42 protein-coding genes and 1 pseudogene (1 of these 43 cut by a window edge) are annotated in these 55,156 nt (G+C 64.0%); 31 read left to right on the top strand and 12 right to left on the bottom strand.

Annotation, left to right across the window (positions count from 1 at the left end; genetic code table 11):
* From aspT (P0D89_RS11505) to P0D89_RS11540, 8 genes are all read left to right on the top strand, one after another.
* Positions 1–834 carry the 3' portion of an aspartate-alanine antiporter gene (aspT, locus tag P0D89_RS11505; protein WP_408376580.1) on the top strand. It extends 849 nt beyond the left edge of the window, so only the last 834 of its 1,683 coding nucleotides appear in the window; the start codon falls outside the window, past its left edge; its stop codon occupies positions 832–834.
* A gap of 174 nt (positions 835–1,008) precedes the next feature.
* Positions 1,009–2,691 (top strand): aspartate-alanine antiporter, encoded by a 1,683-nt coding sequence (aspT, locus tag P0D89_RS11510; protein WP_408376581.1) that lies wholly within the window; start codon positions 1,009–1,011, stop codon positions 2,689–2,691.
* Between the two features lie 90 nt (positions 2,692–2,781).
* Positions 2,782–4,446 (top strand): bifunctional aspartate transaminase/aspartate 4-decarboxylase, encoded by a 1,665-nt coding sequence (locus tag P0D89_RS11515; RefSeq protein WP_408376582.1) that lies wholly within the window; start codon positions 2,782–2,784, stop codon positions 4,444–4,446.
* A gap of 232 nt (positions 4,447–4,678) precedes the next feature.
* Complete coding sequence (locus tag P0D89_RS11520; protein ID WP_408376583.1) at positions 4,679–5,902, top strand: pyridoxal-phosphate-dependent aminotransferase family protein; 1,224 nt, start codon at positions 4,679–4,681, stop codon at positions 5,900–5,902.
* Between the two features lie 498 nt (positions 5,903–6,400).
* Positions 6,401–7,591, top strand: a complete 1,191-nt coding sequence (locus P0D89_RS11525) for a carboxylate--amine ligase (protein WP_408376584.1) — start codon at positions 6,401–6,403, stop codon at positions 7,589–7,591.
* 93 nt (positions 7,592–7,684) lie between these two features.
* On the top strand, positions 7,685–8,938 hold the full coding sequence (locus P0D89_RS11530) for an NAD(P)-binding domain-containing protein (RefSeq protein WP_408355437.1): 1,254 nt from the start codon (positions 7,685–7,687) through the stop codon (positions 8,936–8,938).
* A gap of 132 nt (positions 8,939–9,070) precedes the next feature.
* Positions 9,071–9,955: a polysaccharide deacetylase family protein gene (locus P0D89_RS11535; protein ID WP_408376585.1), complete on the top strand. Its 885-nt coding sequence runs from the start codon at positions 9,071–9,073 to the stop codon at positions 9,953–9,955.
* 156 nt (positions 9,956–10,111) lie between these two features.
* Complete coding sequence (locus P0D89_RS11540; RefSeq protein ID WP_408376586.1) at positions 10,112–11,353, top strand: glycosyltransferase; 1,242 nt, start codon at positions 10,112–10,114, stop codon at positions 11,351–11,353.
* A gap of 430 nt (positions 11,354–11,783) precedes the next feature.
* On the opposite strand, the gene P0D89_RS11545 is transcribed toward P0D89_RS11540, so the two are convergent.
* Positions 11,784–12,182: a hypothetical protein gene (locus tag P0D89_RS11545; RefSeq protein WP_408355446.1), complete on the bottom strand. Its 399-nt coding sequence runs from the start codon at positions 12,180–12,182 to the stop codon at positions 11,784–11,786.
* A gap of 436 nt (positions 12,183–12,618) precedes the next feature.
* On the opposite strand from P0D89_RS11545, the gene P0D89_RS11550 reads away from it, so the two are divergent.
* The 6 genes from P0D89_RS11550 (at position 12,619) to P0D89_RS11575 (ending at position 21,509) form a co-directional block, all read left to right on the top strand.
* Complete coding sequence (locus P0D89_RS11550; RefSeq protein WP_408376587.1) at positions 12,619–14,835, top strand: GNVR domain-containing protein; 2,217 nt, start codon at positions 12,619–12,621, stop codon at positions 14,833–14,835.
* A 131-nt stretch (positions 14,836–14,966) separates the two neighbouring features.
* Positions 14,967–16,067, top strand: coding sequence for a glycosyltransferase (locus tag P0D89_RS11555; RefSeq protein ID WP_408376588.1), 1,101 nt, complete (start codon positions 14,967–14,969; stop codon positions 16,065–16,067).
* A gap of 75 nt (positions 16,068–16,142) precedes the next feature.
* Positions 16,143–17,273: a hypothetical protein gene (locus tag P0D89_RS11560; RefSeq protein WP_408376589.1), complete on the top strand. Its 1,131-nt coding sequence runs from the start codon at positions 16,143–16,145 to the stop codon at positions 17,271–17,273.
* A 138-nt stretch (positions 17,274–17,411) separates the two neighbouring features.
* Positions 17,412–18,305 carry a glycosyltransferase family 2 protein gene (locus P0D89_RS11565; RefSeq protein WP_408376590.1) on the top strand — a complete coding sequence of 298 codons (894 nt, stop codon included), beginning with the start codon at positions 17,412–17,414 and terminating at the stop codon, positions 18,303–18,305.
* 34 nt (positions 18,306–18,339) lie between these two features.
* The gene (locus P0D89_RS11570) at positions 18,340–20,124 is read left to right on the top strand and encodes a hypothetical protein (protein WP_408376591.1); all 1,785 of its coding nucleotides are present in this window, start codon (positions 18,340–18,342) and stop codon (positions 20,122–20,124) included.
* 80 nt (positions 20,125–20,204) lie between these two features.
* Positions 20,205–21,509: an oligosaccharide flippase family protein gene (locus P0D89_RS11575; RefSeq protein WP_408376592.1), complete on the top strand. Its 1,305-nt coding sequence runs from the start codon at positions 20,205–20,207 to the stop codon at positions 21,507–21,509.
* A 75-nt stretch (positions 21,510–21,584) separates the two neighbouring features.
* On the opposite strand, the gene P0D89_RS11580 is transcribed toward P0D89_RS11575, so the two are convergent.
* A complete protein-coding gene (locus P0D89_RS11580; protein ID WP_408376593.1) occupies positions 21,585–22,796 on the bottom strand; it encodes an MFS transporter in 1,212 nt (403 codons plus the stop codon).
* Positions 22,797–23,186: 390 nt separating this feature from the next.
* On the opposite strand from P0D89_RS11580, the gene xdhA reads away from it, so the two are divergent.
* The 3 genes and pseudogenes from xdhA to xdhC form a co-directional block, all read left to right on the top strand.
* Positions 23,187–24,716, top strand: a complete 1,530-nt coding sequence (xdhA, locus tag P0D89_RS11585) for a xanthine dehydrogenase small subunit (RefSeq protein ID WP_408376594.1) — start codon at positions 23,187–23,189, stop codon at positions 24,714–24,716.
* Between the two features lie 38 nt (positions 24,717–24,754).
* Positions 24,755–27,121, top strand: a complete 2,367-nt coding sequence (gene xdhB / locus P0D89_RS11590) for a xanthine dehydrogenase molybdopterin binding subunit (protein WP_408376595.1) — start codon at positions 24,755–24,757, stop codon at positions 27,119–27,121.
* 43 nt (positions 27,122–27,164) lie between these two features.
* A pseudogene (gene xdhC / locus P0D89_RS11595) lies at positions 27,165–27,770 on the top strand (xanthine dehydrogenase accessory protein XdhC); the annotation flags it as partial.
* A gap of 90 nt (positions 27,771–27,860) precedes the next feature.
* Here xdhC and P0D89_RS11600 read toward each other — a convergent pair.
* The 3 genes from P0D89_RS11600 to P0D89_RS11610 form a co-directional block, all read right to left on the bottom strand.
* Entirely contained in the window at positions 27,861–28,841 is a 981-nt protein-coding gene (locus P0D89_RS11600) for a LysR substrate-binding domain-containing protein (protein ID WP_408376596.1), read from the bottom strand.
* A 253-nt stretch (positions 28,842–29,094) separates the two neighbouring features.
* The gene (locus tag P0D89_RS11605; RefSeq protein WP_408376597.1) at positions 29,095–29,751 is read right to left on the bottom strand and encodes a 2-hydroxychromene-2-carboxylate isomerase; all 657 of its coding nucleotides are present in this window, start codon (positions 29,749–29,751) and stop codon (positions 29,095–29,097) included.
* Positions 29,752–29,848: 97 nt separating this feature from the next.
* On the bottom strand, positions 29,849–31,450 hold the full coding sequence (locus P0D89_RS11610; RefSeq protein ID WP_408376598.1) for a TAXI family TRAP transporter solute-binding subunit: 1,602 nt from the start codon (positions 31,448–31,450) through the stop codon (positions 29,849–29,851).
* Positions 31,451–32,084: 634 nt separating this feature from the next.
* On the opposite strand from P0D89_RS11610, the gene P0D89_RS11615 reads away from it, so the two are divergent.
* Together P0D89_RS11615 and P0D89_RS11620 are read left to right on the top strand one after the other, a co-directional pair.
* Positions 32,085–32,435, top strand: coding sequence for a BON domain-containing protein (locus tag P0D89_RS11615; protein WP_408355489.1), 351 nt, complete (start codon positions 32,085–32,087; stop codon positions 32,433–32,435).
* 329 nt (positions 32,436–32,764) lie between these two features.
* On the top strand, positions 32,765–33,013 hold the full coding sequence (locus tag P0D89_RS11620; protein ID WP_408376599.1) for a hypothetical protein: 249 nt from the start codon (positions 32,765–32,767) through the stop codon (positions 33,011–33,013).
* A gap of 91 nt (positions 33,014–33,104) precedes the next feature.
* On the opposite strand, the gene P0D89_RS11625 is transcribed toward P0D89_RS11620, so the two are convergent.
* Both P0D89_RS11625 and P0D89_RS11630 read right to left on the bottom strand, forming a co-directional pair.
* On the bottom strand, positions 33,105–33,893 hold the full coding sequence (locus tag P0D89_RS11625) for a sulfite exporter TauE/SafE family protein (RefSeq protein ID WP_408355495.1): 789 nt from the start codon (positions 33,891–33,893) through the stop codon (positions 33,105–33,107).
* Between the two features lie 218 nt (positions 33,894–34,111).
* Entirely contained in the window at positions 34,112–34,753 is a 642-nt protein-coding gene (locus tag P0D89_RS11630) for a LysE family translocator (RefSeq protein ID WP_408376600.1), read from the bottom strand.
* A 332-nt stretch (positions 34,754–35,085) separates the two neighbouring features.
* Between P0D89_RS11630 and P0D89_RS11635 the strand changes: the two genes are divergently transcribed.
* The 5 genes from P0D89_RS11635 (at position 35,086) to P0D89_RS11655 (ending at position 40,407) form a co-directional block, all read left to right on the top strand.
* Positions 35,086–35,979, top strand: coding sequence for a LysR family transcriptional regulator (locus tag P0D89_RS11635; protein WP_408376601.1), 894 nt, complete (start codon positions 35,086–35,088; stop codon positions 35,977–35,979).
* Positions 35,980–36,111, top strand: a complete 132-nt coding sequence (locus tag P0D89_RS11640) for a hypothetical protein (protein ID WP_408376602.1) — start codon at positions 35,980–35,982, stop codon at positions 36,109–36,111.
* Positions 36,112–36,408: 297 nt separating this feature from the next.
* Complete coding sequence (locus tag P0D89_RS11645; RefSeq protein ID WP_408376603.1) at positions 36,409–37,404, top strand: hydroxymethylglutaryl-CoA lyase; 996 nt, start codon at positions 36,409–36,411, stop codon at positions 37,402–37,404.
* Positions 37,401–38,651, top strand: a complete 1,251-nt coding sequence (locus tag P0D89_RS11650) for a CaiB/BaiF CoA transferase family protein (protein ID WP_408376604.1) — start codon at positions 37,401–37,403, stop codon at positions 38,649–38,651. The genes P0D89_RS11645 and P0D89_RS11650 overlap by 4 nt, the downstream gene beginning before the upstream one ends.
* A gap of 265 nt (positions 38,652–38,916) precedes the next feature.
* A complete protein-coding gene (locus tag P0D89_RS11655; RefSeq protein WP_408376605.1) occupies positions 38,917–40,407 on the top strand; it encodes an MFS transporter in 1,491 nt (496 codons plus the stop codon).
* A gap of 84 nt (positions 40,408–40,491) precedes the next feature.
* On the opposite strand, the gene P0D89_RS11660 is transcribed toward P0D89_RS11655, so the two are convergent.
* Both P0D89_RS11660 and P0D89_RS11665 read right to left on the bottom strand, forming a co-directional pair.
* Entirely contained in the window at positions 40,492–40,632 is a 141-nt protein-coding gene (locus tag P0D89_RS11660) for a hypothetical protein (RefSeq protein WP_408376606.1), read from the bottom strand.
* 170 nt (positions 40,633–40,802) lie between these two features.
* On the bottom strand, positions 40,803–40,949 hold the full coding sequence (locus P0D89_RS11665; protein ID WP_408355519.1) for a hypothetical protein: 147 nt from the start codon (positions 40,947–40,949) through the stop codon (positions 40,803–40,805).
* A 987-nt stretch (positions 40,950–41,936) separates the two neighbouring features.
* Here P0D89_RS11665 and P0D89_RS11670 point away from each other — a divergent pair.
* The 5 genes from P0D89_RS11670 to P0D89_RS11690 all read left to right on the top strand — a co-directional run bounded on the left by P0D89_RS11670 (position 41,937) and on the right by P0D89_RS11690 (position 49,589).
* Positions 41,937–42,965 (top strand): helix-turn-helix domain-containing protein, encoded by a 1,029-nt coding sequence (locus P0D89_RS11670; RefSeq protein ID WP_408376616.1) that lies wholly within the window; start codon positions 41,937–41,939, stop codon positions 42,963–42,965.
* A 93-nt stretch (positions 42,966–43,058) separates the two neighbouring features.
* Complete coding sequence (locus tag P0D89_RS11675) at positions 43,059–44,639, top strand: sugar phosphate nucleotidyltransferase (RefSeq protein WP_408376607.1); 1,581 nt, start codon at positions 43,059–43,061, stop codon at positions 44,637–44,639.
* 54 nt (positions 44,640–44,693) lie between these two features.
* Positions 44,694–46,079: an undecaprenyl-phosphate glucose phosphotransferase gene (locus P0D89_RS11680; protein WP_408355525.1), complete on the top strand. Its 1,386-nt coding sequence runs from the start codon at positions 44,694–44,696 to the stop codon at positions 46,077–46,079.
* Between the two features lie 72 nt (positions 46,080–46,151).
* Complete coding sequence (locus P0D89_RS11685; RefSeq protein ID WP_408355528.1) at positions 46,152–47,291, top strand: polysaccharide biosynthesis/export family protein; 1,140 nt, start codon at positions 46,152–46,154, stop codon at positions 47,289–47,291.
* 51 nt (positions 47,292–47,342) lie between these two features.
* Entirely contained in the window at positions 47,343–49,589 is a 2,247-nt protein-coding gene (locus P0D89_RS11690) for a polysaccharide biosynthesis tyrosine autokinase (protein ID WP_408376608.1), read from the top strand.
* Positions 49,590–49,715: 126 nt separating this feature from the next.
* Here P0D89_RS11690 and P0D89_RS11695 read toward each other — a convergent pair whose 3' ends face one another.
* Together P0D89_RS11695 and P0D89_RS11700 are read right to left on the bottom strand one after the other, a co-directional pair.
* Positions 49,716–51,197, bottom strand: coding sequence for a hypothetical protein (locus P0D89_RS11695; RefSeq protein ID WP_408376609.1), 1,482 nt, complete (start codon positions 51,195–51,197; stop codon positions 49,716–49,718).
* 80 nt (positions 51,198–51,277) lie between these two features.
* Positions 51,278–51,865, bottom strand: a complete 588-nt coding sequence (locus tag P0D89_RS11700; RefSeq protein ID WP_408355538.1) for a hypothetical protein — start codon at positions 51,863–51,865, stop codon at positions 51,278–51,280.
* Between the two features lie 279 nt (positions 51,866–52,144).
* Here P0D89_RS11700 and P0D89_RS11705 point away from each other — a divergent pair, with 279 nt between their 5' ends.
* Positions 52,145–52,540 (top strand): hypothetical protein, encoded by a 396-nt coding sequence (locus tag P0D89_RS11705; protein WP_408376610.1) that lies wholly within the window; start codon positions 52,145–52,147, stop codon positions 52,538–52,540.
* A gap of 149 nt (positions 52,541–52,689) precedes the next feature.
* Complete coding sequence (locus P0D89_RS11710) at positions 52,690–53,691, top strand: hypothetical protein (protein ID WP_408376611.1); 1,002 nt, start codon at positions 52,690–52,692, stop codon at positions 53,689–53,691.
* A gap of 438 nt (positions 53,692–54,129) precedes the next feature.
* Here the strand turns inward: P0D89_RS11710 and P0D89_RS11715 are convergent, their stop codons facing one another.
* Entirely contained in the window at positions 54,130–54,519 is a 390-nt protein-coding gene (locus tag P0D89_RS11715; protein ID WP_201124193.1) for a hypothetical protein, read from the bottom strand.
* Between the last annotated feature and the right edge of the window lie 637 nt (positions 54,520–55,156).

Consider the following 55,156-nt stretch of genomic DNA (forward strand, 5'->3'; position numbering starts at 1 on the left):
GAGGAAGTGGCCGGCGCCGCGCTCGGCCAGGTGTTCGCGGAGCGCATCGACGTGGTGTTGACGAAGAGCGACGCGCACGGTTTGACGATCGCTCAGTTGCGCGAGCGGGCCAAGCCGGAAGACGGCCGCGGCGTCTACATCGCGGCCGTCACTCGGCTCGAAACCACGGTGCCCGCGCTGCCCGGCACCGAACTCAACCGCGGCGACGTGCTGACCCTGGTCGGCGCGAAGACCGATGTCGAGCGCGGCGCGAAGCGTCTCGGCTATGTACTTGCCACGACCCAGAAAACCGACTTCGTGTATCTCGGGCTGGGCATCCTGGTCGGCATGGCGATCGGTCATCTCGGCGCACGGATCGGCGGCGTGTCGATCGCGCTCGGCACGGGCGGCGGTTGTCTGCTGTCCGGGCTGCTGTTCGGCTGGATCCGTTCGCGCTATCCGTTGATCGGTTCGCTGCCGTCGGCCGCCGCGCAGATTCTCAAGGACTTCGGGCTGGCCACGTTCATCGCGGCGGTGGGTTTGTCGGCGGGACCGGACGCCATCAAGCTGGTGCGGGAATACGGGCTGGCGCTGCCGGTGGCCGGGATTCTGATGGTGCTGGTGCCGGGCCTGCTGTCGTTATGGATCGGCCACATGTTTCTCAAGCTGGAAGCGCCGATGCTGCTCGGCGCGATCGCCGGCCAGCAATGCAGCACCCCGGCAATCAGCGCGCTGGTCGGCGTGACCGGCAACTCGACACCCGTGATCGGCTACACCATCACCTACGCACTGTCGAACATCCTGTTGCCTTTGATGGGCCCCGTGGTGGTGGGCCTTGCCGGCAAGTTCGGCTAGGCGCCAGGCAGCCACGCCGCGCGCCGCGCCTGGCGCGCCATTGAACGCCGCGCGCGGCGCTCCGGCAGTACGCGAGTGGTGATGCATGGCACGCCGCCACGTGGCACGGCCGCCGCGCCGTTTGCACGAGCAGCAACCAGTACTCAGTATCGCCAACTAATCAGCGAGGACACGATGGACTGGCTACATCACATCTTTCAGAAATCACCCGAGATCGCGCTATTTCTGTCGCTCGCAGCCGGCTATTTCATCGGGCAGATCAGCTTCGGCAAGTTCCAGCTAGGCGGCGTCGGCGGGTCGTTGCTGGCGGCGGTGGTCATCAGCCAGGCGGGTGTGACGATCGACAACGGCGTGAAGTCGGTGATGTTCGCGGTGTTCATCTACGCGGTCGGTTACGACTCCGGGCCCGGCTTCTTCAACTCGCTGAACCGCAAGACGTTGCGCGAGATCGCGATGGCGGTGTTTCTCGCCGTCAGCGCGTTGATTACCGTCGTGGTGTGCGCGAAGCTGTTCCATCTGAACAAAGGTCTTGCGGCCGGGCTCGCGGGCGGCGCGCTGACGCAGTCGGCGATCATCGGCACGGCGGGCGATGCGATCGCGCGCCTGGGCCTGCCGGCCGATCAGGTCAAGTCGCTGCAATCGGACGTGGCGATCGCCTACGCGGTGACGTACGTGTTCGGCTCGCTCGGCGCGATCATCGTCTGCGTGAACATCCTGCCGAAATTCATGGGACAAGGCTTGCGCGAAGCATCGGTCGAAGCGGAGCGCGAACTGGCGGCAGGCGCGCCGGTACGCGGGCCGGGGCAGATCCTCGCGTTGCCCGAACTGGTGGGGCGCGCGTACAAGATCGACGTGAGCGCCGGCAAGACGGTCAAGGCCGTCGAGACGCTGCACGAGGACTTCCTGACGATCGAGCGCATCAAGCGCGACGGCAAGACGCTGGAGCCGACGCCCGATCTGGTTTTGCAGCCCGACGACGTGGTGCTGGTGGTGGGCCGGCGTGAAGCCGTGGTCGCGTTCGGCGCGAACGGCAACGAGGTCGCGGACGTCGGTGACATCGGCGTCGTCATGCAGACGCGCGAGGGCGTCTTCACCAAGAAGGGCATGAACCACACGACGCTCGCCGCCGCGCGCGAACTCGTGGACCGCAATATGCGCCACGGCGTCTACATCCAGAGCATCACGCGCGCGGGCCAGCCGCTGCCGATCCTGCCGGAAACCAAAGTCGAGCACGGCGACGTGATCACCTTCTACGGTTCGCCCAAGGACACCAAGCGCGCGGTCGATGCCGCCGGCTACGAACTGCCGTACAGCAACAAGACCGACTTCATCTACATGGGCGTCGGCCTGGTGCTGGGCTTGCTGATCGGGCTGATCGTGATCAACGTGGCGGGTATTCCGCTCACGCTCGGCTCGGGCGGCGGCTGTCTGCTGGCCGGGCTGCTGTTCGGCTGGATGCGCGGCAAGCATCCGATGTACGGCGCGATGCCGTCGGCCGCGTCGCAGTTGCTCAAGGACTTCGGCCTTGCCGCGTTCGTCGCGGTGGTGGGCCTGAATTCCGGCTTGCAGGCGGTGGTGACGGTCAAGCAGAGCGGTCTGACGATCTTCCTGCTCGGCGTGTTCGTCACGTTGTTCCCGCTGCTGCTGACCATGCTGTTCGGCCGTTACGTGCTCAAGTACAACAACGCCGCGATCCTGGCCGGTGCGCTGTCCGGCTCGCGCAGCGCGAACCCGGCCTTCGGCGGTGTGCTCGACAAGGCGGAAAGCGCGGTGCCGACCGTGCCGTTCGCGATCACGTATGCGATCGCGAACGTCGCGCTGACGTTGCTCGGCCCGCTGGTGGTCGGGCTCGTGTAGCGCGCGCGTCCATCGTCTCTGTTACGCCGGCGCAGCTGGCAGTCCATCGCCACGCCGGCGTCATTCACCTGGCTCATTGGAGAACGCATCATGGCAAAAGAGAAGGGCGACAAGAAACACGCGGACATGGAGCAAGCGGGTCTGGCCGCGCTCAGTCCGTTCGAACTCAAGGACGAACTGATCAAGGCCGCCGGCGGTAGCGCGGTGGAGCGGCCCGCCAACGCGGCAATGCTCAACGCCGGGCGCGGCAATCCGAATTTTCTCGCGACGATTCCGCGCCACGGCTTCTGGCAACTCGGCCTCTTTGCGATGCGCGAGTCGGAGCGTTCGTTCGCGTTCATGCCGGAAGGGGTGGGCGGCTTCCCGCGGCGCGAAGGTCTCGGAGAGCGCTTCGATCTGTTCCTGCGCGAAAACAAGGGCGTGTCGGGGATCGACTTCCTGCGCGGCGCGGTGTCGTACGTGCGCGACCAGCTCGGCTACTCGGCCGGCGACTTTCTGTATGAGATGTGCGAGGGCATTCTCGCGTCGAACTATCCGGTGCCGGACCGCATGCTCAAGCTGTCCGAGCTGATCGTCGGCCAGTATCTGCGCCGCGAGATGATCGGCAATCATCCGTTCGTCGGCGAGTTCGACGTGTTCGCGGTGGAAGGCGGCACGGCGGCGATGACGTACATCTTCAACACGATGCGCGAGAATCACCTGATCAAGGCGGGTGACACGATTGCGCTCGGCATGCCGATCTTCACGCCGTACATCGAGATTCCGCGCCTGAACGACTATCAGCTGAATGTGGTGAATCTGGACGCTGATGTCGCCAATGGCTGGCAGTACTCGAAGCAGGAACTCGACAAGCTGCGCGACCCGAAGGTGAAGGCGTTCTTCCTCGTGAATCCGAGCAACCCGCCGTCGGTGAAGATCAGCGACGAACGCCTTCAGTACATCGCCGACATCGTCAAGGAACGGCCCGACCTGATCCTGCTGACCGACGACGTGTACGGCACCTTCGCGGACGACTTCGTGTCGCTGTTCGCGCTCGCGCCGAAGAACACCATCCTCGTGTATTCGTACTCGAAGTATTTCGGCGCAACCGGCTGGCGTCTGGGCACGATCGCGACGCATCGCGACAACGTGCTCGACAAGCTGATCGCCGAACGGCCGAAGGAAGCGAAGAAGCAGTTGCACGAGCGCTATGAGTCGATCACGACCGAGCCGGACAAGCTCAAGTTCATCGACCGCCTCGTGGCCGACAGCCGCACGGTCGCGCTGAATCACACGGCGGGTCTGTCGACGCCGCAGCAGGTGCAGATGGTGCTGTTCTCACTGTTCTCGCTGATGGACACGCCGGACGCGTACAAGAGCGCGCTGAAGCGCCTGATCCGCAAGCGCAAGCAGGCGCTGTACGAAGAGGTGGGCATCTCGTTCGAGGACGACGATCCGAACCAGGTCGACTACTACACGATTCTCGACATCGAATTCTTCGGCGAAAAGATGTTCGGGCGCGACTTCGTCGACTGGCTGCTGAAGAACACCGAGCCGTCCGAGCTGCTGTTCCGTCTCGCGCGCGAAGCGCGGGTGGTGCTGCTGCCGGGGCGCGGGTTCGGCACGCAGCATCCGTCCGGGCGGGTGTCGCTCGCGAACCTCAACGAATCGGACTACCGGTTGATCGGACGCGCGGTGCGCAAGCTGATCGAAGATTATGTCGAGCGTTTCAATGCGGCGACCGGCAAGCAGTTGGACAAGACCAAGGTGAAATGACGACGCCGCGCCACTGTTTTCGCGGCGGCGTTCATGCTGCGCGGGCGCTGCCGTGATGTTCGCGCAATGACGTTCACAGTAGCGGTGTTCGCGCGGTAACGCGTGCGCCTTGGCATAGTCAAAAAACTTGCGCAATCGCGCGGATCAGTGAATGATCGGACGCGTGGCCTCCCCGGCGTCATGGCCGGCGAGGCCACGCGTTCCTTGCTGTTCTGACATTCACGTACCGATCATGCCGACCTCATCAATGCCTACCGTTGCATCCACAGTGCCCTGTCCGGTTGTCGAATCGCTCGACGCCATCCTTCCCGAAGAGCCGCTTCTGATGATGGGCGCCGGCCCCGTGCCGATTCCCGCCGCCGTCGCCAAGGCCAACACGATCGTGATCAATCACCTGGGCGGCACGATGGTGAAGGTGATCGCGCAGGTGAAGACGATGGCGCGCTATGTGTTCCAGACGCAATCGAAGTGGGTGCTGGGCGTGGCGGGGCCGGGATCGGCCGCGATGGAAATGGCGATCTCCAATCTCGCCTGGGAAGGCACGCGGGTGCTGTGCATCAAGAACGGCTTTTTCAGCGACCGGATGGGTGAGATGGGCCGGCGCGTCGGCGCGCGGGTCAGCACGCTCGAAGTCGCCGACCGCACGGTGGCGAGCCTCGAACAGATCGCCGAGGCGATCCGCCGCGAGCGTCCGGAGGTCGTGACGGTGGTGCAGGGCGAGACGTCGAACACTGTGTGGAATTACCACCTGAAGGACATCGCGGCGCTCGCGAAAGCGGCGGGCGCGCTGGTGATCGTCGACGCGGTGTGCACGTTGAGCACGATGCCGCTGGAAATGGACGCGTGGGGCATCGACGCCGTGATCACCGGCGGACAGAAGGGCTTGTCGTCGATTCCGGGTGTGTCGTTGATCGCGTTTTCCGACGCCGCCTGGGCGCGCGTGAAGGGGCGCAGGGCGCCGAACGCCCATTGGTGTCTGGATGCGTCGCTGGCAGAGAATTTCTGGCATAACGCCGGCTATCACTACACCGCGCCGGTGTCCGGTGTGCTCGCCTTGCACGAGGCGTTGCGCCTCGTATGCGCCGAGACACTGGAAAAGCGCTTCGCGCGGCATCTGAAATGTTCTCTGGCTTTGCAGGACGGGGTGACGGCGTTGGGCTTGCAGCTGTATGCGCCGGCGGCCTGCCGGTTGAATTCGGTGGTCGGCATCGAGGTGCCCGCCGGCCTGAGTCCCGCGGATGTCTGCTCGCATATTTCGCGGCAGCATCAGGTGGAAATCTCCGGCTCGTTCGGATTGCCGATCGTTCGGATCGGTCAGATGGGCGAGCAGTGCCGCGAGCACCATCTTTTCCGCACCGTGCACGCGCTCGGCAGGACGATGGTGGACCTCGGCGTGAAGGTCGATTTGCCGGCCGGGGTAGCGGCGCTCGAACGAGGCTTCTCCGAGGGCAGGTAGCGGTTTTTTTGCCCGGACATGTATCGCGCATCATCCATCGGATACGCAGCCGCCGATGGATGCTTTCAAACGCGGAAAGCTCGTTGCAGGCCACTTCGGCGAGCCGCGTGCCGACCCGCCGGAACGCCCGCCAGCCGGGCCTTAGCGCGCTACTCAGGTGCCCCTTTTTGGCGCGCGCGGGGCGCCATTCTTTCCCTCATATCATTTTTTATCGGACACTGTGCGCCGCCGCACGTATTGCAATTCCCCAGCCCCGTAGAGTGATTCACGACGCGAGCTGCGCAAGAGTCGCGCCGCGGTACTGCGAAATACACATCGTCCGAAACTCGGTGCGTGCCACGACGCGCCAACGTGCGCGCGCATGCGGCATTTCCGTTCCACACCAAAAACATGAACACCGGAGCCTTCCCGGTCAGGGCGAGACATTCATTTCCTGTCTTGCTAGATGCGATCGCTTCGAGGGCCCACGCAAATATAAGGACAGAAGGATTCGATACTATGGCGAACGCATACGGTATTGATCAAATAGCTGGGGTGGTCGTCGGTGCGGAACTCAACGGACTCGGCGTGGCGCGATCTCTTGCCCGCGCGCACGTACCCGTCATAGCGGTAGATACGAAAATCGTCCGCGCGGGCATGTGGTGCCGCCACGTGCACGGACACGTCGTCAAGAGCTTTGTCGGCAAGGTGTTTGCCGATGAAATGATCGAGCTCGGCAGGAAGTTCAGCAAACCTCCGGTTCTGATTCTGACCGACGAGGATGCGGTGCATGCGGTATCGGAAAACCGCGAAACGCTTTCGAACTGGTATCGCTTCCGCCTGCCGGAGGACAATACCGTGAAGATGCTTGCCAGCAAGGCGAGGTTTCACGAATACGCGCAGGAGCACCGGTTTCCGGTGCCGCGCTCGGTGGTGCTCGAAAGCCTGGCCGATGTTCAGCGACTGGCGGAACTGCGCTATCCGTGCGTGCTGAAACCGAACGACAAGCGTCAGGTGTTGCGCGGCGAGAAGGAGCGCGCGGTGCGCGTCAATACGCTGCGCGAGGCGCGTGAACGGGCGATCATGATGCTGGCTTCGCCCGGCGGGATCATCGTGCAGGAATGGATCGAAGGGCCTGACAGCAACATCCATTTCACGCTGTTTTATCGCGGCGAGGGCGGCAGCGTGGTCAGCATGTTCACCGGCCGCAAGGTGCTCAGTTCGCCGCCGGGCGTCGGCGATACGGCCATTTGCGTGGCCGCGCCCGAAGCGCGCGGCGTGCTCGAACCGCTGACCCGGGAGTTCATCGAGCGGGCCGGCTTCGACGGGATGGGCAGCATCGAATACAAGTGGGACGACAACCACAAGCAATTCTTGATGGTCGAGCCGACGGTCGGCCGCACGGACCGGCAGGAAGAAATCGCCACGCTTTGCGGGGTCAATATTCCGCTGGCCGCTTTCCGGCACGAAGCCGGACTGCCGCCGATCCCAGATCGCGTGTCGAATGTGCCGGCGGCGTGGCGCGCGACGTTCTCGGACCACGCGCCGCCCGATTTGCTGAACGGGCACACGAAGATCGTCGACGGCTATTTTCGCTGGACCGATCCGTTTCCGGCGCTGCAGTTCTATTGCGTGATGGGTCCACTGCGCCGCATGAAGCGCCGCTGGAAAGCGATGAAGGCCCCCACCTCGCGCCAGGCGAAAGCCTGAGATGGACAAGACCTGACAAAGTGCCGCGCAGCCCAGGCCTCGCGAGTGGGTGCTGCGCAGGCGTGAATGCCATCCCTGGAGGGAGATGACCCAATGTCCTTTACCGACACCGCAATCATTGGCGCAGGCCCGTATGGGTTGTCTCTGGCCGCCCATCTGAAAGCCACTGGTGTGGACCATCAGCTTCTCGGGCAGCCGATGCTGACGTGGAGAAACTATATGCCGCCCGGCATGCTGCTGCGCTCGGAGGCGTTCGCGTCGAGTCTTCATGCGCCGCGAGCCGGCTTCACCGTCGAGGATTACTGCCGGCTCAAGCGCCTGCCTTATGAGCCGATGGGCATGGAGTTGCCGCTCGAAACGTTCGTGGACTACGCGCTCTGGTTTCAGGCGAATCTGGTCGGCGAGATCCAGCCGGTCGACGTCGCCAGTCTGCGGCGCCTCGACGGACATTTTCAGCTGACGCTGAGCGACGGCCGCTCGCTGAGTGCGCGCAAGGTGGTGATCGCGCTGGGCCTGAAGGGGTTCGCGCAAACCCCGCCGGCGCTGCAAGGGCTGCCTGAACGCTATGCGACTCATTCGGAGCGTTATGGCGACCTCACGTGGGCGCGCGGCAAGGAGGTTGCGATCGTCGGGGGCGGCCAGTCGGCGCTGGGGCTCTCCGCGCTGCTGCACGAACTGGGCGCGCGGCCTCACGTACTGATGCGCGAATCGCACGTGGTCTGGCACGGCAGGCCGCAAGCGTCGCGCAGCATCGTCTCGAAGCTGAAGGGCCCCGACGCGGGCCTCGGGCGCGGATGGCGCTCGCTTTTCCTGTCCGAATGCCCGGGCATTTTTCACATGCTCGATGACGCCCGGCGCAAGCAGATCATGGAGAAGGCGTATGGCGCGTCCGGCGCGTGGTGGCTGCACGATCGCGTGGTCGACAAGGTGAAGCTCTCGTTTCGCACCGAGGTGCGCTCCGCGTCGGTCGACAACGAACGGGTCGTGCTGCGTGTATTGACCGACGGCAAGCACGCCGCCGTCGGCGCCGATCACGTGATCGCCGCGACGGGCTTCAGGACCGATATGAGACAGCACGCGTTTCTTTCGAAGGACATCGCGGACACGATTTCCGGCCGCGCCGGGCTGCCCGAGCTGACGTCGAACTACGAAACCCGGGTGCGCGGCCTCTATGTGGTCGGGCCGGCGTCGGCTCACAGTTTCGGGCCCGTGATGCGGTTCGTCTACGGGACCAAGCACGCGTCGCCCTGCGTGGCGCGGCACATCACGGGGTCGTTGAAAGCGGGCGAGAGACAGGCCGGGTGGTCCGCCGGCGAAGCTCCGCTGTCCGGCAGAACGGGTGAGTAACGCTGTGCGTTTGCCAGCGAGGCGGCGCGTTCGAGCGGTTGCTGTTCCACATGACGCCTGGCAACACCAGGCAACACCAGGCGCAAGCAACGCGACCCGAGTCGTTCAAAGCGCACTGAGGAGAGAGGCGTTATGAAACGGGGTAAGGCAATCATCAAGGAATTGCTGGCGGCGCTCGTCGTTCTGACGGGCCTCGCGCGCGCGACGCGCGCGTTCTTGTGGCGCGACCGCGTGGCGGTCCTGCTCTATCACGACCCCGACCCGGCGACCCTCGACACGCATCTGACGTATCTGCGCAAATTCTGCGATCTGGTGCCGCTGACCGATGTCGGCGCTCCCGGCAACGGTCGCGCGCGCGCGGCCATCACGCTCGACGACGGGCACGTCGGCAACGCCGCGCTGCTGCCCATCTTCATCAAGCACAACGTGCGGCCGACCATCTTCCTGTGCAGCCGCATCGTGGGCCGTCCACGCAGCCATTGGTGGTTGCATCTGGGTTCGCTGCAGGTCGGCCACGAGCGGCTGAAGCGGATGACCAATGAGGAGCGTCTCGCCCAGCTCGCGGCCAACGGCTACCAGCAGGACGGCGATGACCGGCCGACCGGCCTGAGCGTCGAGCAGATGGAAGCGATGCGCGCGCACGTGGATTTTCAGGCGCATACGCGCTTCCACCCGGTGCTGACCCGTTGCAACGATAGCGAATGCGCGACCGAAATCGGCGAAAGCAAGCACGAGATCGAAGCGCTGCTGAGCAATCCGTGCGAGCACTTCGCGTATCCGAACGGCAACTATGGCGACCGTGAGGTCGGCTTGGTGAGAGCCGCGGGATTCAAGAGCGCGCGCACCTGCGATATCGGCTGGAACGACCAGCATAGCGACCCGTACCGTCTGCGCACGATCATCGTCGACGACGCGGCCTCGACGATCCGCTTTGCCGCGCAGTTGACCGGCATCCCGCACTTCCTGCGCTATCTGAAGGAAGGCGGCGGCTGGAACGGCAGATTTCCGCAGTTCTGACTATGCAAAAAGCTGTGTCCCCTTGCGTGTGCTGGCAGACATAGGCGGTGATGGTGAATCGTTAAAGTTATTACACATTCTTACACGACATAAATCAACCGTCGCCGGGGCCACGTTTCGCCGCAGTTGCATTCGTGCATTAAAAAGGGAGGCAGCATGCAGCGCTGCAGGGTATTGGTGATTAACGATTTTGCGCAAAAGGGCGGCGCAGAAATTGTCTACCAACAGTCCGCGGAATTGTTGGCGACATTGCCCGATGTCGACGTCGCGCGCTTCGACGATACGCAGTTTTCCGCGCGCTCCACGATGCTGTCGAGATCATGGAATGTGCCCGCCGCCCGCGCGCTCGAACAGGCGATGCACAAGTTCCGGCCGCACCGGTTGATGGTGCACAACTACCACAATCTGCTTTCGCCTTCGATCCTGAGTGTGATCGCGCGTCATCAGCGCCGTTACGGCTACCGCGCCTACCATACTTGCCACGACTACCATCTCGTCTACTACAACCCGTCGCTGCAATACTTCGAGAACGGCCGTCCGGTGATTCTGCCGCTCGACGCGCTGCGTACCGCCGCGGCGTTCAAACTGCGCCCGACGCCCAAAGGCTTCGTGCACGATCTGATGACGAAGACCTACTGGCATGCGATACGTGCGGCGTATCAACCGTCGCGCGTGTTCGACCGGATTCTCTGCCCCAGTGATTTCATGCAGGAGGCACTGCGCCGTGCCGGCATCGACAACACCGTGATGGTGCACAATCCGTCCGCCGTTCCGACTGCGCAGCCACCCATCACGGTGCGCGGCAAGGAGCGCTTGAACCTCGCGTTCGTCGGTCGGATATCGCCGGAAAAGGGCCTCGCGCATTTCCTCGAACTCGCGCACGCGACCGGACTCGAGCGCATCGGATGCATCGGCGTGTATGGCGAAGGTCCGGACCGCGCGGCGATCGAGAAACGCTTCGCGTCGCTCGTCGAGAGCCGCAGGCTGATCTTTTTCGGCAGCCGTCCGCAAGCGCAGCTATTCGAGGAAATGAGCCGTTTCGCGGATGCGGTCGTGGTGCCGTCGGTGGGTGCGGAAAACGCGCCGCTCGTGATCATCGAGGCCGCGATGCTCGGCATGCCCGCGCTCGTTCACGACGGCGGCAGCATGGCGACGACCGCGGATTCCGTCGGCAACAAGATCAAATTTCGCCCCGATCCGGACAGTCTGAAGCGCGCGCTCGGCGAGCTGGCCGCGCACCTTTCGAAGCCCGACAGATGCTACAACGTAGGCGAGTATCTGCCCGAGCATTACGCCGAGCGTCTCGCGGAAATCATGCGCATCCACGAAAACCCGGCACCCGTCACGCGTCGTGAACTGGCCGCGCAGTTTGCAGATAATCCGCGCCACGCGCGCTAAAACGGCCGCGCCGAGCGCAAAAAATAAGGCTTCCGGACGACGGTTAAGTGTCGTGCGGAAGCCTTGTTTTTTGCAGGCCGGGTTCGCTTGCATCACGCGATTTCGCCAACCGCTTTTATGTGTGCTGCCGAACGGTGCCCTGGTGGTCTGCCTGAATACTATGGTGTCAAAGGAAAGCGCGAAGAACTGGACCGTGTGGGGCTGACGACGGCCGCTTATAGGCGTCGGGCCGAATATTGCGCGTTGTGGAACTTAAAACAACTATGGTGTGCGCAGGTCGTGAGCGTTTGCGTGGAGCAACAGCAGACACGACGTGGCTACTCGGGGAAGCATTGCCGCCTTGCCGGAATATCCGGTGTCGGCGTGGCCGCAAGCCGCCACCTTTCAATGAAAAGGGCTGAATCCGGAACGCTCCGCGCTTATGCAACTGCTAACGCGCGCTGTACGGATCGGACGTCCCCGGCGACGCGTAGGTCTGGCCTGCATTCCATAGATCACTGCTGTAAGCGTCGCCCGCGGCCGCCGAAGAGGCGGAGCGCGCCGACTGCGGAATGTGCGCACGCTTGGTGCGGCTTTGCGTTCCGGTGTTGACGGGGGCCTGCAGACGACGGCCGTCGGCACGGGGCTTCAAGGCGGAGTCGGCGCCATAGACGGTGGTGGCGCTGGCGGGACGCGGAGGATTCATCACCTCGAGCTGCGAGCGCTTGCTGACGTAGGGCGCTACGTAGCTGGGCGAGGTGGCGGACGGAACACTTTGGGCGAATGCGCGGTGACCCATTGGCGAGAACGGCAGAACCGCTACGACAACAGTTGCGAAGAGCTTTTTCAATTTGGGCCTCCGTGACAAAAGCGTGTAATGCGATGTTAAAAAATTGAAGCGAATAAGCATAGGTGTTTGTGCACAAAGCAGGTGAACCGGCGCAATTTTTCTATCTCGCTGTGATCAGGTTGGGGGCCTCGATGGAGATGGACACGCAGTGAGTTGCTGCGCGAACAGGCTGGGGGGGGGTACAGCCGGACGCACGAGCGACGTTGCGCCTTGGGGCTGATCGCCGCAGACGTGTTTCATATCGTTGGGGACGCGCGTAATTCCGAGGTTCGGATCCCAAACGATTTGCCGAAGACGTGACCCGACACAGTTGATCGGGCACTGGGCGTCGAGGCAAACGCGCCGGCACCGGACGGCAACGTTCCGTGGCAGCGGCGGGGCGCTGGTCCCGGCGCCTGTGTCAAGTGGCAATCCGTCGATAATTGGAGAACGCGCAATGAACCGAAGCAGTGCACCGATAAATAACAGAGATGTTGACGAATATCCACCGGCACGGTTCGGCAATTATCTGGACGCGCTTTATGACAGCCGCAAGCTGATTGGCATTACGACGGCAGTCGCATTGACGATCGGCGTCGGCTACGCGTTTCTGTCCCAGCCGGTCTACCGCGCCGACGTACTCGTGCAGGTGGAGGAGAACACGCCCACCTCGACCAAGAATGTGCTGGGCGACGTGTCCGCGATGTTCGACGTCAAGACGGCGGCGTCCGGCGAAGCGCAGGTGCTCGGCTCGCGCATGGTCGTGGGCCCGGCGGTGGACAAGCTGAACCTCTTCATCGAAGCGACGCCGCGCTATTTCCCGCTGATCGGCCGCGTGCTGAGCCGCTATGCGGAGGAGTGGTCGACGCCCGGTCCGCGCGGCTACGTGTGGGGCAGCGAGCATATCGATGTGTCGAAATTCGACGTGCCGCCCGAGCTGTATGACCGACCGTTCGTGCTGACCAAGGGCGACGGAGCGGACTATCAGATCCGGCTCGGCAAGATCAAGCTGGAAGGCACGGTCGGCGAGGTGTTGAACGCGACCACGCCTTATGGCCCGCTCACGCTGCTGGTCGCCAAGGTCGACGCCAAGCCGGGCGCCACGTTCGAACTACGCCGCTTCTCCGCGCTGGCGACCACCGAGAAACTGCGCAGCGAAATGACGATTGCCGAAAAAGGCAAGGAGTCCGACATTATCGGCGTGTCGCTCGAAGGTCCCGATCCGAAGAAAGCCAGCGCGATTCTGGGCGCCATTGCCACCGAGTATGTGGACCAGAACACCAAGCGCAAATCGGAAGAGGCGGAGCGCTCGATCCGGTTCCTGGAACTGCAGTTGCCGGAGATGCGGCAGCAGCTCACCGATTCGGAAACGCGCTTTAACCAGTTCCGCGCGAAGCACGGCACGATCGACCTCGGCGAAGAAGCGACGAGCCTGCTGCAGCTCTCGGTCACCGCTCAGACGCGGCGCGCCGAACTCGAACAGAAGCGCAATGAATTGATGTCGCGCTTCACCGAACAGCATCCGGCGGTGCAGGCGATCGACGCGCAGCTGGCGGCGTCGCAGCAGGAAACCAAGCAGATCGCGAGCCGCACGGAATTGCTGCCGCCGCTCGAGCAAAACGTATTGCGCCTGCAACGCGATGTGCAGGTCGGCTCCGAGCTGGACACGATGCTGCGCAACACGCTCGAACAGCTGAAACTGATCAAGGCCGGCAAGGTGGGCAATGTTCGCCTCGTCGACGTGGCTGCCGCGCCCGACACGCCGGTGCGCCCCAAGCGCGCGCTCGTGATTCTCGCGTCGCTGATGATGGGCTTGTTCGTCGGTGTGATCGCGGCCCTCGCGCGTCAGCGTCTGTTCGATGCGATCGACGACCCGTACGAGATCGAGCTGCGCACGGACCTGCCGGTCTACGCCAGCGTGCCGTACAGCCGCCAGGAAGAGAAGCTCGAACATAGCCGCCGCCGGCCGGAAGCGCAGGGCCTCGTGCTCGCAAGCGAAGCGATGATCGATCCGGCGATCGAGAGCCTGCGCGGTTTCCACACAGCTCTCGAGTTCACGATGTCGGCGGCGCGCAATCGCGTGGTGCTCATCACGGGGCCGACACCCGGTATCGGCAAGTCGTTTGTCGCGCTGAACCTGGCGGCGGTGGTGGGCGCGTCCGGCAAGCGCGTGCTGCTGGTCGACTCGGATTTGCGCAGAGGCTTCCTGCATCGCCACCTGGGCGGCGATCGCGGTCCCGGTCTCGCCGATCTGATTCAAGGCACGATGCGCCCCGAAGAAGTGATCCGCGCGACCCGCTTCCCCGGCGTCGACTTCATCGCCTGCGGCCGCGCGCCGGGAAATCCGAACGATCTGCTGTCGAACACGAAGATGGAAGTGCTGATGAGTCGTCTCGGTTCCGGGTACGACGTCGTGCTGCTCGACGGCCCGCCGGTTCTCTCGACTGCGGATGCGTTGCGTCTGGCGAGCGTCGCGGGCACGACGTTCCTCGTCGCCCGGCAAGGCGTCACCGGGATCGGCGAGCTGCGCGAGTCCTCACGGCAGCTGGAGAAGATCGGCCTGCCGGTACGTGGGGTGATCGTCAACGCGCTGCGCCTGCGGCCCGGACGCTTCAGCTACGGCTACGGACGCTATCGGTACGCAAGCTACGTCTACAAACCGTACGAAAGATGAAACAGCGCGTCGCTCGCATTGTGTGACCGGCACGAAATCGCGAAGCAGGCGGACCGCCTGCTTCGAACGACCACGAAGGCATCTTTTGGCGGCAGCGCCGACTGTCCACCAGGAGTGAAGGGGTTACTCGGATGAAACAGCTATTTGTCACGTCTTTTCTGCCTCAGAAAAACGCGCCGCAAGCTGGCCACCGCCTGGCTTTCGACTATCTGACCAAACTGAGTGCGGACAACGATGTCGACGTGGTGCTCATTTCACGTCTGCCGGTCGAAGAGAAGGATTTCGAATTCCGCGCGAGCGTCGGGAATGTCTACGTGAAGTATGTGAACACGCTGGACCTGATTCCGTCGTTTCTCGCGGACCCGCTGCATTTCGCACCGCGTTTCTTCACGCGGTACAAGAAGTCGATCAGCCGGTTCCTGTGCGACCTGATCGAAAAGAACCGCTATGACACCGTGCGGCTGGAGTTCTCGCAGTGCTTTTCGTATGCGGTCGATCTGAAGCGCAGATTCGGCGACAGCATCGAACTCGTGCTGGGCATGCACGACGTGCAGATTCAGGTGGTGCTGCGGATCAAGAGCCTGGAAGGGCGCTTGTTCGCGAAGCAGACGTTCGATTTCGAACAACGTGTGATGAAGCTCGCGGACAAGGTGCTCGTACTGTCGAACAAGGACGCCCAACTGGTCCAGGCGCTCTATCCCGGCGTCGGCTCGCTGCAGGTCGTGCCGATCTCGCTGCCGGCTTTCGTGAAAGACATCCGCCGTTCGAAGGACACCGTGAAGAAGGGCAACATCCTTTTCTGGGGGGCGATGAAGCGCAGGGAAAACGAAGAGGCGCTGCTCAACTTCGTCGAGTCGACGTTCCTGCCGCTGCGCCGGCGCGGCCTCGCGCTGAAACTGTTCGTGGTGGGCTCGGACCCGAGCGAGCGCGTCAAGCGCCTGAACAGCGACGATATCTGCGTGACCGGTTTCGTGGCCGACCCGAGCATGTATTTCGAATCCGCCGATATCGGCGTGGTGCCGCTGCTTTCGGGTGCGGGCGTCAAGCTGAAGACACTGGAAATGCTGGCGGCCAGGCTGCCGGTCGTGTCGACGCCATTGGGCGCGGAAGGTGTGGATCACGACGGCGGTTTGCTCAACGTCTGCGAGATCGACGAGTTCGCGGCTGTCATCGAGCGTATGTACCTGGGAGGCACGTGCAACGTCGGTGCCTCCGTGGCATGCCAGGCGTAAAAGAAAATGACCGCGACGATCGCTTTTTTACTCGCTGCAGTGCTCTGCTCGACTCGCGGAATACTGGAGTCCGAAATGGGCAAGAGCGCGGCGTACCTGGTGCAGGTCGGCGGCATTGTCGGTCTGCTCATGTGGTACGTCTCGCCCGCGGCGTTGGGCTCCTATTTCCGGCGCGAGGGGCGCTGGTCTTTGTGGCTGATCATGGGCGTGGTGTTTACCGTCGCCGTGTCGATGGTGGTCACGCTGGCCCAAACAGGCCAGATCGAATTCTCCTATGTGTTCGTGTTCGTCTTCACGATCTTCATCTATTTCTATTCGATCTCGAATTACAAAAACCGCTTCATCCAGCCTCGTTTCGCGTTCTGGGGACTGATGGTAATCGGACTGATCGAGGCCGCCGTCGCCGTGGCCCAGCAGCAAGGCAGCTTCCCGATTGTGTTGCCGGGTACGACGTACGGATTCGACAACCTGCGCGTGCCGTCGCTGACGGGGAGCTATCTGCACTATCCACTGTTCGTCGGGATCGTCGCGTCGCTGTGCGGGGCCGATTATCTGATGCGCAAGAAGGCGTTGTCGGGGATCGCCTGTGCGGTGCTGACGGTGTGCATCTTTTCGTCGCTGTCGCGAAGCGGGATGCTGATCATCCTCGGCACGTTCGCGCTTGCGTTCGTCAGGGAACCCATCCAGTTCCTGAGCAAAAACGCGAAATTGATCATCGCCGGGTTGATGGCCTGCATGGCGATCATCGTGCTGGGCGGCGCGAGAGGCGGGTCGAGCGATAGCGTGATGAACGTGGCTGCGGAACGCATCATAGGTGCGACCAACCTGCAGTCGGACGGCAACGACGGCCGGACCGAAGCCTGGGACAAGGCCGCGGCGCTGGTCCTGCCGATCAACGTGATTGCCGGGTCGTACTTCGGGCTGGTTACGAACTCCGCGTCGGACGCCGTGAAGAACCAGTTCGGCATTGTCGAATCGAGCCTGCTTCAGCAGGTTCTGAATGTCGGCTTGCTCGGGACGATCTTCTACTTCGGCTTGCTGATCTCCGTGACGAGGCTGATATGCCCCGGCAGCACGCTAAGGCTGTGTGTTTGGGCTGCGCTGTTTCAATCGCTCTTTTATCAGTCGATTGAAGTGATTCCTTTCGTATTCCTCTTGATGACGCTGCCGGTGTTCGACATGTCTGAAGAGTCAGTTCAAACCTAGGGGTAGTCAATGACAGTTCTTTTGGCTTGAGAAGCCCGGCTGTCGTCGGCGAGGCCGCTGCCTCGCTCGAACAGAGAATATATCGGTCGGGCTTTGGGAGTTATTCCGCGAATGCCTGATGCCTTGCAGGAGGTGGGGATGAGCTTGGTCGGAACGTTTAGCGTAGTCATCGTCAACTACAACACGCCGAAGCTGGTGCGAAATTGCGTGCAGTCCGTGCTCGACGAGTCGATTGCCGGTCACGAGGATATCGTCGTGGTGGACAACGCCTCGACGGACAATTCGTTCGCTTATCTGAAGGAGGCATTGCCGGCGGGCATCCGGCTCGTGAGGACGTCGATCAATCGCGGCTTTGCGGCCGGCGTGAATTTCGGCGTGGTCGGGTGCATGCGGGAACTGGTCCTCGTGCTCAATCCCGACACCTACTTCGTCGACGCGTCGCTGGAGAACGTCGTTGCCCTGATGAAGAACGAGCCCGATGTCGGACTTGTCGGTCTCGATCTGACCTATCCGGACGGCGAACGCCAGTTCTCCGCGCGGCGCTTCTATTCGCTGCTCGACATTCTCGGCCGGCGTTCGCCGCTTGGCCGGCTGGAGGCGTTCAGACGGCGCATCGACAACCATCTGATGCGCGAAGCGTGGCGCGCGGGCACGCCGTTCGAGGCCGAGTGGGTGCTGGGCACGGGTTTCATCGTGCGTCGCTCGCTGTTCGGCGACCTGGGCGGTATGGACGAGCATTTCTTCCTCTATATGGAAGACGTCGATTTCTGCGCACGGATCTGGCAAGCGGGCTACCGCGTGCTCTGCGTGCCGGGCGCGCGGCTGACCCACGAGCATCAGCGGGCGTCCGCGGCGGGTTTTCTGAGCAAGGCGGGGCGGCGTCATATGAACAGCCTCTGGCGCTTCAGCCGCAAGTACCGCTTGCCGCTTTTCACGCCGCCCGGCGTCCAGGGACTGATTCGCGGGTCCCGGCCGCAGCCGGTGCGGATCGACGCGCACCCTGGCGGAAAGCAGCCGCGAACCGCGGAGTGAAGTCACGTGTTGTGCAATCGGGAGAGCTAACTTTATGGTGGGCAAGACCCGGCGGCAGGCTATCAAGACCTTCTTGCTCGGCGGCCTGGCCGGGGCCGGCGCAACGGCAGCGGAGATTCGCCTCGCGGGCGCTGTGACCAGCGCGCCGCGCGGGGGGGACTCGCTCGCGAGCGCCGGCACGGCCGACCGCGTATTGGGCAACGACGGGCTGATGATTGCCCGCGACGGTGTCACGCACGACGTGAAGATCAGGCAGGTCGCCGCGTATGTGCAGGACCATCCGTTTCCGGATCCGGTCGCGCCCAGCTATCTGAAGACGCTCAGCGACATCGTGGCGGGGCAGGAAGTGAGCCTCGCGCGCTTCATCGATCCACGCAAGCTTGCCGCGATCCAGCAGGGCACGTCCAGTTACGATTGCGGTCCCGACCTGACAGCCGCCTTCCAGAGCGGCGCACGCGGCTTCTATATGCCGCACGGCATATGGCGCTTCCACGGCGACCTGAAGACGCCGCCCGGCTCGAAATTGCGCGGCGATGGCGGCGGTGAATATACGGTGATCACCGAAGGCCAACTGGCTGCGACGGTGCTGGAAAGACAGGATGTTGGAGGCTCGAACTCGGCGGTGCTGACGCTGGGGGAGGCATCGAATGTGGAGTATCTGCAGGTCCGGCCGGCGCATTACGAAAAGGTGATTTATTACCTGGCCAATTATCCTGCGCACACGGGCAACACGCCGGTCGGCATCCGTTTCTCGAAAACGAGCGGCGCCCGCCATTGCACGGCCATCGGATTTCCGGGCGCCGGCTTCGAACTGGGCGTGACGTCGACGCTCGAGCGTTGCTATGCGTATATGTGCGATCGCGGCTTTCATACACCGGGGCTGACGGACGGCTCGCTGATCAATTGCATCGGCATGTTCTGCCATACGGCCGGCGCCGATCTGGTCGCCAACTTCTGGCAGGTGATCGGCGGAAGATGGGAGTGGAATGCGCGCTATGGAATCATCATGGGCGCGGAATCGCTGATCGTCGGCGCAGTGTTCGACCGCAACGGCTTCGCCGGCATTTATATGAAAAGCGGCAACTGGGGCAAGGTGGTGAACGGCAACTACTTCTCCAGGAACGGCTGCGGCGGCAACGGCTCCTTGGGCCGCTGGAAGTTTTCGACGCCGTCTCATCCGTCGTATCTGCAAGTGCCGGCCGGGCAGAGCTGCCAGATCCAGATCGATTATCAGCAGGGCGCGACGATCGTCGGCAACCGCTTCCGGGCTGGCCGCGATGACGACAACGACGGCTGCGACGGTCCGCAGTTCGTCTATGGCAGTTCGACCGCGTCCGGCAGCACGCCGCTCGAAGGCATCGCGATTCACGGCAATATGGGCGACCGGGCCGGCGATTCGATCGTCGGCTTCAACAAGGCGTATCCGGGCGGCGGTTCGGTTGCAGGCGGCAAGGATGCCGAGCTGGTCCGCAGCCTCGATCTCGGCGTCGGATTCCATCGCGGCGGCGTGGCCTCGGCGCTGCATTGCGGTGACCAGGTCACTTCGTCCAAAACGTCGCAGGCCACCGTGAACGTTCTGCGCGGCTCGTCCGGCCGCGTGGTCGTGCGCGCAACCACCGAGGCGCATGCGCAACTGGCCGAGATTCTCTTCGCCACCAATGCATCCGATGCCGGATATAAGACGGTAGTCAACAACCTGATTGGAGATGCGGTGAAGAGCGCTGTGCTCGCCGCCAATTCTGCAGACAATCGCTATAACAAGCTCGACATCGCTCTGACCGAGCCTTCGTTCGTGTCGTATTCTGTGTTTTCAACTTGAGAGACGACACGCCGAGTGCCGGTTGATATGAAATCATTCGAGCGAAAGTGCGTGACGAGCAATTGGAATCGGGACCCACTGTGTCGACGAGAAACGTAATCATTGCCCTGTATTCGGTTTACGCGCTCAATTACGTGCTCCCATTGGTGACGTTGCCGTATCTGTCACATGTGCTCGGGCCGGCGGGGTTGGGCGTGATCGGCTATGCGCAGTCCATTGCGCAGATTCTGCTGGTGGTGGTCGACTTCGGCTTCGGCATGAGCAGCGCGCGCAAGGTGGCCGTCAGTATCGGTCAGCCGGCAGTCGTCAACCGCATCTACTGGTCCACGACGATCGGTAGGGCGATCCTCGCGGTGCTGTGTACGCTGGTGCTGGTCGGATGGTCGTTCGCGGGCCACATGACGCCGGCCGAACGCGGCGCCACGCTGCTGGCCTCGCTGGTGATCTGGGGCGGCGTCATCACGCCTGCGTGCTTCTTCGAGGGAACGCAGCGGCTGCCGGTGCTGGCGGGTACGCTGCTGGTGTCACGAGTCGGCATGCTGATTCCGCTGTTCCTGTTCGTGAAGAGTCACGACGACGTGATGCTCGCGGCCGCGTTGCAGTATGCGCCGACCTTCGTTTGCGGCGTGATCCTCACGGTCATGCTGATCTCGAAGCGCGAGATTCTGTTCAACGTCAGGATCGGATTTTCAGAGGTGCTGGCCGAGGCCAAGGACGCGTATCACATCTTCCTCAGCTCGGCGCTCACGTCCGTGTACATGTACGCCAACGTCATCATGCTGCGAATGATCAGCGGGCCCGGCGCCGTCGGTTACTACGTGGCGGCGGAGCGGCTGACCAATGCGCTGCGCGCATGTACCGCTCCCGCGATTCAGGCGTTCTTCCCGAAGATCTGCATCGCGTACGAGAACGGCGATCGCGAGTACGTGCACAAGGTGAACCGCGGGTTCATGGTCGCGTTTGCCGCGTCGGCGATCCTGATTCTGATCGGGTTCTCCTTGCTCGGCGAGTGGTTCGTCGGGCGCTTTCTGGGCGAGGCTTTCGGCGAGACGTTCCGGATTTTGCGCGTTCTGGTGTTCGTGCCGGCGATCGTCGGTATGACGACGACGCAGGTGATGCTCACTGTCATCGCGTCAGGCAACCAGTCCGTGCTGAAGAGAATCTATGTTTACGGCGCGCTGTTTCATCTGGTGCAGGCGCCGGTCTCCATCTATCTGTGGGGCGGCGTCGGCACCGCATGCTCCGTTGCGGCCACGGAGCTGTTCATGCTGATGGGCGTGTACCGTGTCTCGAACCGTATCAATCACGGTCAAATCGCGGTGCGCTCGCAGAGCCAGCCAAAGCCGCAGCCGATCAAGCCGGAAATGGTGGCCGAAAGGGATTGACCACGCGGGTTCAAACGGCCCGCGCGCACGGATGAGAGCATTGCGCCCGCGGCGCGGCGCGAGTCGCGAAGCGCTTCAAAGCGCCGCGGGCAAATTGGTCACCTTGGCATTGCGCAGATAAAGCACGGTGGAGAGTGCCACCGCTGCGGCGGCCGCAATCGCGGCGAACAGAAACACCGAGCCATACCCGAACTCCCCGGCGATGTACCCGGCCAACGGCCCGGTAATGCCCAGCGACAGATCGAGGAACACGGAATAAGCCGACAACGCCGCGCCCCGGCTCGCGGGCGGCACGAGCCCGACCGCCTCCACGCCGAGCGCCGGGAACACCAGTGCAAAGCCGAAGCCGGTCAACGCCGCGCCCGCCAGCGCGATATGCGGCTCGGGCGCGAGCCACAGCATCAACAAGCCGACGCACTCGAACGAGAACGACGCGATCGCGACGCGAAAGCCGCCGTAGGTCTTGATCGTGTTGGCGAACAACAGGCGCGCGCCGATGAACAGCGTGCCGAACACCGTCAGCGACAAAGCCGCATTCGGCCAGTTCTTCGCGGCATAAAACAGCGTGATGAAGGTGGCGATCGAGCCGAACCCGGCGGACCCGAGCGCAAGACCGAGTCCATGCGGCAGCACGCGCGTAAACACGCTGCGGTACGACATCCGCTCACCGTGGACGATCGGCACCGGCGCGATCAGGCGAGCCAGATAGTAGCCGAGCGCGGCCAGCGCGATCACCACGATCCCCAGCGTGGCAAAGCCGGTCGCGTGCGTGAGCGCGACGCCGAGCGGCGCGCCGATTGCGAGCGCGCCATACGTCGCGATGCCGTTCCACGAAATCACCCGTGCGTTGTTGCTGATGCCCACCCGGCCGATGCCCCACAGAATCGCGCCGGTGCCGCACAGGCTTTCGCCGAAGCCGAGCACCAGACGGCCGCACACCAGCAGCGTGAGGCTCAGCACCGGCCAGCGTGCGCACAGCACGGCCAGCAACAGCAGCACACCGCTCGCGCCACACCCCAGCAGTCCGATCGACACCGTGCGCTTGGGTCCCAGCGTGTCCGCGGAACGGCCGGCGAGCGGCCGCGAAGCCAGCGTCGCCAGGTATTGCACGCTGATCGCCGCACCCGCCAGCACCACGCTGTAGCCCAGGTCGCCGTGGACGTAGCCAGGCAGCACCGCGAGCGGAATGCCGATCGTCAGGTAGCAAAGAAACGTGAAAAAGACGACCGGAATGATCTGCATGGTCGTCGCAAATTCGCTGCGAGGTGGCGCGGAGTCGGTGGACATGGGGAAAACGATACTTGAAAACGGCGAGAAGGCGTGATTTTCCCATGGAACCGATTCTCTTGCAGGACTTGCTTAATTAATCGTCCGACCAAATTGGGCTAGCGGACTCACATAGTGGGGAAATTTGGCCTTTTTTAGCGCCCGCAATTCTGGCCAGCGCCGCGGCATGTCATGATTTTCATTGACCGTTAAACCGCAAAAACAGGCAATGCATGGCAAAAATCCCGGGTCAACATAAGCCGACCCGCTCCCAAATCGATCTCTATATCGCTTTGCGAATATGTCCCCCATGCGAACCGCGCTATGGGTTGGCTTTATTGACGGTGATAGTTTTCGAACCATCGCTGCAGCACGTCCCCACGGACACAGAACATTCGAGAGTAACGAGAGATGACTGAGCCGATTCGCTTCTACCACCGCAACGCGATCCGCGAGATCAAGGACGCGCCCGTCACCCGCACCGTGCTGCAGTATCTGCGCGAGGACGCGCATTGCACCGGCACCAAGGAAGGCTGCGCCGAAGGCGACTGCGGCGCGTGCACGGTCGTGCTCGGCGAGCGCAACGCGGCGGGCGGCGTCGACTTCAAGGCGGTCAACGCGTGCATCCAGTTCGTACCGAGGCTCGACGGCAAAGCGCTCTACACCGTCGAGGACCTGCGCCAGCCGGACGGCTCGCTGCATCCGGTGCAGGAGGCGATGGTCGAATGCCACGGCTCGCAATGCGGCTTCTGCACGCCGGGCTTCATCATGTCGATGTGGTCGATATACGAAAAGCATGGTCACGAGCAGAGCTGCGCGAGCCGCACGGTGCCCTCGCGCGAAGCGATCAGCAATGCGCTGACCGGCAACCTGTGCCGCTGCACCGGCTATCGGCCGATCGTCGATGCAGCGGTGCGCATGTTCGACGCGCCCGCGCCGAAAGCGCCGGTGAACGTCGCCGCGCTCGCCGCGACGCTCGCCACGCTCGAGCGCGACGACACGTTCCACTACGAGCACGCCGGCCAGCAGTTCGACGCGCCGCGCACAGTCGAGGCGCTCGCGAACATCAAGCAGGCCCAGCCGGCCACGCGCATTCTTGCCGGCAGCACCGACATCGGCTTGTGGGTGACCAAGCAGATGCGCGAGCTGGGCAACATCGTCTACGTCGGGCAGATCGCCGAATTGCAGAAGCTCGAAACCAACGGCGAGTGGATCGAGATCGGCGCCGGCGTGAGTGTCGAAAAGGCCTATGCGGAGATCGCGAAGCAGTATCCGGAACTGACCGAAATGTGGCAACGCTTCGCGTCGCTGCCGATTCGCAATGCCGGCACGCTCGGCGGCAACATCGCCAACGGGTCGCCGATCGGCGATTCGATGCCCGGCCTGATCGCGCTCGGCGCACGGGTGATCGTGCGCGGCGGTGCAATCGAGCGCGAGATGCCGCTCGAAGACCTGTACCTCGCGTATCAGAAGAAGGACATGGCGGAGCACGAATTCGTCGTCGGGCTGAAGGTGCCGACGCGCAGCGGCGCGCGCGAGAAACTGCAGTTCCGCACCTACAAGCTCTCGAAGCGCTTCGATTCGGATATCTCGGCCGTGTGTGGGGCGTTCGCATTCATCGTCGACGGCGACCTGATCCGCGAACCGCGCATCGCGTTCGGCGGGATGGCCGCCACCTCGAAACGCGCGACGCATGCCGAAGCCGTGCTGCGCGACGCCGAATGGCACGAAGCCACTGCCCAGGCCGCGATGCTCGCGCTCGGCAACGACTACGCGCCGCTGTCCGACATGCGCGCGTCCAGCAACTATCGGCTCGAAGCCGCGAAGAACACGCTGTACCGCTTCTGGCTCGAAACGCGTCCGCACAATCCGCTGCCCAGGAGCGCGCTCGATGTGCGCGCGGTCGCCGCGGCATGCGCGCCGGCCGGCGCGAGCGCCTGAGACGCGGCAAGCCTACGAAGGATACGGAGAACACCACAATGAATCAGCAAGCCGAGCCGTTCCTGAAAGACCTTCAGGATCTCGACGACTTCACCCAGGTCCACGTGTCGCGTCCGCACGAGTCCGCGCATCTGCACGTGAGCGGCCGCGCCACCTATACCGACGACATCCCGACGCTCGCCGGCACGCTGCACGCCGCGCTCGGGCTGTCGTCGAAGGCGCATGCGAAGATCGTGTCGATCTCGCTCGACAAGGTGCGCGCCACGCCCGGCGTGGTCGCGATCTTCACCGCCGACGACATCCCCGGCGCCAACGACGTGGGCCCGATCATCCACGGCGACGATCCGATTCTCGCCGACGGCGTCGTGCAATACATCGGCCAGCCGATCTTCATCGTCGTCGCGACGTCGCACGAAACGGCGCGTCTCGCCGCGCGCCGCGCCGAAGTCGTCTACGACGAATTGCCGGCGGTTTTGACCGCGCAGCAGGCGCGCGCCGCGAACCAGTACGTGTTGCCGCCGATGAAACTCGCGCGCGGCGAAGCCGGTACGAAGATCGCGCGCGCCGCGCATCGCGAGGCCGGGGAAATGCTGCTCGGCGGCCAGGAGCAGTTCTATCTGGAAGGACAGATTTCGTACGCGGTGCCGAAGGACGACGACGGCATGCACGTCTACTGTTCGACGCAGCACCCGACCGAAATGCAGCATCTGGTCGCGCACGCGTTGGGCGTCGCTTCGCACAACGTGCTGATCGAATGCCGGCGCATGGGCGGCGGCTTCGGCGGCAAGGAATCGCAATCGGCGCTGTTCGCGTGCTGCGCGGCGCTCGCCGCATGGAAGCTGCTGTGCCCGGTGAAACTGCGTCCGGACCGCGACGACGACATGATGGTCACCGGCAAGCGCCACGATTTCCACTACACGTATGAAGTGGGCTACGACGACCGCGGCGTGATCGACGGCGTAACGGTCGACATGACTTCGCGCTGCGGTTTCTCCGCCGACCTGTCCGGTCCGGTGATGACGCGCGCGCTGTGCCACTTCGACAACGCGTACTGGCTGTCGGACGTGACCATCGACGGCTTCTGCGGCAAGACCAACACCCAGTCGAACACCGCGTTTCGCGGCTTCGGCGGCCCACAGGGCGCGTTCGCGATCGAGTACATCCTGGACGACGTCGCGCGTTCGGTCGGTGCGGATTCGCTCGACGTGCGCCGCCGCAACCTGTACGGCAAGACCGAGCGCAACCAGACGCCGTACGGCCAGGTCGTCGAAGACAACGTAATCCATGAACTGATCGACGAACTCGAGGCGACCAGCGAATACCGCGCGCGCCGCGCGGCGATCAACGAGTTCAACGCGAACAACGAAGTGCTGAAAAAAGGGCTCGCGCTGACGCCGGTCAAGTTCGGCATCGCGTTCAACGTGACGCACTTCAACCAGGCCGGCGCGCTCGTGCACATCTACACCGACGGTTCGGTGCTGGTGAACCACGGCGGCACCGAAATGGGCCAGGGCTTGAACACGAAGGTCGCGCAAGTCGTCGCGCACGAACTGGGCGTCGGCTTCAACCGCATTCGCGTGACCGCCACCGATACCAGCAAGATCGCCAACACGTCGGCGACGGCGGCATCGACGGGTTCGGACTTGAACGGCAAGGCCGCGCAGGACGCCGCGCGCCAGTTGCGCGAACGCCTCTCGGCCTTCGCCGCCGAGCGCTTCGGCGCGGGGCAGGTGCGCGCCGCGGACGTGCGCTTCGCGCACGACCGCGTGGTGGTCGGCGACGTTGCAGTGCCGTTCGAAGAGGTCGTCGCGAAGGCTTACCTCGCGCGCATCCAGTTGTGGTCGGACGGCTTTTACGCGACCCCGAAGCTCTACTGGGATCAGTCGAAGCTGCAAGGCCGGCCGTTCTACTACTACTCGTATGGCGCGGCGGTGTCGGAAGTGGTGATCGACACGCTGACCGGCGAAATGCGCGTGCTGCGCGCGGACGCGTTGCACGACGTGGGCGCGTCGCTGAACCCGGCGCTCGACGTCGGCCAGGTGGAAGGCGCGTTCATCCAGGGAATGGGCTGGCTCACGACCGAAGAGCTGTGGTGGAACGCGGGTGGCAAGCTGATGACGCACGCGCCGTCCACTTACAAGATTCCCACGGTGAACGATACGCCGCCCGACTTCCGCGTGCGCCTCTTCAAAAACCGCAATGCCGAGGACAGCATCCATCGCTCGAAGGCGACCGGCGAGCCGCCGTTGCTGCTGCCGTTCTCGGTGTTCTTTGCCGTGCGTGATGCGGTGTCGGCGGTGGGCGATCACAAGGTCAATCCGCCGCTGAACGCGCCCGCGACCAGCGAGGAAATTCTCAAGGCGGTGGGCGCGGTGCGGGCCGCAACCGCCGCCACGCGGCAATGAGCACAGCCGCGGGCCGGACAAAAAACGGCGCACGACGCAATGCAAAGCGCGGGCGCACAATCTACTCACTGGGATGATCGCCATGAACGATTTCTCGTCCGTTCAGATCGGCCGGCGCAGCGCCGTGCCGATGCCGCGTCCGGCGCCGATGCACATCGTGCTGTTCGGCGCGGGGCATGTCGGGCATGCGCTCGTCAGGCTGCTCGGCAGCTTGCCTTGCGTGGTCCAGTGGGTCGACGAGCGCGACGAACTGTTCCCCGACGAAACGCCCGCCACCGTGCAGATCGAAGCGACCGACACTCCCGATGCGATCGTCGATACGGCGCCGCCCGGCGCTTATTTCCTCGTGATGACGCACAACCATGCGCTCGATTTTTCGCTCGCCGCGCGCATCATGCGGCGGCGCGATTTCACGTACTTCGGCATGATCGGTTCGAAGACCAAGCGCGTGAAATTCGAGCGGCGTCTGCTCGAGCGTGGCGTGGACGCGGACCGGCTGGTGGAGATGACCTGCCCGATCGGGGTGGACGGCATCGTCGACAAGGCGCCGTCGGCGATCGCGGTCGCGGTGTGCGCGGAGTTGCTGCAGATCAGGACGTGCCAGGTGGTGGCGCAGGTCGCGACGCAAAAGCTTTGCGCGACTGTTTGACGAGGCGGCGCGCCGCCGCATGCGTTTACGAGAGCGTGGCATATGCGGGCGTTTAAAGCCAAACGCCCGCGCCGCAAAAAACCTTCGCTTCTACTTGCCCGGCTCTTCGTTCTGCCGTGGCCGCTTCGCACGCCGCACCTTCTGCGCCACCAATCCATCCGATACCTGGGCCATCAACGTGCGCAACCAGCCGACATCGCTCGGCCGATCCGGATGCGGATGCCATAGCTGATAGCACTTGATGCGCGGAAACGCGATCGGCACATCGACCACCGCGAGCGGCAGCATGTCGGCGTAGTGCGTGGCGAAGCGGCGGGTCGTCGTGAAGATCAGATCCGATTGCAACAGCGTCTGCGGCACGAGCCCGAAGTAGGGCAGCGTGGCGACGATGCGCCGCGCCGCGTGAGCCCGCGCGAAACCCGTGTCGATCGCGCCGCCGCGCGCGCCGCTGTACGGCGTCGGCGCGAGATGGGGCGCGGCGAGATACGCTTCGCGCGTCAGCGGCGCGCGGGTCAGCGGATGATCGGCGCGCATCAGGCAGACGACCGTGTCCGAGAACAGATCGCTGCGTTCGAAACGCGGGTCGGGCTTCGGCCAGTTGCCGATCACCAGATCGAGTTCGCCGGCGTCGAGCGCGGCGCAATGATCGAGTAGCGGACCCAGTGATTCGATTTCGAGCCGCGCATGCGGTGCCGCTTCGCGAAACTGCGCGACCACGGTCGGCATGAAGAAGTCGTTCAGATAATCCGGCGCGGCCACGCGGAAAGTGCGCCGCGAGCGGGCGGGATCGAAATCGCCGTGCGGCGTCGCGACGAAATCGACTTCGCGCAGCACGCGCTGCGCGGACGCCAGCAGCGATTCGCCATATTCGGTCGGCACCATGCCCGCTTTGCCGCGCACGAGAATCGGATCGTTCAGCGTCTCGCGCAGCTTGCGCAGCGCGGTGCTGATCGCGGGCTGGGTTTGATTCAGACGCAGCGCGGTCTGCGTGACGCTGCGCTCGACCAGCAGCGTGCGCAGCACGCGCACGAGCCAGATGTCGAGTGAGGCGGCGGAGTCGTCGTCATCCATGATTTGAGCGTGGCCGTGCAGGCGCAGCGGGCCCGGATCAGGCGTCGGGCGCAACCGCTTCGCGATACGGCCCGCGTGTGGGCCCAAAAGGTTATAACCTTAGGCCCGTTTGCGGTGTAGCGGCATAGCGGGGGCGGTATGGCCGGCATCAGCGGCGCGCTTTCGACGCGATTTTGCTGGAGCTGATCCCAGAGCCAAACCGCAACGCCGCTTGTCTGCCTCGCGCGAAGCTCTCGCGTCACGCATGCCTTCGCTATTCCAGCGCCGGCTTCTCTGCGACTCCCGAAGGCAGCGAGCTGATCCGCTTCACTTCCCCCGATTCGAGCCAGTTCGGCGTGCGCGCGCAGTAGAGCACCATTGGCAGCGCGTCCTCGCCCCAGAACAGCTGATCGTTCAGACGAAACGTCGGTACGCCGTACACGCCCAGGCCGATCGCATCCGTCGTATTGCGCTGCAATTGGGCCATAACCGCTGCGCTCTTGATCAGTTCCGGGCCGTCCGGCATGCCGACGCGATCACACAGCTCGGCGAAGGCGGCATCGCTCGACGGGTCGCGGCCTTCACGCCAGATGAAGCGGAAAATTTCGCGCACGAAGTTGATGTCGCCGTTCGCGGCGGTGGCGAGCAGCAGCGGCTTCATCGAATCGAACGGATGCGCCGGCGGCATCTTGTATGGAATGCCGAGTTGCTCCGCGCGAAACAGCGCGTGCCGGTACATGAAGGTGCGCTTTGCGGGCACGCTATAGGCCGGCCGCTGTCCCCAATGGTCGTACAGGTCGTTCAGCACGACCGGCGCGAACACGAAGTCGAAGCCGGGCCATTTGTCGTGCTGCTCGAGCAACAGATAGGTGAACGGCGAGACAAAGTCGTAAAACCACAGCGGTTGCGTGGCGTTGATGCCAACGGTCATAAATGTCTCCCGGATTGCCTGTTTCTGACGGTGCGTCTGCTAGAACGTCAAAATTGTAACGATCTTACGCGGTGCGGCTACGGCTTGCACCGGTCAATTAGGATTTGACGTCCGTGGCGCTGGCGTCAGCGGTGCTGCCGGGCCCGATGCCTGACTCCGTTGCTTCATGCGAGGTGGACGGCGCGGGCCTGGCGCCGGCCTCGTCGGGTTCGTTCCGCTCGTTCGGCTCGCGATCCGGCTCGTGGTCCGAGCGCTTGTGCGGCTCGCGACCCGGCTCGTCGCCCGGGCGGCCGGCCGCTTTCTCATCAGCTTCGTCCGCTTCGTCATCCTCTGCTTGATCCGTGTCGCCGCGCTGCGCGTCGCGGCTTTGCGTGAGCCGCCGGCGCACGAAGCCGATATGCTCGCGCAGCACATAGAACTGATCCGCATACGCGAGCGGCATCTTCAGTCCGTTGACGGACTCCTCGATCGCGTCGAGCCGTTCGATCAGCGACGCGCGCTCGGTCGCCGAGTGCTCGCTGAGCGCGCTGCGCTCGATCGCGATCAGCGAGCCGTACCAGCGATAAATGCGCGACTTCACCCGCCATGCATACAGCCCCGGCACGATGCGCAAAGCCGGTACCAGTAGCACGACCAGCGGTACCACGATCACCAGCAGCCGGTCCGCGAGACTCGCGATCCAGAACGGCAGCGTCCGGTACAGGAAGCTCTTGCCCGACTTGTAGTAGCGCGCGGCGTCGTCGCTGATGGGGAAATCGTGCGAGAGCGGCGCGGGGAATTCGCCGGCGCGCTGCATGATGGTCGCGCGGCCGTGCACCTCGCGCGCGGCTTCGATCAGCAGATCCGACAGCGCGGGATGCAGCGAATCGCGCGCCACCAGCTCGGCGGTCGGCGCGACCATGTTGATCGACGTCGCCGGCAGATTCTTGCCGAGGTCGAACGCGCCCATCGGCATCTTCAACTGGGTCAGGTACGGGAAACGGCGCGTGTACGCATCGGCCTGCGAGAAATCGTAGAAACGCACGTTCGGCGTGCGATACAGCTTGCCCATCACCGCCGGCTGCGCCGAATCGCCGGCGAGAAAGGCCGCGTCGACCTTGCCGGCAATGAGCGCGTCGGCGGCATCGTCGCCCGATAGCGGCAGCAGTTTGGTCGCGCCGCCCGGCACGATGCCGTTGGCCTTGAGCAGCGCGAGCGCGAGTTCGCGCGTGCCGCTGCCCTCGGCGCCGACTGCCAGCCGCTGGCCCTTGAACTCGGAGAGCCACATCACGGGCGGGCCGTGATAGAAGACCGCGAGCGGCACATACGCGACGCTGCCGAGCGACATCAGGCCGTTGCTCGCCGCGTTGGGCGCGACGCCGTCCTGCACGAAGCCGACGTCGACCTTGGTGTTCGGGTCCGAGAGCCGCTTGAGATTCTGCAGCGAACCTTCCGAGGCCAACACGTTCAGCGTGATGCGGTTGCGCGCCAGAATCGCCTTGTACTTCTGCGCGGCGTTCCAGAAGGTGCTGCCTTCGGGGCCTGCGGTGATCGTCAGCGTGCTGGGCGGCGCGGGCTGGATCAGCCGCACGGCGGCCCAGATGGCGACGATGGCGAGCAGCGCCAGCGGCCCGAACGAGACCGCGAGATCGCGCCAGGAGATCGCGACAAAACGGGCGACGAGACGGGGAGGGCTTTTGCGGCCGGTGGCTGGCTTCATCGGATGACGTGACGGCGACGGTCGTAAATGTGGGCAGGGCGGCGCTCTGCGGCGCACGAACCGGGGCGAAACACGCGAAACGCGCGTCGCGCCGATGGTACCTGAGATTCGCATGACGGCGGAACGCATGGCGGCGCTGGCCGCCGACAAACCCGTAACAAAACGTGAATGCCGCGTGAATGCCGCGTGACGCTACGTGAGCGCCGCGTGAACACAGTATGAACGTGACGCGCATGCGGCGCGGACTGAGCGCGCATGCCGTGCGAATACCACATGGCCGCCGCCTTGGCGCGCGTGCCACGCTGATGACTAAACCCTTTGCGCTTCCGGCGCGGCTAGATTAAATTGAGCATCGCCGCCGCGAACTAACGTTTGCGCGGCGTGACCCGGCACGACAGACCAGAACCGGGCACGCCGGCAAATTTGCGGCCCGCCAGTTCCCGTGCCGCATTGCATGGTCCGCCATCGCATGCGGCAACGGCAGCAGGCCTCTCTCGCCTCTCGCATGTCGTGTCGCAGCCATAGTCGGCCGGCGCGCAGTCGCATCTTGCCGCGTCTCGCGCATGGCCGCCGGTAGTCGTAACGAAACCGCTTGTACACGCGGTCCAATGTGAAACCAAGGAGAAGAGAAGCTATGAAATCGGTCGGTTTTCTGAAAACGCTGGGTTCGGTTGTGGCAATGGTGATGGCGTGCAACGTCTACGCTCAGGCAAGCAACGCGCCGAGCAGCTCGACTGAAGCGGCGGCCTCAAGCGTCAAGGCCGGCAAGCGCGCGAATCACGAACTCGGCCGTAAGGTGCGCGGCGCGCTCACGAAGACGCAAGGTCTCGACGTGTCGAATATCTCCGTGCGCGCTCGCGGCGGCGCGGTGACCTTGACGGGCACGGTGCCTGACGAGGGCCAGATCGAGGCCGCCGGCGCAGCCGCGAAGGGCGTCGCGGGTGTGACGTCGGTGTCGAACAAGCTGACCGTTATGCAACAGTAATCGGTCTGCAATGAGCGCGCGGCACGAATCGGACGGTGCCCGGCGAGCTTGACCGGCGCCTGCGGCGCAACGCCGGAGCAAGCGGTTTCGACACCGCTAGTGCGGTCATGATGCAGATGTGCACAAGGGCTTCGGCGTGACGTGACGTGACGCCGAAGCCTTTTTTTGCGCCCATTTTTTGTCGCGATGTTTTTTCTGAACCAGCGATGAGGTATGCCGCCGTTGCTTACCGCGCGGCAGTGTTGCGACGGTGCTTGCTCCGTGCGCTCCGACACAGAGTTGACGTGTCGCGACGTGTACTGTGAAGCATGGCAATCGGAGTCAATGCTATGGGAACCACGCAGTTTCGCTATATCGATCTGCCGATCGGCGACCGGGCGGCTTTCGAACTGGTGTGTGCGCGGCACGGTTTCGCGCCGGTGCATTTCGACATCAGCGCCAGCGCGACGCCGGGCGAGCCCGCGCACGAGCGCCTCGTCACCGTGCGTCGCGGCGGCTGGACGCAGTCCTATAAGGACCGCCACGGTCAGTGGATCAGGCAGTTCGAGGCCGATCTAACCTGCCGGTTTTTCAAATAGCGAGGTAGCCGCGGCCAGGGCAGCGCGGCGTGTGGCCGGCGTTCGAGTCGACGCGTGAGTCGACGTTCAAGCCGAAGCTCATGCCGAAGCCTCAGGCCAGCACGAGGCGCACGCCGACCAGAGTCAGCGTGGCGGCGAGCAGGTTGCGCAGCAGCGCATCCGGTGCGCGCGAAGACAGATAACTGCCGATCGCGATGCCCGGCAGCGAGCCCACCAGCAGCGACGCCAGCATCGACCAGTCGACCGAGCCGAGCAGCCAGTGGCCCGCGCCCGCCAGCAGCGTGAGCGGCACCGCATGAGCGATGTCCGAGCCGACGATGCGCGTGGTCGGCAGCAACGGATACAAGAGCAGCAACACGGTCACGCCGATCGCGCCTGCGCCCACCGAAGTCAGCGACACCAGCACGCCGAGTATTGCGCCGGTCAGCATGGTCAGCGCCAGCGTGCGCCCTTGCTTCGGCGTGCGCTGGCCGCGCGCGCCGAGCGCGGCGAGTTGCGGACGGAACACTAGCGCCACCGCCGTCACCAGCAGCGCCGCGCCGAGCACGATCTGGATCAGCCGGCTCGCACCCGGCGTATCCATTCCGTAGCGATGCAGCAGGAGCAGCGTGATCGTCGCGGCCGGCACGCTGCCGGCCGCTAGGCGCAGTGTGATCTGCCAGTCGACGGAGCCTTTCAGACCGTGCACGAGCGTGCCGGTCGCCTTCGTGGCGGCCGCGTACAGCAGGTCGGTGCCGACCGCGGTAGCCGGATGCACGTTGAACAGCAGAACCAGGATCGGCGTCATCAGCGAGCCGCCGCCGACGCCCGTCAGTCCGACCAGAAAGCCGACGAACAGGCCGGAGACGGAGTACAGCAGATCGATGTGGGGAAGAGCCATTGAGCAGACCGCTGACGGTCGGGTGGGTGAAAAGGTTGGGCGGCAAGGCCGGTGCGTGCGTGCTGCCGTCGGCCGGCGCCGCGCGCCGCGCGGGTCTCCGCAGGCGCGCCACGGGCCGCCGCGGCGCGGCAAAAGGCGCTATTGTCGCAAAACTGCCGCTTTTGCGTACAGAACAGGGTTGGCGCAAAGTCCGTGCCGCAGCCGGTTGCGCGCCGCGCTCACAGCGCGCGCCGAATCTCGACGACGCCGAATGCCGCCAGTGTGAAGCCGACCATCCGGTCGATGGCGACCCGAAGCTTGCTGCCGATCGCATGGCGTGCGAGCGACACCACGGTCACGAGAAAACACCACCACGCGATCGAGCCGGCGAACACGCCGCCCACCGTGGTCAGCGCGATCGCCGATGAAAACGCGCCGCGCGGCGCGAGCGTGGTGAACAGCGCGGCGAACATGATGACGGTCTGCGGGTTGGTGAGCGTGAGCAGCAACGAACTGGCGTATGCGCGCAGCGCGCCGGCGCGGCCCACTTGCGCGAGCTTGCCGTCGCCGTTGCCGTTCGAAGTGTCGGCGGCAGGCTTCTGAAGCAGCGTGCGCAAGCCGAGATAAAGCAGAAACAGCCCGGCTAGCAGATGCAACGGCCGGTCATACGCGAGCATGAACTGCGAGATGCCGACGAGGCCGAGCGCCGCGATCAGGCCGTAGACCGCGTCGCCGGTCGCGATGCCGAAGCCGATCGCGAGTCCCGCGCGCGGACCGCCGGTCAATGTGCGGCGGATGCACAGCATGCCCATCGGGCCGACCGGCGCGGCAATCGCGAGGCCGACTCCCGCGGCGGTGAAGAAGAGACTGGCGGTGGACATGGGGAAGCCTTTGAACGGTTGTTGCGGTTTGTGGCGCTGGAAGCCGTTGGTGCACCCAATGCAGCTTCGCTGCGCTTCGCACGGCGTCCAGGCCATCCGTGCGATCGGGCCGTCGACGAGTCCGTCAGCATAGCCAGACCGGAAAGCGCGGGCAAGGCGCGTAGCTCCGGACCCAGTCTCTTCGACGACGCAAGCCCCAAACTCGCCGCCGGGAATGTCCGCCCAGCCGCAGCAACCCGCCCGCCGCCGCCGTGGATACCCTGGGATCGGCGCCGCGCACATCTTCGTCGGGCATAATTTTGCCACTTCAAATTTCGGGGGCGCGCCCGCTCATGTGGCAGATCGATCAGGTGACGCTGCGCTTGTTCATCGCCGTCTGCGAGGAAGGCACGATCGCGCGCGCGGCCGAACGCGAGTTCATCGCGCCGTCGGCGGTCAGCAAGCGCCTGGCCGATCTCGAGGCGCTGGTCGATGTCGCGCTGCTCTCGCGCAGCCAGCGCGGCGTGCGCGCGACCGCCGCCGGCGAGGCGCTGCTGCGCCACGCGCGGCTCATCATGCGCGGCCACGAACGGCTGCAGGCAGAACTCAGCGAATACGCGGCCGGCGCGCGCGGCCATGTGCGGGTGCTGGCGAACGTGTCGTCGATGGTGGAGTTTCTGCCCGAGGCGTTGTCGATCTTTCTGAAGGCCAACCCGCGGATTCGCGTGGATGTCGAGGAACGCGTGAGCACGGAAATCGTCCGCGGGCTGGAAGAGGGCGTCGCCGATCTCGGCATCTGCCGCGATGTGGTGCCGATGGGCAGTCTCGACACCGTCCCGTATCGCGCAGATCACCTCGCGCTGATCGTGCCGCGCGATCATCCGCTCGCGAGTGAGGCCGAAGTCGGCTTCGAGCAGACGCTCGCGTTCGATCATCTCGGACTCGCGTCGAATGCGTCGGTGAACGCGCTGATGCAGCGCATCGCGGTCGAGAAGGGCGGCGAACTGAACTATCGAACCTACGTGTCGACCTTCGACGCCGCTTATCGGTTCATCCAGGCCGGGCTCGCGGTCGCGATCCTGCCGCACGAGGCGCTGCCCCGTCATGCTGCCGACGAATACGGGATCGTCGCCGTGCCGTTGCGCGAGGCGTGGGCCGAGCGGCGCTTCGTGATCTGCATGCGTGATCGGAATGCGCTGACGCTGGCGGCGTCGCATTTGCTGGAGCACTTGCTGGGTGCGGTTTGAGTGTGGATTGCTGATCTGCACGTTGAGCGTGTGGTGTTGCTGCCGAGCGTGTGTACGATGGCCGTTCACGCTCTGCTGCTCAACGAGCGCGCGCTGGCGGTGCATGCTCCGCTGCTGATCGTGCATGCGTAACCGCCATTCACGCGCCGCGTGCCGGACATCGACCCCTCACCGCCGTTCACGCGCTTACCCCCAGCATGGCCACCTCGATCCCCGCCGCGCGTCTTCTGAAAACCCCTTAAGGGTTTCCCCTCTACGCCCGCAAACGCCCGCCCGGCCTACCCGGGCCGCCATCGCGAGCGGCGATGGACTGCGTCGTCAACGCAGACTTCCCCACCCGCCCGTGCGCGGGCACGCTGTCATCCAGTTGCTTCATTCCCCGCATCCCAGCGGACTCGACACCCGAACCCAAGACCTGGATTCAAAACCATGAGCGACACCCAAGAGCGCGTCGTCGTGACCGAAGTCGGCATGCGCGATGGTCTGCAAAGCATCGCTCGCACGATGCCCACCGAGTTCAAACGGCGCTGGATCGACGCCGCCTATGCCGCCGGCGTGCGGCATATGGAAGTCGCGTCGTTCGTACCCGCGAAGCTGTTGCCGCAAATGGCCGACGCCGACGACGTGATCGCCCACGCGCTCACCTACGACGATCTGATCGTCACGGCGCTCGTGCCGAATCTGAAAGGCGCACAACGTGCGCTCGAAACCGGCGTGCACCGGATCGTCGCGCCGATTTCGGTGAGCACCGCGCATAGCCTCGCCAACGTGCGCAAGACGCCCGCTGAAATGATCGACGCGTTCGCCGCGATGCGCGAGTCGATCGACGGCGCGGCGCAGACTGGCGCGCGACGCGTCGAACTGATCGCCGGTTTGTCGACGGTGTTCGGCTGCACGTTGCAAGGCGCGGTGCCTTACGCGGATATCGCCGCGATCGCGCGCGCCGCCGTGCAAGCGGGCGCCGACGTGATCGCGCTCGGCGACACCACCGGCGAAGCGACGCCGCGCCAGGTCGGCGAGATCATCGAACTGGTGCGCGACGTCGCGGGCGAGCGGCTGCGTTCGCTGCATTTTCACGACACGCGCGGCCTCGGCCTCGCCAACACACTGGTCGCGCTGCAGCGCGGGATTCGCGAATTCGACGCGTCGCTGGCCGGGCTCGGCGGCTGCCCGCATGCGCCGGGTGCGACCGGCAACGTCAACACCGAAGACCTCGTGTTCATGCTCCATAGCATGGGCTACGAGACCGGCATCGACCTCGCGGGACTGCTGGCGTCGCGCGCGGTGCTGGCTGAAGCATTGCCTGGCGAACCGCTGTACGGCTATCTGGCGCGCGCCGGTTTGCCGAAGCAGTTCGTCGCCGCGCGTCAGGGTTTCGAATCTTCCGAACTTTTCCCATCTTCCGAATCGCAGGTACTGCAATGAATCCGCTTTCCTCAGCTTCAGATTCCACGTCAGCTTCCGCTTCGTCCGCGCCGCAGCCGGGCGCATTGCCGCTCGAAGGCATTCGCGTGATCGAGCTGTCGCATATGGTGATGGGTCCGACGTGCGGCATGATTCTCGGCGATCTCGGCGCCGAAGTGATCAAGGTCGAGCCGCCGCGAGGCGACGGTACGCGCCGTTTGCTCGGCACCGGCGCGGGCTTCTTTCGCACCTTCAATCGCAACAAGAAGAGCGTCGCGCTCGACCTCGACAGCGAAGCGGGACTGGCCGCGCTGCACAAACTGGTCGATACCGCCGACGTGTTCGTCGAAAACTTCAAGCCGGGGCGCATGGCGAGCCTCGGGCTCGATTACGCGACGCTGCGCGAGCGCAATCCGAAGCTGATCTACGTGTCGCACAAGGGCTTTCTGAACGGCCCCTATGAACACCGTCTCGCGCTCGATGAAGTCGTGCAGATGATGGCGGGCCTCGCGTACATGACCGGCCCGGTTGGCCGGCCGCTGCGCGCGGGCAGCTCGGTCAACGACATCATGGGCGGCATGTTCGGCGCGATCGGCGTGCTCGCCGCGCTGCACGAACGGCATGCGAGCGGACGCGGCAAGGAAGTGCAGAGCGCGCTGTTCGAGAACTGCGTGCTGCTGTCCGCGCAGCACATGCAGCAGTTCGCGGCGACCGGCGTGGCCGCCGCGCCGATGCCCGAGCGCATCAGCGCATGGGCCGTGTACGACGTGTTCACGCTCGCCAACGACGAGCAGATGTTCATCGCCGCCACCGGCGACGGGCAATGGCGCGCGCTGTGCGCGATTCTCGGCCGTGCCGACCTGCTCGCCGACCTGCGCCTCGTGACCAATAACGACCGCGTGCTGGCGCGCGGGTGGCTGCTCAAAACGCTCGGCGAAAGCTTGAGCCGTTTCGAAGGCGTAACGCTCGTGCCGCTGTTCGAGCGCGACCACATTCCGTTCGCATCGATCACGAAGCCCGAAGAGCTGTTCGACGATCCGCACCTGAACGAAAGCGGCGGCCTGGCGCGTTTGACGCTCGACGACGGCAGCGAAACCGCGATGCCGTTGCTGCCTATTTCGATGGACGGCGCACGCCTGCAGCCGCGCCAGCCGATCGCGAAGATCGGCGAGCACACTGCCGACGTGCTGCGCGGTCTTGGCTACGACGATGCGCAGATCGCGGCGCTTACCAGCGCGGCGCCTCAGCAGCCGCGCGAAGCGGCCTGACGCGGGCCACCCGGACGGGCATCGCGGCGCGTGACGTCTTGTGCGATGCATGCGAACGCGGTCCCACAAGGTCATCCGGCGGCAGACCGGAACTCGGCAACTATTTTTCATGGGATCGGAGTTAGCGCTTTAGCGCTAACTCCGATCGACATACCGGTGCATGGGACCGGAGTAAGCGCTGAAGCGCTAACTCCGATCGACATACGGTGCATGGGACCGGAGTAAGTGCTGAAGCGCTAACTCCGATCGACAAAGGAGACAGGCGATGAAATCGTCGAATCATACGGTGTATGCAACAGCGATCGGCGATGCCGGCGCGCTGGGCGGTTTGCCTGCGGGCGCGGGCGCGGGCGCGTCGGCGGGCGGCCGTTCCGAGCAGATCGCACTGGACGGCGCGCGCATTTCCGCGCGGCTCGACCGCTTGCCGGCCACCCGTTCGATCTGGAAGCTGGTGATGCTGCTGAGCCTCGGCCTCTTCTTCGAACTCTACGACCTGATGTTCTCCGGCTATATCGCGCCGGGACTCGTGCGCAGCGGCATTCTCACCGCGACCACGCATGGTCTGTTCGGCACCAGCGGCGTGGCGAGCTTCATCGCCGCGCTGTTCGCGGGGCTGTTCATCGGCACGGCGGCTTGCGGCTTTCTCGCCGACCGCTTCGGGCGGCGCGCGATTTTCACCTGGTCGCTGCTGTGGTACACGGCCGCCAACATCATCATGGCGTTTCAGGACACCGCGCTCGGGCTCAACCTCTGGCGTTTCATCGCGGGGATCGGCATCGGCGTGGAGATCGTCACGATCGGCACGTACATCTCCGAACTCGTGCCCAAGCATGTGCGCGGGCGCGCGTCGGCGTGCTCGCAGGCGATCGGGTTCTGCGCGGTGCCGATCGTCGCGTTTCTGTCGTACCTGCTGGTGCCGCATCGTTACTTCGGCCTCGACGGCTGGCGCCTCGTCGTGCTCACCGGCGTGGTCGGCGCGATCGTGGTGTGGTGGATCCGTCTGCGCTTGCCGGAAAGCCCGCGCTGGCTTGCGCAGAAAGGCCGCATCGACGAAGCCGATGCGGTGATGACGCGTCTCGAAGCGCGCGTCGAACGCGAATACGGACGGCCGCTGCCGGAGCCCGCATTGCCCGAGCCGGTGCGGGCGCGAGCGGCGTTTCGCGATCTGCTGGTGCCGCCGTATCGCAAGCGCACGCTGATGCTGATCATTTTCCACGTGTTCCAGACAATGGGTTACTACGGCTTCGCGAACTGGATTCCGACCTTGCTGATCAAGCAGGGCATCACGGTCACGACGAGTCTGATGTACGCGAGCATCATCGCGATCGCCGCGCCGCTCGGGCCGCTGCTGGGCCTGCTGATCGCCGACCGCTTCGAGCGCAAGACGGTGATCATCTGCATGGCGGGGGTGAACGTGGTGTGCGGGCTGGCGTTCAGCCAGGCGCGCGAAACGGTGCTGCTGGTGAGCCTTGGCGTGTGCCTCGTGCTGGCGGGCAACATCATTTCATATAGCTACCACGCGTATCAGGCGGAGCTGTTTCCGACCAGCATCCGGGCGCGGGCAGTGGGATTCGTCTATTCATGGAGCCGCATTTCGGCGATGTTCTCGGCGTTCGTGATCGCCGGGTGCTTGAGCCGCTTTGGTGTGAACGGGGTGTTCGTGTTTATTTCCGGCGCGATGGCGGTGGTGATGGTCGCGATCGGAACGCTTGGACCTAAAACGCGCGATGTTGCGCTGGAGGATATTTCCAAATAGCCAGGCGGCTGTCGGCGGTCGTTGGAGGATGATGAGCGAAGCGGCCCGTCTCATCGAGACGGGCCGCTTCTTTTAGTGCTGCTTTCAGTGTTTTTTTTGTGTCGCCGAGGCACTCGGTGCTATGCGGATCGGCGGCGCGCCCGAAGGCGCCGTGGCGGGTTGTGGTTTCTTCTCCTGTTTCGGCTTTTTGACTTCACGGTTACTGCGCATCTGACCTTTTGCCATGATGGACTCCCAGTTGGCGTTTCGCTCCACGCGGAAGCAGTCAGGAGTGTGCGCTGATTTTGCCGTCGATGCCGGGGTTTCTGAATTCGCTTTCTGGCTGGGCGCGGCAGCCGGATGGCGCGCATCCGCGCCGCTTCGCTTGCTTGGCGCGTAAGCCAATGGCAATGCCGCTAGTAGCTCCGATTCTCGTCGCTGCGCGCGAGCCGGTCCGATACATCGGCCAGCAGAAGCGCGAGGCCGACCGCGCTCATCGTCGCGAAGAGGAAAGCGCCGATCATCGCAGCCAGTATTAGCATTGCCCACGCAAGGCCGGTCATAGGGGATTCCCGCAAGTTGTCTGGCATCCTAACCCGGCACCGCCGGCGCTTTGTGTGCGCCAACGGACGCCGATGCTGTCGCATTGCGCCGAACTATCATCAGATCATGCCGCTCGCGCGCCACGTGGCTCCTGGGTGTGGTCGCCGCAACCTTCTCTCCTCGGCATTGCGGGAGACCACTGGAAGGTAAACGACTTCTTCTTCTGCATTATTCCTGGCGAGGGGCCTAAGCAACGCGTCGCAGAACGGCTAGGCCGCCAGGCTGAAAACGCCCTGATCGGCGCTGCATGGCGGTTCCTTACGAAAGTCGTATAGCGCATTTCCGCAATTCACTGGCGGAATTGAACTGTTTCTCAATCAGCTGAATAAATTCTGGTCCGTGAATTACGTCGATCGCAAACGTTGTCTCATACCCGTGTTTCACGATTGCAACATAAATCGCCGGCGTTATTTTCTGAAAGCCAATAAAGCCGATTAAATAATTTTTTTGCCTTATAACGTGCTTATATTGGACGCTGCATTTGTTCACTACCCCGCATATCTCCATCGTCAGGAGGAGGCGGGGCGATGCGGCACCCGGGAAAGCCTGGTGCGATAAAGACGATTGTCCTATGGCGATCCTCTATTTGCGCAAAAAATAACTTCAAATACGGGAAACGACGGAGGAATCGAATTGTGAGTTCGTCGTTTTCGAGTGGCCTCGCAGTGTGCGGTGGCGTACTTAAACATCCTTTTATGTGCACTAAGATTCGCGAAATGCCTATTCATTCGTAGGTCGAAGCGCGGCTTAATCCGATGAAAAAATAGGGTCGGTGAGTGCGGAATTTCACCTGATGATCCATATAGGCAATGCGCCAACATGTCCGCACTTTCGGTCATGGCGGCTAAATGCTGGATTAGCCGTCACTATGATGTGCTGTAGAGAGTGGGGCAATTCGTGGCCATAAAAGGTGAAAGGTGGATACGTTTTCCGGCGAGAGGATGACTATGACGTGCGCGAGTCTCGAGTCTGCAATGCTGCGCTGGGTGCACGTTCCGAACAAGGGTACGCGTCGCATCGCGCTACTGATGTTCAACGACTGCTCGCTGCAGGGCGCAGGCGTGGTGGCAGAGGTCTTCCAGGCAGCGAACGAACTGGCTTCGTCGGGCTCGGGCGGTTGGGCGTACGAGGTTTCTTTTCTCTCCGGCGACGGCGGCATGGTGACCTCGTCGGCGGGGCTGCGGGTTTGGACCGAAGGACTCGACTCGCGGCATGAAGGCTTCGATGCGGTGTACGTCGCGGGCGGCAAGGGCGCATGCGCCGCCGCCCACGACGAGCGGCTGATTGTATGGCTGCGCCGTGTGCGCGGCGACACCGGCATGATCCGGCCGATCGCCGAGGGACGCGCGCTGCTCGAGGCGGCTTTTGTGCCCAACAGCAAGGCGCCCAACAGTAAGTTGCCCGACAGCAAGGTGCCCGGCAGTAATGCAAGCGCCGATTGGCGCCGGGCGATGGCACAAGGCGCGCGGCAGGCCGAGCCAGGCGCCGATGCCGGCGACCGTCTCGAGTCGATGCGAAGCGCGCTGGCGATGATCAAGCGCGATCTGGGCGGGGCTGCTGCGCGCTCGGTGGCCGAACGCCTGCTTGCCGATTCGTGCACGAACCTCGCGCCGCTGCTCGGCGAGGACGGTGGGCTGAGTCCCGGCGACAAGGTGCGCGCGGCGGCCCGCTGGCTGCAGGAGAACTGTCAGCAGGCGATTTCGATTGCGGACGCGGCGCAGGTCGCCGCGATGAGCGAGCGCAACTTTCTGCGCCGCTTCAAGATGGAAATGGGCATTACGCCGTCGAGCTTTCTGCTGCACGAACGCCTCGCGGCGACATGCAGCCTGTTGACCGAATCGGAGTTGCCGGTCGACAAGATTGCCCGGCGCACCGGCATGGGCAACGGCGACAGGCTGGCGAAAGTGTTTCGCAAGCGGATGAGAATTTCTCCGACCGAATTCAGGATTCAAAGCCGCCGTATGGCAGGCGAATAGCGCGTGACGGGGGGGCGCCCTGATGGCTGCGCAGGAAATGCGGCATCGGGGCAGGTTTTTCCTGGACTTTTGGGAATTATAAGGATTCCAAATATGTTGACTCAGGGAACTGGGAGCGCCACGTCGGCAGGACCGGGCGACGCGGCTGCAGCAAGCGCTGGCGCGCATTGCAAGCACCTCGTCCCGGTAATTCTCGCAGGCGGCTCGGGCACGCGGCTGTGGCCGGTGTCGCGCGAAGACTTTCCGAAGCAACTGATCGACGTGGTCGGCTCCGACTCGCTCTTGCAGGCTGCCGCGCGGCGCATGGACGGTTTTCCGGCCGGCTGGAGCGTGGACCCCGCGCCGATCATCGTGTGCGGCGAAGAACATCGCTTCGTGATTGCTGAGCAGCTTCACGAAAACGGCGTGGAGGCTCGTCTGGTGGTGGAGCCGGCGCGCCGCGACACGGCCCCGGCTTTGACGCTGGCGGCATTGCTCGCCTGCGCGCAGGGTGACGACGCGATCCTGATCGTGATGCCGGCCGATCATTCGATCGCCGACGTGTCGGCCTTGCAGGGCGCGCTGGAGTGCGCCGCGCGCTACGCGGAGCGCGGCGCGGTCGCGACGCTGGGCGTGCCGCCCACGCGTGCCGACACGGGCTTCGGCTATATCCGCCTCGGTGCCGAGCTGGGCGACGGCGGCCATGCAATCGACGGCTTCGTCGAGAAGCCCACGCAAGAAGTCGCCGCGCAGTACGTCGCGGCGGGCACGTACTGGTGGAACAGCGGCATCTTCATCGTCCGCGCGAGCGTGTGGCTGGAGACGCTCAGGCGCCTGCAACCCGACATGCACGCGGCGTGCGAGCGCGCGTTTGCCGGCGGCCTCACCGAGGGCGCGGTGTTCCGTCCGCAGCTGGATGCGTTTCTCGGCGTGCAGCCGAATTCGATCGACTACGCGGTGATGGAGCGCCTGACCGAAGCCGCCGAGCCGGACGCGCTCAACGGCCCGCACGGTGCGAACGGCACGCATGAAGCCGACCCGGCGGCGGAGCCCGCGGGCGTCGTCGTCAGACTGGACGCGGGCTGGTCCGATCTCGGTTCGTGGGACGCCGTGTGGGCCGCGATGGACAAGGATGCGAACGGCAACGCGGGGCGCGGCCGGGTCGCGTTCGAAGGCGCGGTGTCCAGTTACGCGCATTCGGAAGGACGGCTGATCGCATGCGTGGGCACGGCCAATGTGGTGGTGGTCGAAACCGCCGACGCCGTGCTGGTGGTCGACCGCTCGCACGTGCAGGACGTGAAGGGGTTGGTCGCGCGTATCAAGGCTGAGCACGCGCCCGAGGCCGACGCGCATCGCAAGGTGCACCGCCCCTGGGGCTTTTACGATTCCATCGACCGCGGCGAACGATTCCAGGTCAAGCGCATCGTGGTGACACCGGGCGCGCAGCTGTCGCTGCAACTGCATCACCACCGCGCCGAACACTGGGTGGTGGTGCGTGGAACGGCACTCGTCACGCGCGGCGACGAGCAGTTCCTGCTGAGCGAAAACGAATCGACCTATATCCCGCTCGGCACGCGCCACCGGTTGGAAAACCCGGGCAAGGTGCCGCTCGAAATCATTGAAATCCAGTCAGGCGCCTATCTGGGCGAAGACGACATTGTGAGGTTCAACGACAACTACGGCCGCTGTTCGTAAGCAGCACGCCGCGATTCATTCTCGTACAGGAACGGCAAGGACGAGGTAAACAAAATGCGCAGGTTTCAGGATTTGCTCGCGCGAATTTTCGATGTCGCGTTGGTGTTGGCGGGTGCTGCGGTGGCGTCGCAGATCCGCTTCGAATATCTCGCTCAATCTGGCTTCTATTGGGCGCTGGTGATGTTTTCCGCCGCGTTTGCGCTCGCCATCTTTCCGGCGTTCGGCGTGTACGAATCGTGGCGTGGCCGCTCCAAGCTGGCGCTTGCCGGCCAGGTCTCGCTCGCGTGGCTGATCGTGCAGGCCTGCGCGCTCGTGCTGATGTATTCACTGCATCGCAGCGACGCGGTGTCGCGGCTGTGGTTCTCGTACTGGACCGCGGTCACGGGCGGCCTGATGATCGCGTACCGGCTGATCACGCATGCGGTACTGGCGCGTGCTCGCGGCGCCGGCATGAACCTGCACCAGGTTGCGATCGTCGGCAGCGGCTCGCAATGCGACGCCATCATTCGCCGCATCGAAGCCGCGCCAACCGCCGGCTTTCGCGCGACCGCCGTGTACAACACGCTGCCGGATGCGTCGGCCGTGACGAACCCGCGCGTGCCGGTGTTCGATAGCGTCGACGCGCTCGCCGGCTACATCCGCACGAACGACGTGCACGAGCTCTGGCTGATGCTCGCGCTGAGCGAGGAGCCTCTGATCTGCTCGCTGATCAGCGAGTTCCGCGACGATCTGGTGAACATCCGCTTCGTGCCGGATGTACGCAGCCATGCGCTGTTCGAAGGCAGCGGCGTGGTCGATCTGCTCGGCGTGCCGGCGATCAATCTGGTCGCCTCGCCGCTGTCCGCCAGCTCGATGCTGAAGAAGGAAATCTTCGACCGCCTGTTCGCGGCCTCCGCGCTGATCGCTCTCGCGCCGCTACTGCTGGGCATCGCGATCGCGGTGAAGCTGTCGTCGCGCGGACCGGTGCTGTTCAAACAGAAGCGCAAGGGCGCCGACGGCCGCGTGTTCACGATCTACAAGTTCCGCTCGATGCGCCTGCATACCGAGGCCAAAGGCACGCTCAGCCAGGCCACGCGCCACGATAAGCGCGTGACGAGAGTGGGCGCGTTCCTGCGCCGCACGAGCCTCGACGAGCTGCCGCAATTTTTCAACGTGTTGCGTGGCGACATGTCGGTCGTCGGACCGCGTCCCCACGCACTCGAGCACGACGACCTCTATCAGAAAGTGGTCGCGGGCTACATCAATCGCTATCGAATCAAGCCGGGCATTACAGGTTGGGCGCAGATCAACGGCTTTCGGGGCGAGACCGACCGCATCGAGAAAATGGAGCACCGCGTCGAGCATGACCTGTACTACCTGGGTCATTGGTCGTTCGCACTCGACATGCGGATCATCGGCGCGACGATAGTGGCCGGACTGGTGCATCGAAACGCTTATTAAGAAGTAGTTAACAAACACGCTGGGGGTTGCCTGTTCCCGGGAACAGGTGCTCCGGCGCATGGAGGAAACATCATGAGCTCACTTGGACTACGCACGGGAAGTCTCCTGGTTTTCGCTACGGCAACGCTGCTTTCCGGGTGCGGCATCGTGCCCGGTCAACGGATGGTCACGCCGGCCACGATCCAGGACACGGGAGGCGACTTCAGCACGGAACCGCAGCAGCAGCAGACGATACAGATTACCGATATCAATCTGGCGCTGCTGCGCAAGATGAATGCGGATCAAACGTCGGGGACGCTGCCGCCGGAGACGCTCGCGCTGTTCGGCAAGCCGCCGGTGTACAAGGTCGGCCCCGGCGACGTGCTGCAGATCGTCGTATGGGATCACCCGGAACTTGCCGCCGCGCTCGGACAGCCGACGCAGAGCTCGCGCGCTGCGGATGCGATTCCTGGCTTCATGGTCGACGAAAACGGCGACGTGCAGTTCCCGTACGCGGGCAATCTGCATGTGGCCGGCAAGGGCTCCGCGGCGATCCAGAAGGAGTTGTATAACCGTCTGAGCAAGGTGTACCAGAAGCCCGAAGTGACGGTGCGGGTGGCGTCGTTCCGCAATTCGCAGATCTATGTGGACGGCGAACTGCGCACGCCTGGCGCGCAGTCGCTGAACGACATTCCGATGTCGCTGACGACGGCGATCAACCAGGCCGGCGGCTTTACCACGACTGCGGACCGCAGCCGCGTCGTTCTGATCCGTAACGGCGTGATCTATCCGATCAACATCGACGATCTGATCAAGCGCGGCCACAACCCGTCGCAGATCTATCTGCAACCGGGCGACCTGGTGCGGGTGGCCGCGCGTGAAGACAGCGGCGTGTATGTGATGGGCGAGGTCAACAAGCCGGCGACCGTGCTGCCGCTGCGCAACGGTTCGCTGACGCTGTCGCAGGCGCTCTCGGATAGCGGCAGCTTCGACTCGAACACGGCCGCGGCGCGGCAGTTGTTCGTGATCCGCAATTCGACGAGCGCTTCGCCGGAGATCTATCACCTCGATGCGACCTCGCCGGTTTCGATGGTGCTGGCCAATCAGTTCGAGCTTCAGCCGAAAGACGTCGTGTACGTCGGCCAGGGCGGACTGGTCCGCTTCAACCGTGTGCTGAACCTGCTGCTGCCGGCGATCAATGCGGCTGTGACGGGCGTGGTGCTGACGAAATAACCAGCCGTGCAACGTGAAACCTGAACCGTCGGGCTTTGCTGGGTGAAGAACATGGCAATCAACTACCAAAACCGTTACACCGACGTGTCCATGGCAGATGGGCGTCATCTGTCGGACTATCTCCGCACGATCGTGCGCGGTTGGCGCACCATTCTGGTGGTGACGCTGATCGCGCTCGCGCTGGGCTGCGCGTACGCGTTTCTGACGCCGCCCATGTATCGCGCGGACGTGCTGTTCCACGTCGAGGACAGAACGGCGAATGCCAACGTCAATGCGAACGGCAGGGAAACCTCGCCGCCGCTTGGCGGCATGTTCGACACCAGGCCTTCCCCCGCGGCCGCCGAGATCGAGTTGCTGAAATCGAGGCTCGTCACGGAGGACACGGTCAGGAAGCTGCATCTCGACATCACCGCGAAGCCGCGCTACTTCCCGGTGGTCGGCAGACTGATCGCGGGGCTGGTGAATGGCCAGTGGGGTTTCCGGTTGCCGTCGTCCCTCAACCTGTCGGGCTTCGCGTGGGGCAACGAGAGCATTGCGGTGTCGCGCTTCGATACGTCGAAGGAGTTGTACGACGCGCCCTTCACGCTGATTGCCGGCGCCGAGGGTGCCTATGTGCTGCGCGACCGCAACGGGAGCGCGATTCTGTCGGGCCGGGTCGGCGAAACCGTCCAGACCGATACCGCCGACGGTCCGATTGCGCTGCACGTCGACAAGCTGGTCGGCGCGCCGGGCTCGCACTTCGAACTGTCGCGCGCGTCGACATTGACCACGGTCAACCGCTTGCAGAAAGCGCTGGTGGTGGAGGAGACCGCGTTGCAGTCGGGCGTGATTCGCGTGAGTCTTGAAGGCAGCGACAGCGCGTTGACGGCGGCGATCGTCAACAACGTGGCGCACGAGTTCGTGCGCCAGGACGTGGACAGCCGCTCGAACGAGACCGGGCACCTGCTCGCGTTCATCGAGCAGCAGTTGCCGGACGCGCGCAAGGCGCTCGACGACGCCGAGCAGCGCTACAACAAGTTCCGCAATGCGCACGGCACCGTAGACATCGGCGAAGAAAGCCGCCTGCTGCTGCAGCAGATCGTCGACAACAAGACCAAGCTGCTCAATTTGCAGCAGCAACGCGCGGAGATGTCGCAGCGCTTCACGCCGAGCCACCCGATGGTGGCCGCGATCGACGCACAGATCGCCGAATTGCAGAGCATGCAAACCACCATGAACCGCAGCGTCTCGGTAATGCCGGATACCGAGCAGACGGCATTGCGTCTGTTGCGCGACGTGCACGTCAACACGGACATCTACACGAACCTGCTGAACAGCGCTCAGCAGCTGCGCATGACGAAGGTGGCCCAGCAGGTGGGTGGCGTGCGCGTGGTGGACTTCGCCGAAGCGCCCGACGACCCCGTGCGCCCGAAGCGCGCGCTGGCGATCGTGAGCGCGCTCGGCGGCGGCCTCGCGCTCGGCATCATGCTGACCTTCTTCAAGCGCGCGGTGTACCGCGGCGTGGAGCGTCCCGACGAACTCGAAACGATGCTCGGCGTGCCCGTGTTCGGGGTCGTGCCGCGCAGCCAGACCCAGTTGCGGCTGCAGGAGAACGTCGCGCTGCGCAAGCGCGGCCAGCACGTACTCGCGCACCAGGCACCGCAGGACATGGCCGTGGAAGGCGTGCGCAATCTGCGCACCTCGCTGCAGCTCTCGCTCAATCACGCCGAGAACAACGTCGTGATGATCACGGGCTCGCGGCCCGATAGCGGCAAGTCGTTCCTGTCGGTGAATCTGTCGGCGCTGGTGGCGTCGGCGGACAAGCGGGTGTTGATCATCGATGGCGACATGCGGCGCGGCGACGTGCATTCGCACTTCGGCATCGCGCATCAGCCGGGGCTGTCCGACGTGTTGTGCGGCGGCGATCTGCGCTCGATGATCCAGCACGACGTGCTGCCCGGTCTCGACGTGCTGCCCAAGGGCTCGCTGCCCACGCACCCGGCCGAGCTGCTGATGAGCAAGCGCTTCGAAACGATGCTCGACGAACTGAAGCCGTACTACGACGTCGTGATCGTCGATACGCCGCCGGTGCTCGCGGTCACGGACGCGACGCTGATCGGCAAATATGCGGGCACGACGCTGCTGGTGGTGCGCCACGGCCGCCATCCGCTCAACGAGATCATCGAGACCGCGAAACGGATGCGCAACGCAGGCGTGGCAATGCGCGGCGTGCTGCTCACCGACGTGCCGCAGGAAGGTGCGTTCCTCGGCTCGGGGTATCAGGGCGGGTATTACGGTTACGACAGCGTGGCGGGTTGAGGGCGGGTGCGAGCGGGCGGCTGCGTGGCCGTCCGCTCGCTCGCGATTTCAAGTTTGCGCTTTCATGCTTGCGTTTTCCCTGTTCGCAAGCTCATGCGCGGGTCGCCGATGTCTGTCGGCGCCGCATCAATGATGCGAGATCAGGTTGCGCGGATCGGGCCGCAGGGTGGGCTCGGTCTCGGCGGCGGCCGGCGGAACCTGCATTGCGGTTTCTTCCATCGCGAGCGTTACGAGACGTCGCGCTTCCTTGCTGCCCGCATCGATCTCCAACGCGGTGCCCGCGTTGCGCGAGACGCACGGCCAATGCCCGACATAGCCGCAGCCTCGCGCGAGACTCAGCAGCGCGTCGCGCTCCTCTTCGCGAGTGCGGACCGTGGAGCGCATGCGCTGCGCGTCGCGGTTGTCCGGCTGCGCGGCGATGGCCGCGGCCAGACGCACCTTCGTCGCCGATAGATCGTTTTCATGCAGCTTGGCGCGCGCCGCTTTCAGCTGCCTCGACGCTTGCGCGCGGAGCTTGTCAGCCGGGCTGAGGGGTTGACTGGTGGTGGCGTGCGTGGCGTCGGGCGTGGATAGCGCGACTCGGTGCTGAGTTGGCTGCGATGGGGTTGGTGTTGTGGTTGCGGATCTGGTTGCCGATGCGGCCGGTGCTGTGGACGGCGATGCGGCTGCGAATGTGATCGGTGAGGCGGTCAGCGCAGTGCGGCGTGGTGTCGGTTGCGACGTGGCTGCTGAGGTTGCTGATGCGGCCGGTGATGCGGCCGGTGATGTGGCCAGCGATGTAGCCGCTGATATGATCGTGATCGGTGAGGCGGCCATCGCGACGCGGCGCTGTGTCGGCTGCGACGTGGCTGCTGCGGTTGTGGTTGCCGATGCCGCCGGTGACGTGGTCAGCGATGTAGCTGCTGATGTGACCGGCGCGGTGGCCATCGCGACGCGGCGTTGCGTCGGCTGGGACGCGTCTGCTGTTGCGGTTGCCGATGCGACCGGTGATGTGACCGGCGAGGCGGCGAGCTCAATGCGGCGCTGCGCTGACTGTGATGTGGCCGGTGAGGCATCCGTTGTCCTGGCCGGCGCCGTAATCGGCGCGGGCCGCTGCGCGACCACGACGCTCGACGGCCGCTGCGCGACAGCCGCAGCACGCTTCTTCTGACCCGCTGCGCCAACGGCCGCGTTGCCGTTGTGCGCCTGCTGCACCTGCCCGGAGATCGCGACAGGTATGCCAAAGCGTTCATCGTTGCCATGAATGAAGCCGAGATACACGGCGGATGTCACGGCCAGCGCAGACGCGCCCAGCACGATGGGTCCGCGTAGCCGCTGATAGACGCTCCCGACCATCACGGTTTCGTCGATCGGATCGTAGCGGCCGGCCCACGCGCGCGACGACGGGTTCCAGATCCTGCGCGTCGGCAATCCGGCGGCAAGCACCGGCGGCGCGGCCTCGAGCACAACCGGCGAGCCAGCCGCCGACGCCGACGCGTCGTGCGCGTCGAACCTTTCGACCGCGTGCGAGCGGCACGCGGGACAAGGTGAAAAGAGACTGGCGAGCGGCGCACCGCAGTGGCCGCATCGGCGGGGATCCTGCTGATCGGAAGTCGGGTCGCTAGGCATGGCCGGGTCGCTAACGGGCGTCGAATGCCGACGCCGCGGTCAAAAGAACAAGACACCGCAACGAGATTTGCAAGCCGAAGTTACTGGGCGACGACGTAACCCCGCGCCTGCATACATTCGGCATAGGCGGCCCAGTAGCGGGCCATCGGCGGCTCGGGTTCCGGCAGCGGCGGCAGCTTCACGCCGGACGCCGCGTTCGCTTGCGACGAACTCGCCGCCGTGCCCGACGCGCCGAGGTCGGCATTCGTCGACGATGCCCCCGTGGCAGCCATCGTTTCGGAGCCGGCATTGGGCGGGCTCGCCGATTTCACCGACGAAGCCCCCGGCGCCGTTGCGGCGGTCGCCACCGGTGCGCTTGCGCCAGGCTCGGTCGCGGCGGCGGGCATGCTGGCGCTCACCGGCGCGGGCGAGAAGGTGCTGGACGGTAACGGCGGACGCGACGGCGCGCCGGTCGACGACGCCTTGGTGGGCGGCGCTTTGCGCGGCGGAACCTGCGGTTCGCGTTTGATGTCGACCTTGGTCTTGTTCGCCGCCGCGTAGCACATCGCGGTGTCGATGCTGCGCTCATAAGCGCTTTGACTGCGGATCGGATAGGTGAGCGGCTGCCATGCGAAGGCAGTGCTGCTGCACACCAATAGCGTCAGTACGGTATATGTTTTAAATTCCATCGCAGTCGCTCCCGCAGCGATGTTTCGCCTTTTTCATTGGCCATGTGCGCTTCGCGGCGTGTTCTGTTGGCTGTCGGATCTGCCGCTGAACGGCGGCTCACTGCCGCGAAGGCTGCTTGTTCGAGCGTAACACCGTGTATCGTCCAGACAGTTGGCCAGATAGCGCGCGAAAACGCCATCCTACTGTCTATTAAAGACACTTTCGCGCGAAACGGCGGACAACGGCGAGAAGGTCTAGGGAAAGTCCTGGGTACGGCAGCGGATAGTCAGGAGCTGGTGATGAGAAACATGCAGCACTGCGATCGCGTACTCGTCGCGGCAGCCTTTGCGCTGTTGCTGTCGACGTCGCTGCCCGCGTCGAGTGTGGCCGCCGAGGTTGCGGCGGATGCCAAGGTCGAAACGGCGGGCGAGCGCGCTCACTTTGCGCAGGCGTTCTGCGGGGTGTCGGCCGAGCGCGTCGACGGGTACAAGCAGCAGCTTAAAAAGACGCTGCACGACCCCGCCGGCTTCGACCGGTACTGGCAGGTGGGATGGCGCCGTGCGGAAAGCGGCATCAGCCAGATGAGCGCGCTGCGCGAGCACGATCCCGCGGAATTCGCGTCGCGGATCAAAGGGAATTGCGGGCGGCTCAAGTGGCAGGCCGAAAACGCAGTGCGGCCGCCGGCGCGTAAGTGAGGCGGGGGAAGCGTCCACTGGTGTTTTTCGTGCGCGGGGCCGGATGCGCGTGCGAGCGAAAACATATCAGACTGTAAGTGTTTGTTTTTGTTTGTCTTTCTTTGCGCCGGCAGCGAATCCCGTTGGCGTGCGCGGTTCCTTCCGGGCGCATGAAAGCGCCGCTCAGCCCCAATGGCGACACGATTGCTGTTGAGATTCACGCAACTCTGAACTCACGGCGCCGTTGCAACGGGGCTTGCGACTGGTGTGTTTCAGGTAAGTCTGAAACTGTGGTTCACGTAACTCTGAACTATCCGGTTTCTGGTTCACTCACCTTTGACCTTTCAGATAATGGCCGGGTTTTTCCAACGTCAGAAATAGCAGCCGATTGGCTCTTCTCGACCGAGGGTGTGCCAAAACGCAGGCTCACACCTCTCGTTCAAAAAGTCGGCTTTCGAAAAGGGCCTACAACGGCTTGGTGGCGTGTCGGGAAGGGTAAAGTGACCCCTCAAAACCTGCAACTTTTGTGTTTTGACACATCCTCGACCCTCTCCGGCCGTTGGAGCCAGCGTGACGTGAACGGCGGCTTCCGAGGTCCAGCGGTCATTCGTGCACGCGTGCTGCCCGTCAAGTCATCGGACAATATAGCCGTCGTTCGGATAGCCGCGAATTTTATCGCTCGCGAGTGGCGACTTACGCGACGACCATATGATTTGCGCAATTTCGACCCCTCTCCGACACTCGAGAATCGAAAACTGGATGCCGTAGGCGAGCCTGTCAGCGAGGGCTCACAGGTGTCGGCACTGTCGTTGGCCCAACGCAGTCTGATCGATGACGCGCGCCAAAGCGCGCGACGGAGCCCATTGGCCCCCCTGTGCAAGGAATCGGGACGTTGCGTCGACGACTGTCGGGTTGTTGTCATCATCGAATACGGCAAAGACAGGCGCGACGGCCAACTCCACGAGGGCAAATTGCTGCTTTTCGAATCTGCTCGGGTCGATGCGGCCTTCAGCATCGAAAGTGAGAATGGAAAACGCGTTCCGAACGACGCGCACCGGGTTTCTGTCCACAAGCTCGACCGCGACGCTGGCCATTCGTACTCGTTGCTCCGCAAAAACGGGCAGACAGTGGCTTGCCGGATCCCGCAGCATCCGGTCGAACCTGGTGCTTGACAGCCGCCAGAGGATATCGTCACGAGCGATCAGAAACGTTCGGCAAGAAAAACCCATGGTTCTGCCCCTTGCATTAACGGTGATGCTCACCACGCCCGGCAAGATCCCACAACATGCCTTCCCGGCGGGAGATTCGCCCCTGTACCTTACACCGCGCGCATGACCAGGCTTCGTGTCGTCTCGGTCGATGTCCGGCTCCGCTGGGCCTTTCCTGTACGTGAAGCACGTCGCAGTCATCGCGCTCGTGCAGTCGAAGTCAGTCGCGTAGGCGGCGGTTGCGTGAAACCACGCCACGGGCCTGGCCGCGCCCCGCTGAGGACCACACGCGCCCTTCTCATCCAGAAAGTGTCCTGCGTTAACGAATGCATAACTACGGTCGGAATGAAGCGGGCAAGGAACGCCTCAGCGCGAGGATGGAAGCGCTTGCCTCTTGACGTCTCACTGAATGATCTCGCCGCTCCATCGATCCCGGTTAGCCCAGAACGAACACTGCGTACATTTTTCGCCTTCGGGGTAGTCAATGCCTTCCTCATGCGGACAGCCGATGATGCGATCGACGGCCACCACTGATTTGGCACCATGCTGATCGATGAATCGAACGATTGCTTCGGTGACTTCCGGATCGATTCTCGCATCGGTTGCTTTGCAGAACCAGCGCTCAACAGGGTCGGCGTCAGCACCTTCGTGCGCGACGATGCCAACAGAGACCTTCGTCGCTCTCGTGTCATCTGGCCCGTAGAAGGCAACCGTTGCCACCGGATAGCCGCAGAAGCCTTTGTTCCGTTTTTTCGCAAACTTGTCCCGGTACCACTGAACCTTGAATGTCATGTCCATCTCCCTCGCACGCCATGCCGGGTGACGGAAGCGGCGTCACCGAAGTACACAAGCGTACCAGGTTTCTACGCCAAGACCGTCCGCCCGACAAGCCGGTTCGGGAAGTAAGGGCCGCGCGGGCCGACCAAGAGGCGTTCGCAGCATAGACGCGAGCGACCGCAATGGAGTGACTAACACCGGTCGGTGATCGGCGGTAGTCCGCCGAAGGGAGGTTCAAAGGAGCCGCGTCGAACGTCCGTAGGTCGGTCCAACGAGACACTCTGCCATTTAGTCGTTTGTAACAAACGCGCCAGCTGATTTTCGCCGCGCGGGCGGGAGCCGCCATCGGCATCCCATCTCGTATGATTCAGGTCTTGGTACCATTTCATCGTGAGTCCTGTTTCTCTTGGCGGAATTCGGAAATTCACGGTGACCGCCGTGAAGGTTGAAGGTTGGTCAGCCGGGAACGAACTTCCGTGAGTTGATACGTTGCAATCAGGTTGTCCTACAGTAGATGAAAAGACAGTTCACACGACATGCGCAACGCAGCGGCCAGGCATACCCCGGACGCCTGGTCCACCCCACAATTCGAGCGGACCAGGCGCAAACGGAGCTTCGCCCAGTTCGCACTGTGCTGGTGGGCCTGCTGGCG

This window comes from Paraburkholderia sp. RL18-085-BIA-A (genome assembly GCF_046027075.1).
Taxonomy (GTDB): Bacteria; Pseudomonadota; Gammaproteobacteria; order Burkholderiales; family Burkholderiaceae; genus Paraburkholderia.

Excerpts from the sequence above, each read along its gene's own strand:
- aspT (WP_408376581.1), top strand. The coding sequence starts at position 1,009 with ATGGACTGGCTACATCACATCTTTCAGAAATCACCCGAGATCGCGCTA.
- P0D89_RS11515 (WP_408376582.1), top strand. The coding sequence starts at position 2,782 with ATGGCAAAAGAGAAGGGCGACAAGAAACACGCGGACATGGAGCAAGCG.
- P0D89_RS11520 (WP_408376583.1), top strand. The coding sequence starts at position 4,679 with ATGCCGACCTCATCAATGCCTACCGTTGCATCCACAGTGCCCTGTCCG.
- P0D89_RS11525 (WP_408376584.1), top strand. The coding sequence starts at position 6,401 with ATGGCGAACGCATACGGTATTGATCAAATAGCTGGGGTGGTCGTCGGT.
- P0D89_RS11530 (WP_408355437.1), top strand. The coding sequence starts at position 7,685 with ATGTCCTTTACCGACACCGCAATCATTGGCGCAGGCCCGTATGGGTTG.
- P0D89_RS11535 (WP_408376585.1), top strand. The coding sequence starts at position 9,071 with ATGAAACGGGGTAAGGCAATCATCAAGGAATTGCTGGCGGCGCTCGTC.
- P0D89_RS11540 (WP_408376586.1), top strand. The coding sequence starts at position 10,112 with ATGCAGCGCTGCAGGGTATTGGTGATTAACGATTTTGCGCAAAAGGGC.
- P0D89_RS11550 (WP_408376587.1), top strand. The coding sequence starts at position 12,619 with ATGAACCGAAGCAGTGCACCGATAAATAACAGAGATGTTGACGAATAT.
- P0D89_RS11555 (WP_408376588.1), top strand. The coding sequence starts at position 14,967 with ATGAAACAGCTATTTGTCACGTCTTTTCTGCCTCAGAAAAACGCGCCG.
- P0D89_RS11560 (WP_408376589.1), top strand. The coding sequence starts at position 16,143 with ATGGGCAAGAGCGCGGCGTACCTGGTGCAGGTCGGCGGCATTGTCGGT.
- P0D89_RS11565 (WP_408376590.1), top strand. The coding sequence starts at position 17,412 with ATGAGCTTGGTCGGAACGTTTAGCGTAGTCATCGTCAACTACAACACG.
- P0D89_RS11570 (WP_408376591.1), top strand. The coding sequence starts at position 18,340 with ATGGTGGGCAAGACCCGGCGGCAGGCTATCAAGACCTTCTTGCTCGGC.
- P0D89_RS11580 (WP_408376593.1), bottom strand. The coding sequence starts at position 22,796 with ATGTCCACCGACTCCGCGCCACCTCGCAGCGAATTTGCGACGACCATG.
- xdhA (WP_408376594.1), top strand. The coding sequence starts at position 23,187 with ATGACTGAGCCGATTCGCTTCTACCACCGCAACGCGATCCGCGAGATC.
- xdhB (WP_408376595.1), top strand. The coding sequence starts at position 24,755 with ATGAATCAGCAAGCCGAGCCGTTCCTGAAAGACCTTCAGGATCTCGAC.
- P0D89_RS11600 (WP_408376596.1), bottom strand. The coding sequence starts at position 28,841 with ATGGATGACGACGACTCCGCCGCCTCACTCGACATCTGGCTCGTGCGC.
- P0D89_RS11605 (WP_408376597.1), bottom strand. The coding sequence starts at position 29,751 with ATGACCGTTGGCATCAACGCCACGCAACCGCTGTGGTTTTACGACTTT.
- P0D89_RS11610 (WP_408376598.1), bottom strand. The coding sequence starts at position 31,450 with ATGAAGCCAGCCACCGGCCGCAAAAGCCCTCCCCGTCTCGTCGCCCGT.
- P0D89_RS11615 (WP_408355489.1), top strand. The coding sequence starts at position 32,085 with ATGAAATCGGTCGGTTTTCTGAAAACGCTGGGTTCGGTTGTGGCAATG.
- P0D89_RS11620 (WP_408376599.1), top strand. The coding sequence starts at position 32,765 with ATGGGAACCACGCAGTTTCGCTATATCGATCTGCCGATCGGCGACCGG.
- P0D89_RS11625 (WP_408355495.1), bottom strand. The coding sequence starts at position 33,893 with ATGGCTCTTCCCCACATCGATCTGCTGTACTCCGTCTCCGGCCTGTTC.
- P0D89_RS11630 (WP_408376600.1), bottom strand. The coding sequence starts at position 34,753 with ATGTCCACCGCCAGTCTCTTCTTCACCGCCGCGGGAGTCGGCCTCGCG.
- P0D89_RS11635 (WP_408376601.1), top strand. The coding sequence starts at position 35,086 with ATGTGGCAGATCGATCAGGTGACGCTGCGCTTGTTCATCGCCGTCTGC.
- P0D89_RS11645 (WP_408376603.1), top strand. The coding sequence starts at position 36,409 with ATGAGCGACACCCAAGAGCGCGTCGTCGTGACCGAAGTCGGCATGCGC.
- P0D89_RS11650 (WP_408376604.1), top strand. The coding sequence starts at position 37,401 with ATGAATCCGCTTTCCTCAGCTTCAGATTCCACGTCAGCTTCCGCTTCG.
- P0D89_RS11655 (WP_408376605.1), top strand. The coding sequence starts at position 38,917 with ATGAAATCGTCGAATCATACGGTGTATGCAACAGCGATCGGCGATGCC.
- P0D89_RS11660 (WP_408376606.1), bottom strand. The coding sequence starts at position 40,632 with ATGGCAAAAGGTCAGATGCGCAGTAACCGTGAAGTCAAAAAGCCGAAA.
- P0D89_RS11665 (WP_408355519.1), bottom strand. The coding sequence starts at position 40,949 with ATGACCGGCCTTGCGTGGGCAATGCTAATACTGGCTGCGATGATCGGC.
- P0D89_RS11670 (WP_408376616.1), top strand. The coding sequence starts at position 41,937 with ATGACGTGCGCGAGTCTCGAGTCTGCAATGCTGCGCTGGGTGCACGTT.
- P0D89_RS11675 (WP_408376607.1), top strand. The coding sequence starts at position 43,059 with ATGTTGACTCAGGGAACTGGGAGCGCCACGTCGGCAGGACCGGGCGAC.
- P0D89_RS11680 (WP_408355525.1), top strand. The coding sequence starts at position 44,694 with ATGCGCAGGTTTCAGGATTTGCTCGCGCGAATTTTCGATGTCGCGTTG.
- P0D89_RS11685 (WP_408355528.1), top strand. The coding sequence starts at position 46,152 with ATGAGCTCACTTGGACTACGCACGGGAAGTCTCCTGGTTTTCGCTACG.
- P0D89_RS11690 (WP_408376608.1), top strand. The coding sequence starts at position 47,343 with ATGGCAATCAACTACCAAAACCGTTACACCGACGTGTCCATGGCAGAT.
- P0D89_RS11695 (WP_408376609.1), bottom strand. The coding sequence starts at position 51,197 with ATGCCTAGCGACCCGACTTCCGATCAGCAGGATCCCCGCCGATGCGGC.
- P0D89_RS11700 (WP_408355538.1), bottom strand. The coding sequence starts at position 51,865 with ATGGAATTTAAAACATATACCGTACTGACGCTATTGGTGTGCAGCAGC.
- P0D89_RS11705 (WP_408376610.1), top strand. The coding sequence starts at position 52,145 with ATGAGAAACATGCAGCACTGCGATCGCGTACTCGTCGCGGCAGCCTTT.
- P0D89_RS11710 (WP_408376611.1), top strand. The coding sequence starts at position 52,690 with ATGAAAGCGCCGCTCAGCCCCAATGGCGACACGATTGCTGTTGAGATT.
- P0D89_RS11715 (WP_201124193.1), bottom strand. The coding sequence starts at position 54,519 with ATGACATTCAAGGTTCAGTGGTACCGGGACAAGTTTGCGAAAAAACGG.